Origin of the sequence: Microbacterium sp. 20-116 (genome assembly GCF_041079415.1) — a bacterium.
Taxonomy (GTDB): Bacteria; Actinomycetota; Actinomycetes; order Actinomycetales; family Microbacteriaceae; genus Microbacterium.
Genome location: NZ_JBFYGP010000012.1, coordinates 1 through 57671, shown reverse-complemented (window position 1 = coordinate 57671; position 57671 = coordinate 1). Strand labels below are relative to the sequence as shown.

41 protein-coding genes and 2 tRNA genes (1 of these 43 running past the window's edge) are annotated in these 57671 nt (G+C 69.3%); 12 read left to right on the top strand and 31 right to left on the bottom strand.

Annotation, left to right across the window (positions count from 1 at the left end; genetic code table 11):
- Both AB6V29_RS15990 and AB6V29_RS15985 read right to left on the bottom strand, forming a co-directional pair.
- Window positions 1–787, bottom strand: partial view of a carbohydrate ABC transporter permease gene (locus AB6V29_RS15990; RefSeq protein WP_103208646.1) — the 5' portion only. The gene continues 86 nt to the left of window position 1, outside the view; the window shows 787 of its 873 coding nt (coding positions 1–787); it begins with the start codon at window positions 785–787; its stop codon lies beyond the left edge, outside the window.
- Between the two features lie 98 nt (window positions 788–885).
- Entirely contained in the window at window positions 886–2238 is a 1353-nt protein-coding gene (locus AB6V29_RS15985) for an ABC transporter substrate-binding protein (protein WP_369359867.1), read from the bottom strand.
- A 179-nt stretch (window positions 2239–2417) separates the two neighbouring features.
- Here AB6V29_RS15985 and AB6V29_RS15980 point away from each other — a divergent pair, with 179 nt between their 5' ends.
- A complete protein-coding gene (locus AB6V29_RS15980; protein WP_369359865.1) occupies window positions 2418–3440 on the top strand; it encodes a LacI family DNA-binding transcriptional regulator in 1023 nt (340 codons plus the stop codon).
- 153 nt (window positions 3441–3593) lie between these two features.
- Here the strand turns inward: AB6V29_RS15980 and AB6V29_RS15975 are convergent, their stop codons facing one another.
- The 4 genes from AB6V29_RS15975 to AB6V29_RS15960 form a co-directional block, all read right to left on the bottom strand.
- Entirely contained in the window at window positions 3594–5276 is a 1683-nt protein-coding gene (locus AB6V29_RS15975; RefSeq protein ID WP_369359863.1) for an alpha-amylase family glycosyl hydrolase, read from the bottom strand.
- Between the two features lie 27 nt (window positions 5277–5303).
- Window positions 5304–6125, bottom strand: coding sequence for a carbohydrate ABC transporter permease (locus AB6V29_RS15970; protein WP_094736171.1), 822 nt, complete (start codon window positions 6123–6125; stop codon window positions 5304–5306).
- A 98-nt stretch (window positions 6126–6223) separates the two neighbouring features.
- On the bottom strand, window positions 6224–7138 hold the full coding sequence (locus AB6V29_RS15965; RefSeq protein ID WP_094736161.1) for a carbohydrate ABC transporter permease: 915 nt from the start codon (window positions 7136–7138) through the stop codon (window positions 6224–6226).
- Window positions 7135–8448 (bottom strand): ABC transporter substrate-binding protein, encoded by a 1314-nt coding sequence (locus AB6V29_RS15960; protein ID WP_170210726.1) that lies wholly within the window; start codon window positions 8446–8448, stop codon window positions 7135–7137. Before AB6V29_RS15960 ends, AB6V29_RS15965 begins: the two co-directional genes overlap by 4 nt.
- 137 nt (window positions 8449–8585) lie before the next feature.
- On the opposite strand from AB6V29_RS15960, the gene AB6V29_RS15955 reads away from it, so the two are divergent.
- Window positions 8586–9818, top strand: coding sequence for an ROK family protein (locus AB6V29_RS15955; protein ID WP_369359860.1), 1233 nt, complete (start codon window positions 8586–8588; stop codon window positions 9816–9818).
- A 98-nt stretch (window positions 9819–9916) separates the two neighbouring features.
- Window positions 9917–11200, top strand: a complete 1284-nt coding sequence (locus tag AB6V29_RS15950) for an alpha-amylase family glycosyl hydrolase (protein WP_267788230.1) — start codon at window positions 9917–9919, stop codon at window positions 11198–11200.
- A 215-nt stretch (window positions 11201–11415) separates the two neighbouring features.
- Here AB6V29_RS15950 and AB6V29_RS15945 read toward each other — a convergent pair whose 3' ends face one another.
- Entirely contained in the window at window positions 11416–12066 is a 651-nt protein-coding gene (locus AB6V29_RS15945) for a response regulator (RefSeq protein ID WP_103208498.1), read from the bottom strand.
- Window positions 12063–13676 (bottom strand): ATP-binding protein, encoded by a 1614-nt coding sequence (locus tag AB6V29_RS15940; protein ID WP_369359858.1) that lies wholly within the window; start codon window positions 13674–13676, stop codon window positions 12063–12065. The genes AB6V29_RS15945 and AB6V29_RS15940 overlap by 4 nt, the downstream gene beginning before the upstream one ends.
- Before the next feature lie 159 nt (window positions 13677–13835).
- On the opposite strand from AB6V29_RS15940, the gene AB6V29_RS15935 reads away from it, so the two are divergent.
- On the top strand, window positions 13836–15362 hold the full coding sequence (locus tag AB6V29_RS15935; protein ID WP_369359856.1) for a CitMHS family transporter: 1527 nt from the start codon (window positions 13836–13838) through the stop codon (window positions 15360–15362).
- A 54-nt stretch (window positions 15363–15416) separates the two neighbouring features.
- Here the strand turns inward: AB6V29_RS15935 and AB6V29_RS15930 are convergent, their stop codons facing one another.
- From AB6V29_RS15930 to AB6V29_RS15865, 14 genes are all read right to left on the bottom strand, one after another.
- Window positions 15417–17480, bottom strand: a complete 2064-nt coding sequence (locus tag AB6V29_RS15930; RefSeq protein ID WP_369359854.1) for a TIM-barrel domain-containing protein — start codon at window positions 17478–17480, stop codon at window positions 15417–15419.
- Window positions 17477–19225 carry an amylo-alpha-1,6-glucosidase gene (locus tag AB6V29_RS15925; RefSeq protein ID WP_369359852.1) on the bottom strand — a complete coding sequence of 583 codons (1749 nt, stop codon included), beginning with the start codon at window positions 19223–19225 and terminating at the stop codon, window positions 17477–17479. Before AB6V29_RS15925 ends, AB6V29_RS15930 begins: the two co-directional genes overlap by 4 nt.
- A gap of 17 nt (window positions 19226–19242) precedes the next feature.
- On the bottom strand, window positions 19243–20058 hold the full coding sequence (locus AB6V29_RS15920; RefSeq protein ID WP_210076926.1) for a carbohydrate ABC transporter permease: 816 nt from the start codon (window positions 20056–20058) through the stop codon (window positions 19243–19245).
- Complete coding sequence (locus tag AB6V29_RS15915; protein ID WP_369359849.1) at window positions 20058–21032, bottom strand: carbohydrate ABC transporter permease; 975 nt, start codon at window positions 21030–21032, stop codon at window positions 20058–20060. Before AB6V29_RS15915 ends, AB6V29_RS15920 begins: the two co-directional genes overlap by 1 nt.
- 28 nt (window positions 21033–21060) lie before the next feature.
- The gene (locus tag AB6V29_RS15910) at window positions 21061–22302 is read right to left on the bottom strand and encodes an extracellular solute-binding protein (RefSeq protein WP_267788242.1); all 1242 of its coding nucleotides are present in this window, start codon (window positions 22300–22302) and stop codon (window positions 21061–21063) included.
- A 100-nt stretch (window positions 22303–22402) separates the two neighbouring features.
- On the bottom strand, window positions 22403–23404 hold the full coding sequence (locus tag AB6V29_RS15905; RefSeq protein WP_369359847.1) for a LacI family DNA-binding transcriptional regulator: 1002 nt from the start codon (window positions 23402–23404) through the stop codon (window positions 22403–22405).
- 184 nt (window positions 23405–23588) lie between these two features.
- Window positions 23589–27746, bottom strand: a complete 4158-nt coding sequence (locus AB6V29_RS15900; protein ID WP_369359845.1) for a LamG-like jellyroll fold domain-containing protein — start codon at window positions 27744–27746, stop codon at window positions 23589–23591.
- 238 nt (window positions 27747–27984) lie between these two features.
- On the bottom strand, window positions 27985–32301 hold the full coding sequence (locus AB6V29_RS15895; RefSeq protein WP_369359843.1) for a family 43 glycosylhydrolase: 4317 nt from the start codon (window positions 32299–32301) through the stop codon (window positions 27985–27987).
- A gap of 216 nt (window positions 32302–32517) precedes the next feature.
- Window positions 32518–33555: a LacI family DNA-binding transcriptional regulator gene (locus AB6V29_RS15890; RefSeq protein WP_369359841.1), complete on the bottom strand. Its 1038-nt coding sequence runs from the start codon at window positions 33553–33555 to the stop codon at window positions 32518–32520.
- Window positions 33548–35083: a sugar ABC transporter ATP-binding protein gene (locus AB6V29_RS15885; protein WP_267788249.1), complete on the bottom strand. Its 1536-nt coding sequence runs from the start codon at window positions 35081–35083 to the stop codon at window positions 33548–33550. Before AB6V29_RS15885 ends, AB6V29_RS15890 begins: the two co-directional genes overlap by 8 nt.
- A 77-nt stretch (window positions 35084–35160) precedes the next feature.
- Window positions 35161–36180 carry a sugar ABC transporter permease YjfF gene (locus AB6V29_RS15880; RefSeq protein WP_210076919.1) on the bottom strand — a complete coding sequence of 340 codons (1020 nt, stop codon included), beginning with the start codon at window positions 36178–36180 and terminating at the stop codon, window positions 35161–35163.
- On the bottom strand, window positions 36180–37223 hold the full coding sequence (locus AB6V29_RS15875) for an ABC transporter permease (RefSeq protein WP_267788251.1): 1044 nt from the start codon (window positions 37221–37223) through the stop codon (window positions 36180–36182). The genes AB6V29_RS15880 and AB6V29_RS15875 overlap by 1 nt, the downstream gene beginning before the upstream one ends.
- Window positions 37220–38830 carry a sugar ABC transporter ATP-binding protein gene (locus tag AB6V29_RS15870; protein ID WP_307313361.1) on the bottom strand — a complete coding sequence of 537 codons (1611 nt, stop codon included), beginning with the start codon at window positions 38828–38830 and terminating at the stop codon, window positions 37220–37222. Before AB6V29_RS15870 ends, AB6V29_RS15875 begins: the two co-directional genes overlap by 4 nt.
- A gap of 123 nt (window positions 38831–38953) precedes the next feature.
- Window positions 38954–39937 carry an ABC transporter substrate-binding protein gene (locus AB6V29_RS15865; protein WP_307313363.1) on the bottom strand — a complete coding sequence of 328 codons (984 nt, stop codon included), beginning with the start codon at window positions 39935–39937 and terminating at the stop codon, window positions 38954–38956.
- A gap of 247 nt (window positions 39938–40184) precedes the next feature.
- Between AB6V29_RS15865 and AB6V29_RS15860 the strand changes: the two genes are divergently transcribed.
- A complete protein-coding gene (locus tag AB6V29_RS15860; protein ID WP_369359838.1) occupies window positions 40185–40745 on the top strand; it encodes a flavin reductase family protein in 561 nt (186 codons plus the stop codon).
- A gap of 174 nt (window positions 40746–40919) precedes the next feature.
- Here AB6V29_RS15860 and AB6V29_RS15855 read toward each other — a convergent pair whose 3' ends face one another.
- Window positions 40920–41807: a DUF808 domain-containing protein gene (locus AB6V29_RS15855; protein ID WP_369359836.1), complete on the bottom strand. Its 888-nt coding sequence runs from the start codon at window positions 41805–41807 to the stop codon at window positions 40920–40922.
- Window positions 41808–42047: 240 nt separating this feature from the next.
- On the opposite strand from AB6V29_RS15855, the gene AB6V29_RS15850 reads away from it, so the two are divergent.
- Both AB6V29_RS15850 and AB6V29_RS15845 read left to right on the top strand, forming a co-directional pair.
- Entirely contained in the window at window positions 42048–42638 is a 591-nt protein-coding gene (locus tag AB6V29_RS15850) for a molybdopterin-dependent oxidoreductase (protein WP_369359834.1), read from the top strand.
- Window positions 42635–43366, top strand: a complete 732-nt coding sequence (locus AB6V29_RS15845) for an FAD-binding oxidoreductase (protein WP_369359832.1) — start codon at window positions 42635–42637, stop codon at window positions 43364–43366. Before AB6V29_RS15850 ends, AB6V29_RS15845 begins: the two co-directional genes overlap by 4 nt.
- Window positions 43367–43625: 259 nt before the next feature.
- On the opposite strand, the gene AB6V29_RS15840 is transcribed toward AB6V29_RS15845, so the two are convergent.
- The 5 genes from AB6V29_RS15840 to AB6V29_RS15820 form a co-directional block, all read right to left on the bottom strand.
- A tRNA-Ser gene (locus tag AB6V29_RS15840) sits at window positions 43626–43714 on the bottom strand.
- A 95-nt stretch (window positions 43715–43809) separates the two neighbouring features.
- Window positions 43810–45099: an LCP family protein gene (locus AB6V29_RS15835; RefSeq protein WP_369359830.1), complete on the bottom strand. Its 1290-nt coding sequence runs from the start codon at window positions 45097–45099 to the stop codon at window positions 43810–43812.
- A 197-nt stretch (window positions 45100–45296) separates the two neighbouring features.
- Window positions 45297–45384, bottom strand: a tRNA-Ser gene (locus AB6V29_RS15830).
- A gap of 94 nt (window positions 45385–45478) precedes the next feature.
- Window positions 45479–47311 carry an amidase family protein gene (locus AB6V29_RS15825; protein WP_369359828.1) on the bottom strand — a complete coding sequence of 611 codons (1833 nt, stop codon included), beginning with the start codon at window positions 47309–47311 and terminating at the stop codon, window positions 45479–45481.
- Window positions 47312–47352: 41 nt separating this feature from the next.
- On the bottom strand, window positions 47353–48099 hold the full coding sequence (locus tag AB6V29_RS15820) for a cohesin domain-containing protein (RefSeq protein WP_369359826.1): 747 nt from the start codon (window positions 48097–48099) through the stop codon (window positions 47353–47355).
- Between the two features lie 229 nt (window positions 48100–48328).
- Here AB6V29_RS15820 and AB6V29_RS15815 point away from each other — a divergent pair, with 229 nt between their 5' ends.
- On the top strand, window positions 48329–49588 hold the full coding sequence (locus AB6V29_RS15815) for a DUF2254 domain-containing protein (RefSeq protein WP_369359824.1): 1260 nt from the start codon (window positions 48329–48331) through the stop codon (window positions 49586–49588).
- Window positions 49589–49717: 129 nt separating this feature from the next.
- Complete coding sequence (locus AB6V29_RS15810; protein WP_210076906.1) at window positions 49718–50008, top strand: PLDc N-terminal domain-containing protein; 291 nt, start codon at window positions 49718–49720, stop codon at window positions 50006–50008.
- A 42-nt stretch (window positions 50009–50050) separates the two neighbouring features.
- Here AB6V29_RS15810 and AB6V29_RS15805 read toward each other — a convergent pair whose 3' ends face one another.
- The gene (locus tag AB6V29_RS15805; RefSeq protein WP_307313379.1) at window positions 50051–50950 is read right to left on the bottom strand and encodes an HAD family hydrolase; all 900 of its coding nucleotides are present in this window, start codon (window positions 50948–50950) and stop codon (window positions 50051–50053) included.
- Window positions 50947–52212: a serine--tRNA ligase gene (gene serS / locus AB6V29_RS15800; protein WP_369359821.1), complete on the bottom strand. Its 1266-nt coding sequence runs from the start codon at window positions 52210–52212 to the stop codon at window positions 50947–50949. Before serS ends, AB6V29_RS15805 begins: the two co-directional genes overlap by 4 nt.
- A gap of 176 nt (window positions 52213–52388) precedes the next feature.
- Here serS and AB6V29_RS15795 point away from each other — a divergent pair, with 176 nt between their 5' ends.
- Entirely contained in the window at window positions 52389–53678 is a 1290-nt protein-coding gene (locus tag AB6V29_RS15795) for a diacylglycerol kinase family protein (RefSeq protein WP_369359819.1), read from the top strand.
- Window positions 53679–53891: 213 nt separating this feature from the next.
- Complete coding sequence (locus AB6V29_RS15790; RefSeq protein ID WP_369359817.1) at window positions 53892–55262, top strand: deoxyribodipyrimidine photo-lyase; 1371 nt, start codon at window positions 53892–53894, stop codon at window positions 55260–55262.
- Window positions 55263–55478: 216 nt separating this feature from the next.
- Here the strand turns inward: AB6V29_RS15790 and AB6V29_RS15785 are convergent, their stop codons facing one another.
- Window positions 55479–55904 carry an Asp23/Gls24 family envelope stress response protein gene (locus AB6V29_RS15785; RefSeq protein WP_307313387.1) on the bottom strand — a complete coding sequence of 142 codons (426 nt, stop codon included), beginning with the start codon at window positions 55902–55904 and terminating at the stop codon, window positions 55479–55481.
- Between the two features lie 203 nt (window positions 55905–56107).
- Here AB6V29_RS15785 and AB6V29_RS15780 point away from each other — a divergent pair, with 203 nt between their 5' ends.
- Window positions 56108–57157 carry an LLM class flavin-dependent oxidoreductase gene (locus AB6V29_RS15780; RefSeq protein WP_307313388.1) on the top strand — a complete coding sequence of 350 codons (1050 nt, stop codon included), beginning with the start codon at window positions 56108–56110 and terminating at the stop codon, window positions 57155–57157.
- Window positions 57158–57671: the final 514 nt, after the last annotated feature.

The following is a 57671-nucleotide window of genomic DNA, read 5'->3' as shown; positions in this document are numbered from 1 at the left end:
CCAGGCCCACGTCACTCTGTGTGAAACCGATGCGGAAGATCGACAGGCCGGGAACGAGGGTCGCCCGTCCCGGACCGCCCTGGGTCGAGGTGTAGATGATGTCGAAGCTCGACAGCGCGGCGATGACGGTGACGGTGACGAGCACCGCGATCTCTTGACGCAACCCGGGCAGGGTGATGGTGAAGAACTCGCGCCACCATCCGGCGCCGTCGAGACGGATCGCCTCGTACAGCGACACGTCGATCTTGCCGAGGCCGGTCAGCAGGAGCACGGTGCACAGGCCCGTCAGCACCCACGAACCGATGAGTCCCACCGCGGGGAGGGCGGTGCCGTAGTCGGCGAGCCACGGCCGCGTGATCCAGCCGAGGCCGACCCCTCCGAGGATCTGGTTGATCGCACCGGTCTGGGCGTACATCCACGACCAGGCGATACCCGCCGCGGCCAGCGGGATGATCTGCGGGAGGAAGAGGACGGTCTGCGCGGCCGCCGCGAATCCCTTGTATCGGATGCCGCGGATGAGCGTGGCCAGGACGAGTCCCAGGCTCACGGGAATCACGGTGAAGAACGCGATCAGGATGAAGGCGTTGCGGATGGCGCCGAGGAGGTCGGGGTCGGTGAAGACGGTGAGGTAGTTGCCGAAGCCCACCCATCGGGCGACGCCGATACCGTTCCAGTCGTAGAACGAGTACTGCACGCCTTGGAGGAGCGGCCAGACCACGAACGCGACGTAGAACCCCAGCGCCGGCACGAGCAGCAGCCATCCGGTGCGGGCCGCCCGTCGGGCCACCGCGCGTGCGGCAGCCCGACGAGGAGGTGCGGTCGTCGTCGCCGGAGGGGCGCCGTCGGGTCGAGGGGCCGCCGCGACGGCGACCGCACGATCGGTCATTACTTGCCGACCTCGCTCTCGTAGAACTTCTGCACGCGGTCGACGAAGTCCTGACCGGTAATCTGACTGGTCACCAGCAGCTGCGACTCGGGGATGATCGAGCCGGCGTAGATTCCCGCGGTGGTGTTGGCCATGAAGTCGACCTGCCCGTTCTCGGCGCCGATCTGCGCGGACATCTTCAGGGCGTTCTCGATCAGCGAGCCGGACTCCACCGTGGGCAGGTCCTGCGCCGGGTCGCCACCGGGCGACGCCCCCGTGACATCGACGATGATCTGTCGGGCCGTGGGGTCGGTGTGCACCCAGTTGAGGAAATAGACGATCTCGTTGATGTGCGGCGACTTCGCCGCGACCGAGAACGAGTTCGCCGCTCCCATCGCGACGTGGTCGCCTCCCGCCTCTGCGGGCGGCACCAAGAAGAACTCGACGTTCGAGCCGAGTGCCTTCTGATAGTTCGCGGCCTCCCAGTTGCCGTTGAAGGTGAAGAGGCCCTCTCCGCCGGAGAACCGGCTCGTGAAGGTGAAGTAGTCGATCGCGTTGATGTCGGAGGGGAAGTATCCGGCGTCCGCCCACTTGCGCACCAGCTCGGCACCCTCGACGTTTCCGGACTCGTCGTAGCGCGCTCCCGGTTCGTTGAACATCCACGACAGGAATTTGTCCTTGTCGACGTACTGGTTCATCGCGGCCTGCACGACGAAGTTGACGACGCCGTCCTTGTCGCCCGCCATGATCGGCAGGATGCCGGCGGCCTTCGCCTTCGCCATGTCGGCCTCGAGCTCGGCCAGTGTCTGCGGCGGAGAGTCGATGCCCACCTGCGCGGCCAAGGTGGTGTTCATGTAGATCCCGGTGATGCTGTAGCCGAGGCCGAGCTGGTACAGCGAGCCGGAACCGCGCACGCCGTCGTCGTTCATCCGGAGGGGAGCGAGCTGAGACGCGGGCCACGCGCTCCATCCGTACGCGTCGAAATAGGGGTCGAGGTTCGCGACCAGACCGTCGCGGACCGTGTCGCCGAGCGTGGGGAGGCGGATGAGGTCGGGCGGCGTCGCACTGGCGAGGAGCTTCGGGGCGTTCGCGGTGAGGTTCTGGAACGTGTCGCGGTTGATCGTGAAGGTCACGTTCGGGTGCTGCTTGGTGAACTCCTCGGTCAGCTTGTCGGTGACCGGGAAGCCCGTCTCATCGGCGATCGTGAGCTGGACGGGGTCGCTCGTCAGCTCGGTGCTCACCTGGACGTCGTTCTGCGCGGCGGGGGCGGCGCTTCCGGGAGCACAACCGGTGAGCGCGGCGCCGGTGAGGCCCGCGATGGTCAGCAGCGCCAGGGATACCCCTCGGCGACGGCGCGGGAAACGGGTGTTCATGTCGACTCCTTCGTCAATGCTGCGGTGCCGGCGCTCGGGCGGTTCCGGCGTCGGGACTTCTGGTGCGATACCCTTGCTGAAAGGATTTAGCAGGATTATTTATACAGACCTCCACGGCGCTGTCAAGATCGCTGCGAAGATCGTGACCGCGGCATCGAGGCCGCAGAACGGGGGCATCGATGGGCAAGAGGGTCACGCTGGCCGACGTCGCACGCCTGGCCGGTTTGTCTCCCGCGGCGGCGTCGATGATCCTGAACGGCCGACCCGACACCCGGTTGTCGCAGGACGCTCACGAACGCGTCCACGCCGCGGCGGCCGAGCTCGGCTACCGCCCGAACATGGCCGCTCGGGCACTGCGCACCGACACCTCGCACACGGTCGGATTCGTCTCCGACCTGGTCGCCACGACCCGATTCGCCAGTGGACTGATCAAGGGCGCCCTCGGTGCGGCCGAGGCAGCGGGGCAAGTGGTGCTCGTGGCCGAGACCGGCGGCGAGCCCGAGCGCGAGGCCGAGGCGGTGTCGGCACTGCTGGACCGCCAGGTCGACGGCATCATCTTCGCCTCGATGCGCGCACGCGAGACCTTCGTCCCGCCACTCCCCTCGAACCTGCGCGTCGTCATGCTGAACGCGACCAACGAGGTGCATCGCTGCAGCGTGCTCCCCGACGAGGAGACCGGCGGCCGGCGGGCGATCGAGCTTCTCGTCGACGCGGGAATCCGCGACGGCATCCTGCTGCTGGGATACGACGCCGAGGCCGAACGGGACCTCTTCCGCTCCGCCACCGTGGCCGCTCGCGTCCGCGGGATCTCGGCGGCGATGGCCGATGCCGGAGCGCGCTTCCTCCACGAGGAATCGATCTGGTTGTGGGAGCCCGCTCCCGGTTACGAGTTCACCGCGCGCCTGCTCGCGGGAGGTCTGCGGCCGCGCGCGATCGTCTGCCTCAACGACCGGCTCGCCTTCGGCGCCCTCCAGGCCCTCGGGGATGCCGGGCTCCGCGTCCCCGAGGACGTCTCGCTCGTCTCGTTCGACAACGACGAGCTCGCCGCGTATCTCCGCCCGGGGCTCACGACCATCGGCCTCCCGCACGAGGACATGGGGCGTCGCGCCGTCGAGCTGCTCCTGTCGCCCGGGGGCCCGCCCGCGGGGCACCACCTCGTCGACATGCCGGTCGTGGTCCGGGAGTCCATCCGGCGTTCCTGAGCGATCGGGCGATCTGCGGACGACGTCGCGTGTCCGACACATCCGGATCGTCCGAGGGCTCGTCCCGGATGTGTCGGACGCTCGACATCATCGAGGCAGTGCGTGAGCGCACGCACGCCCCGGCACTCGCGGTAGCGGGGCGTGCGTGAGGCGTCAGGCGCGGCGGAGCCAGACCGTCGTCTCACCGGGCAGCAGATCGCCCTCGAGCGCCGTGCTCGACAGCAGCACGTCACCCGCGGGGAGGGCGGCCGGCTCGCTGCCGAAGTTGGTCACGACCGTCCAGCCGTTCGGGCGCTCGAAGGCCACGACCTCGCCGGGAGTGCCGTCGATCCACCGCAGCTGCTCGTCGGTCTGCAGCTCGTGCCGCAGGTCGAGAGCGCGCCGGTACAGCGTCAGCGTCGAGTCGGCATCGCCGTCCTGCGCGTCGACCGCGTAGGAGCCGAACCACTCCGGCTGCGGCAGGTGCGCGCCGCCCGCTCCGAAGCCGAACGCGGGGCCGGTCGCGCTCCACGGCAGGGGCACGCGGCATCCGTCCCGACCCTGATCGATGCCGGGGCTGCGGAAGAACGTCGGATCCTGCCGCGCGGCGTCGGGGATCTCGGCCACCTCGTGCAGACCGAGCTCCTCACCCTGGTACAGGTACGCCGAACCGGGCAGGCCCAGGACGAACATCGCGGCGGCGCGGGCTCGGCGCTCTCCGCGCGCGGCATCGAGCGTCGGCGACTGTCCCCCGGACAGCAACCACTCGTTGCCGTGCTTGAGCGTCGGGCGTCCGTCGTCCCCGCGCTCGGCATCGGGCAGCCCGTAGCGCGTCGCGTGCCGGACGACGTCGTGGTTCGACAGCACCCACGTCGTCGACGATCCCGACTCCGCGGCGAGCGCGAGGTTGTCGGCGACGATGCGGCGGAACTGCGCGGGGTCGAAGTCGGCCTCGAGCAGGTCGAAGTTGAACGCCTGCCCGAGGCTGTCGGCACTCGCGTACAGCGGCACCCGCGAGGGGTGCACCCACGCCTCGGCGACCGCCGTCCGCGGCGGATCGTACGAGTTGAAGACCGCGCGCCACTCGGCGTAGACCTCGTGCACGTCGTCGCGATCGATCATCGGGTGGGAGCCGTCCTGCGGAAGCGCTTCGAGCTCGGCGCGGGAGGGCAGCGGCTCGCTGAGGTCTTTCGTGAGCATGTGCGCCACGTCGATGCGGAAGCCGTCGACTCCCCGGTCGCTCCAGAAACGCAGCGTCGTGACGAAGTCGGCGCGCACCGCGGGGTTCGACCAGTCGAGGTCGGGTTGCGACACGTCGAAGTTGTGCAGGTACCACTGCCCGTCCTCCACCCGCTCCCACGCCGAGCCGCCGAAGATCGACACCCAGTCGGTGGGCGGTTCCCCGCCGTCGGGCCCGGTGCCCTCACGGAAGATGTAACGCGCACGCGCCGCCGACCCGCGGCCCGCGGCCAGCGCCTCCTGGAACCAGGCGTGCCTGTCGGACGTGTGGTTGGGCACGATGTCGACGACGACCCGGATGCCATGGGCGTGCAGCTGCGCGATGAGCTCGTCCATGTCGGCCAGGGTCCCCAGCCGCGGGTCGACGTCGCGGTAGTCGGCGACGTCGTAGCCGCCGTCCGCGAGATCGGAGGGGTAGAAGGGGCTGAGCCAGACGGCATCCACCCCCAGCTCTGCCAGATACGGCACGCGCGAGGTGATTCCGCGGATGTCGCCCAGGCCGTCGCCGTCGGTGTCGGCGAAGCTGCGGGGATACACCTGGTACACCACGGCCTGGCGCCACCAGTCGGGGGCTGCGCTGAGTTCGCGGGTCTGCACGGAGGGTGCGGCGGTGGTCACGTTTTTCCTTTCGAGGGGGGTGGTCGGTCAGCCCTTGACGGCGCCCTGGGTCACGCCCGCCATCACCCAGCGCTGGGTGAAGAGGTAGGCAATGATGGCGGGGGCCATGGCCATGAGGTACGACGCGAAAGCGACGTTGTAGTTGTTGCTGAACTGCGTCTGGAAGAGGTTTTGCCGCACCGGCAGGGTCTGCAGCGCCGGGTCGCTGATGATGAGCGAGGGCATCATGAAGTCGTTCCACGCGTAGAGGAAGGCGAAGATGCCGACGGTGGCGCTCATAGGGGCCAGGAGCGGGAAGATGAGCCGCCAGAACGTCTGCCAGGTCGTCGCCCCGTCGATGCGTGCGCTCTCTTCGAGTTCGAGCGGGATCGACCGGAGGAAGGCCGTGAACAGCAGCACGCTGAAGCTCAGCTGGAACATCGTAGCGAGGATGATCACGCCGACGGGGTTGTCGAGCCCCACCCGACCGGTGAGCTGGATCTGCGGAAGCGCCACGACGGGGAACGGGATGAACATCGCCGCGAGCAGGTAGAAGAACGAGTACCGGAAGAGCTTCCGGTCCCAGTTGCGCGCGATCGCGTACGAGGCGAAGGCGGCGAGCACGATCGTCGCCACGACCGTGCCGGCGGTCACCAGCAGCGAGATCGCCAGACCCACGGGGAACTTCGTCAGCGTCCACGCCTGGACGAAGCCGTCGAAGCTGAGCGGCGAGGGGAACGAGAACGCGTTGCCGTCGACGACCTGCGTGCCGCTCTTCAGCGCCATCGAGACCGTGACGTACAACGGCAGCAGCACCGTAAGGGAACAGAGCACCAGGATCGTCGTCGTCGACCAGTTGATGCGCTCCATGCCGACGCGACGACGGCGGCGGGGAGCCTGGGGGCCCTGACGATCGGGGACGGCGAGCTCGGCCTGCTCGAAGGCGAGGGCCGGCTGGTTGAGAGCGGTCATGACAGGGTGTTCCTTCCCCGGGTCAGCGAGAGCTGCAGGAGCGAGATGACGATGGCCACGACGAAGAAGAGCGCTGCGTTCGCCATCTGATACGCGTAGTCGCCGCCGTTGAAGCCGAGGATGATCGACATCGCGACGCTGCGGGTCGCGGTACCGGGGCCTCCGCCGGTGAGCCCGACGATGATGTCGTAGGCGTTCAGGAAGCCCTTGAAGCCCAGGATGATGTTGATCACCACGTACCCCGCGACGAGCGGGAGCGTGATGCGCAGCAGTTGCTGGGTCTTGCTCGCCCCGTCGAGGCCCGCGGCCTCGTAGACGTCGCCGGGGACGGAGAGGAGCCCCGCGATGTAGATGAGCAGCGTGCCGGGCACGGCCTGCCAGGCGGTGACGATCACGATCGCCACCCACGCCAGGTCGGGGTTGGCGAGCAGGCTCGTCTCGAGCCACGGGATGCCGAGGGCAGCCCCGGCCTGGGGCACCGAGTTGCTGAAGAGGAAATTGAAGACGTAGGCGATGATGATGCCCGAGATCACCATCGGGATGACGAACACCGTCCGCAGGGCCTTCGTGAACCGGATCTGCGAGGTGAGCCCGACCGCGAGCAGGAACGCGGCCACGTTGACCACGATGACCGTGGCCACCGAGAAGCCGAAGGTGAACAGGTACGCCTGCAGGATCGCCGGGTCGCTGAAGATCGCGATGTAGTTGGTCAGGCCCGTGAAGCTCCACTCCCCCAGCCCGATGGAGTCCGTGAAGCTGAAGAAGATGCCGATGAGACCCGGAACCGTGATCGCGAGCGTGAACAGCACGAGGGTCGGCAGCAGGAACAGGTAGTAGATCGGCTCGATCCGGCGGGAGCTGCGACGCGCGGTCGCTTTGCCCCCGGTGACGATCGTGGTGGTGGTGGTCATCGCGCGGCCTCCTCGCCAGCGGCATCGTTCGTCGAGGCCGGGGGCTGGCGGAACGCGAGGCGCGACCAGTCCTCGTCCATGGTGCGCAGGGTGGTCTCGGGCGCTGCGCCGAAGATCATCGCCTGCGCGTAGTTGAAGGTGGGGATCGTCTTGGGCACGAGCACCGAGGCGCCCTGGTAGATGCGGCCTTCGTCGTAGTACGGCACCATGCCCGCCACGCGCGGGTCGCTCGGCGACGGGGCGTCCGCCGTGGGCGCGAAGCCGAGCTGTGACTCGTTGTAGGCCTCGATCACCTCGGGGCGGTAGAGGTACTCGAGGAAGTCGCGAGCGGCATCCTGGTGATGCGATGCCTCGGGGATGATGGCGGCGAGGTCCATGTTGACGCGCACCTTAAGGTCGTCGGGGTCGTCGGTCATCGGCAGGGGGAAGGTACCGACCGGCAGGTCCGGCGCGGTCTTGGCGATCTCGCCGAGCGCCCACGGCCCCTGCAGGTACATCGCCGCCTGCCCCTGTGCGAAGGCGAGGTTCCCATCGCCGTAGGCCCGGCTCTCGGCATCCGCATTCGTGTAGTTCGTCGCGAGCTCGAGCATGCGGTCCATGGGCTGGGTGAAGTCCTTCGCGAACGACACCGACGAGTCGGGGCCGACCTGATCGCCCTCGGCGGCCAGGGAGTCGAAGAAGTCGAGCACGTCCAGCGAGCCCCCGACGGAGTAGTCGTACCAGCCCTGGGCGACGGTCCAGTCGTCTTTGAAGGTGCCGTAGAACGGGGTGATGCCGTTGGCCTTCAGGGTCTCGGACACCTCGAGGAGCTCGCCCCACGTGGTGGGGACCGACAGGCCGAGCTGGTCGAAGATCTGCGTGTTGTAGATGACGGATGCCGCCATCACCGAGTACGGCAGGGCGCTGGTGCGACCCGCGCACGAGCCGTACTGGTCCATGAGCGGCTGCAGGTCTTCGCGCACGCTCGCCGCCGCCGCGGTGCCGCTGAGGTCGGAGAGGGCGCAGCGCTGCACGAACCGGGCGACCTCGTAGTTGTAGTTCGCCAGCATGATGTCGGGCGGGTTGCCGCGGACGAAGCTGGCCGAGACGACGTCGACGCCGGAGCTGTCCATCTCGACGCGCACCCTGTCTTGAGAGGCGTTGTACTGCGCGACGACGTCGTTCATGAACGAGAGCGCCTCGCGTTTGCTGAAGGTGAAGCGGATGGTCTCGCGCCCATCGGCCGAGCAGCCCGCGAGCAGGCTCGCCCCGAGCACCCCCACCGCGGCCGCCGCGACCCACCGCCGGGTCGCCCTGGTCTTCGTCGACACCTGGTTCCTCCTCCGCCGCACTGCGAATATGTTGTGTTGATGACTAAATCTAGTCGCCAAATCAATGTCGTGCAGGCAGTATTGCAGGGGGAACACACGGCGGTCAAGAGCGACCGCCCGACGCGAAGAGAGGGCGGATGCCGATGGATGCCGTGACCGCGACGCCCTCGCTGCGACGTCACAGCCTCGACGCCGTGCTGCGCCACGCCTGGCAGGTCGACGCCTTCACCGCCAGCGACGTGATCGCCGCGATCGGGGTGACCCGCTCCACCGCCATCGACGTGCTTGACGAGCTGACCGCGCGGCGCCTGCTCGCGGAGATGCCCAACGCGCGCGCCGTCGGCGAGTACTCCAAGGGGCGCCCCGCGCGCCGCTTCGCCTTCCGGCCCGAGGCGGGCGTCGTGGTGGGGGTCGACGCGGGACGCGGGCATCTGACGGCCACGGTGGCCGACCTGCGCGGCGAGACGCTCGCGACCTCGCGCCTGACGGTCGACCCCGAGCGCGATTCGCCCGAACGGCGCCGACGCGCGGCGGAGGCGACCGTGGAGGCGACCCTGAAACGCGCACGACGCGATCGCTCCGAGATCGTCGCGCTGTGCGCGGGGGTTCCCGCCCCGGTCGACCGCGATGGCCGCTCCCCCGTGCACCACGACCGCTTCTGGGAACGGATGAACCCCGGCTTCATCGACACCTTCCAGAGCTGGTCGCCCGTGGTGCGGGTCGAGAACGACGCGACCCTGGCCGCGGTGGCCGAGCACGCGCGCGGGGCGGCCGCCGATTGCGACGACTTCGTCGCCCTCTTGGCCGGTGAACGCTTCGGCGCCGGGATCTGCCTCGACGGGCACCTCCTGCGCGGAAAGCACGGCGGCGCGGGAGAGACCGTAGCCTTCGACCGCGTCGAGGGCGTCGGCAGCGCCGAGGGGCTCGCGCCCCGCTGCGTCGAGGCGGCGCGGGCGGCACTGCGCTCCGGCTCGCTGCCCGCGCAGAGCGCCCTGCACGACATCGACCCCGCGGCGATCGACGCCAAGAGCGTGCTCGACCTCGCGGCATCCGGAGATCCAGGAGCCCTCGCCGTCGCTCGCGAGGTGGGGGGCGCCCTGGCGGGCGTCGTGGGCATCTTCGGGAGCCTGTTCGACGTGGATCGAGTGATCGTCTCCGGCGCCATCGCCGCGGGCGCGGCCCCCATCATCACGGCCGCCATCGACGCCCTCCCGCGCGCGCTCGACCTCCCCGCCCCCGCGATCGTCGCCTCGACCCTCGGCGCCGACATCGTCTCGATCGGCGCGGTCGCCGCCGCCGTCGACGCCGCACGCGATCACGCCCTCGACCTGCCGGTCTTCTCCCTCCCGGACGACCGCGCGCGAGCGTGACCCCCGGCATCCGCCCCCACAACCCCCCGCGTCGCCGCGGCGACGGAGGGATAGCGTCGAACTGCGCCGGCGCCGACCCGCCGGGCCGAGGAGAATCCATGCCCGCGTGGCCCGAACACGTCATCTGGTGGCACGTCTACCCGCTGGGATTCGTCGGTGCGCCGATCCGTGACGGCGTGGATCCGGATGCCGACCCGGTGCACCGTCTCGACCGCCTCGACCCGTGGCTCGACCACGTCATCGAGCTGGGGCTCAACGGTCTGCTCCTGGGCCCGGTGTTCGCGTCGGAGACACACGGCTACGACACCGTCGACCACCTCCGCATCGACCCACGACTCGGCGACACCGCTGATCTCGACCGACTCGTCTCCGCGGCGCGTGGGCGTGGCATCCGGGTCCTTCTCGACGGCGTCTTCAACCACGTCGGGCGGGGGCACCCGGCGTTCCGCGACCTGCGGGAGGACGGGCCGAGCCTGTTCCGGGGGCGGTGGGTCGACGGGCGCTTCGAGCCCGAGGTCTTCGAGGGGCACGACGCCCTCGTCGCGCTGGATCACGCGTCTGCCGACGTCGTCGATCTCGTGGTGGAGGTCATGTGTCACTGGCTCGACCACGGGATCGACGGATGGAGACTGGATGCCGCGTACGCGGTGCCGTCGTCGTTCTGGGCCCAGGTGCTTCCGCGGGTGCGCGAGCGCTTCCCCGACGCATGGTTCCTGGGCGAGGTCATCCACGGCGACGGTCCGCAGATCGTGCGGGAATCGACTATCGACTCGCTGACGCAGTACGAGCTGTGGCAGGGGATCTGGCACGGCATCTCCGACGGCAACCTCTTCGAGCTCAGCCATGCCGTCGAGCGGCATGACGAGTTGCTGTCGACCTACGCCCCGCAGACCTTCGTCGGCAACCACGATGTCAGCCGTATCGCCTCGGCGGTGGGCGCGGATCTCGTGCCGCACGCCCTCGCGGTGCTGTTCACCGTCGCGGGAACGCCCTCGGTGTACGCCGGCGACGAGTTCGGGTGGACCGGGGTGAAAGAGGAGCGGCTCGGCGGCGACGATGCGGTGCGCCCGGAGTTCCCCGCGCGCCCCGACGAGGTCGACCCCGACGAGGGCATCCTGCGGGTGCACCGGGAACTGATCGCGCTGCGGCGCCGCAAACCATGGCTCTGGCGCGCGCACACCGACGTGATCGAGGTGACGAACACGGCGATCGCTCTGCGCACGGCCGTGGGAGACGACGCCGTGGTGGTGGCGCTGAACATCGGCGACGAGCCCGTATCGCTGCCGGTCGCCGACGGACGGCAGCTGGTCACGGGCGAGGGCGCGCCGGCGGACGGCCGGATCGAGCTGGGACCGCGAGGGTGGGCGGTACTGGAGGCCTGAGCGCGGCGCGCTGATCCTCGCGCCCGGGCCGCGGCGCGAGGTCCCTGGACCCGCGCACCGAGGTCCCTGAGCCCGCGCACCGACGCCCCTGAGCCCGCGCACCGAGGTCCCTGAGCCTGTCGAAGGGACCGGGCTCCGCAGCACGCCCGGTGACGTCGACACGCTCAGCCACCTCTACCCCGCGCTGTGTCGAAGAATCGTGCCGCCTGCGCGAGTCAGCCCCCGGCGCGGAAGCGGTGCTCGGGGCGACCGGTGGTGCCGTAGCGCAGACTCACCTGCACGAGGCCCCTCTCGGCGAGGGCGGTCAAGTGGCGTTGCGCCGTCGCGCGCGAGACGCCGATGCGCTCGGCCACCTCGGTCGCCGAGGCCTCGTCAGCGCCGAGGGCGGCGAGCACGGTCTGCTCGGTCGCGGATCGGGCGAGAGAGGCACCCTCGCGCTCCCCGCGCATGACCGAGGCTGCGCGGTCGATGTCGTCCTGCGACAGGGGCCGCGGGCTCGCGAGGAGGTTGCGGTACCGCGCGTACCGGTCGAGGCGTTCCGCCAGCACCCGCGTGTCGAAGGGCTTCACGAGGAAGGCGAGGGCCCCGGCGGTGAACGCCCGGCGCACGGTCGCGGCATCCGTCGCCGCCGACAGGACGAACGCGTCGACGCCGGCCGAGCGCACCAACTCGATGCCGTCGCCGTCGGGGAGGTAGACGTCGGCCAGCAGCAGGTCGGGAGCGTGCGCGGCGAGCGCGGCGCGGGCCTCGCCGACGGTGCGCGCGGGCTCGAGCGCGACGAACCCCGGGCGCGCGGTCACGGCGTCGCGGTGCAGTCCCGCGACCCGGAAGTCATCGTCGACGACGAGGACGCGGATGTCTGTCATTCGGTTTCTCCTCGGGTCACGCCGGGCAGTCTCGCGGCCACGACGGCGCCGTGACCGTCGCCTCCCGGGTCGACGACCCAGACGTCGCCGCCGCGCCGACGGGCGAACTCGCGCGACAGGGGGAGGCCGATGCCGAGTCCGTGCACCGCGGAAGGGTCGTCGCTCCGCTCTCGCGGGAGGAAGGCGGCCTCGGGGTCGGCGATACCCGCCCCCGTGTCGCCGACCGTGAGCACGACGGCATCCCCGTCGCCGAGCACCGCCACCTCGACCTCTCGGGGTGCCGGCGCCGCCGCTGCCGCCGTCACGGCGTTGTCGACGAGGTTGCCGAGGACGGCCACGACGTCCTCGACCTCGTCGATCGGAGTGCGCAGGAACGTCTCGTCGGCGACGCGCAGCACCACGCCGCGCTCGCGGGCCGAGAGGGCCTTCGCCCCCAGGAACGACTGCAGCATCGCATCGGCCACGAGGTCGATCCCCGGCACCGCCCAGTCGACCGAGCCCCGGTCGACGAGATCGGCGAGGAAGGAGCGCGCCTCGTGGGTGCGCCCCGCGTCGAGCAGGCCCACCGCCGCGTGCAGCCGGTTGGCGTTCTCGTGCCGTTGCACGCGCAGGGCATCGCTCATCGCGCGGACGCTGTCGAGCCGCCCCGACAGGGCCATGACGTCGGTGCGATCGCGCAGCGTCGCCACGCGGCCGAAGGAGCGGGCCCCGCGCCGCACCGGTCGCACGTCGATGAACACGACGCGGTCGCCCAGGGGGAGCCCGGTCGAGGCCCCGGTGCCCGACAGAGCCGCGGCGACCGCCGGGGGCAGTCCGAGATCGCGCACCGGCCGACCCACGGCATCCCTCACTCCGAGAAGCCGTTCGGCGGCGGCCGTGCACACGCGCACGACGCCGGCGTCATCGAGGGCGACGACCCCCTCATCGGCGCTTTCGAGAACGGCGGTCTGGGTCTGGACGAGCGAGACGAGTTCTTCGGGCTGCACGCCGAGAGTGAGCCGCTCGAGGCGGCGACGCATGAACAGGGCGACCACGGCGCCGATCGCCACGGCGAGCGCCACGGCGACGGCGATCCCGCCGATCAGGGCCGGGAGGTCGTCGAAGACGCTCGCCCGCTCGAAGCCCACGCTCACCTCCCCCACCGGGGATCCCCCGCCGGGCGCGTAGACCGGCACCTTCGCGCGGGCGGACTCGCCGAGCGTTCCCGTCTCCCACGTGACCACCTCTCGCCCCGCGAGCGCGTCCGCGAAGCTCGTGCTCACCACCTCGCCGAGGCGGTCGGGATCGGGGTGGGCGAGACGAATGCCGTGATCGTCGGTGATCACGACGAACAGGCCCTCCGTGCGGGTGGTGACGTCGGTGGCGTACCGCTGCAGCAGGCCGTCGCGCAAGCCCGCGGCATCCGGCGTCCCGGGATCGGCGGAGTAGGTCTCGACGAGGTCGCGCACCTCGGGGGCTTCGGCGACGGACCGCGCGATGTTCAGCGCCGAGGAATCGGCCTCGGCCTTCAGCTGCTGCACGCCGAGCCAGGCGAAGACGGCGGTGCACACGGCGACGACGGCCATCTGCGTGGCGACCTGCACGACCAGCATGCGCGTGGCGAACCGCATCCGCACCTCCCGCCTCGACTCTCGTGCGCGAAATGCGCAGAACACACGGTACGCGCATAACCGTCCGCAATGCGAGCAAGCACGCGCCGGGAGGCTCGTCGTGCGTAACCTCGCCGGATCGAGTGCGAGAGCCGCGCCCGTCACGACGAAGGAGTCGCGATGACCCCCCTGATCCTTGCGGCCGACGCCGCCGAGTACCCGGTGGCCTATACGCCCGCCGATGGGGTGCTCGTGGCCCTGGGCTTCCTCATGGTCCTGTCGTTCATGGCCCTGATCATGACCCGACGCCTGACCCCGATGGTCGCTCTCATCGTCGTCCCCACCGTCTTCGGTCTCATCGCCGGGGCGGGTCTCGGCCTCGGCGACATGGTGATCGACGCGATCAGCAAGATGGCGCCCACCGCGGCCCTGCTGATGTTCGCGATCATGTACTTCGGCATCATGATCGACGTCGGCCTGTTCGACCCGCTGATCCGCGTGATCACGCGCGTGCTGGGGAACGACCCGGCCAAGATCGTGCTGGGCACGGCCATCCTCGCCGGGGCGGTCTCGCTCGACGGCGACGGCTCGACGACCTTCATCATCACCACCTCGGCCATGCTGCCCCTGTACCTGCGTCTGGGTATGAGCCCCGTCGTGCTCACCTGCGTCGCGGGCCTGATGAACGGCACGATGAACATCGTCCCGTGGGGTGGGCCGACAGTCCGCGCCGCGACCGCCCTGGGCCTGCAGCCCACCGACGTCTTCGTGCCGATGATCCCCTCACTGCTGGCCGGCCTGGTCGTCTCGCTCGCTTTCGCCTGGTTCCTCGGGCTGTCCGAGCGCAAGCGTCTCGCCGGCACCGTCGACACCACCAGGATCGACGAGCCCGGCGGCTTCGGCCGACTCGGCGCCCCGAAGATCTTCCGCGGTGCCGAATCCAAGCCCGGCGCGGTCGCCTCTCTGCGCACCGGCAACATCGTCACTGTCCGCGGCGGTCGCGACGCCGTCGCCGCCGCGCAACTGGTCGACACCGCCGACGCCGCCATGGCCGACACCATGCTCGACCCGAACCGCGCGACGCTGCGCCCGAAGCTGATCTGGTTCAACCTGGCCCTGACGGCCGCGGTCATGGTGCTGCTGGTCATGGACCTTTTCCCGCTGGCCTTCGTCTTCATGGTCGGCGCCGCGATCGCCCTCATCGTCAACTTCCCCAAGCTCCGCTCGCAGGCCGACGAGATCGTCGCTCACGCACCCTCGATCGTCGGCGTCGTGTCGATGGTGCTGGCGGCCGGCGTCCTGGTCGGCGTCCTCAACGGCACCGGCATGGTCACGGCGATGGCGTCGTGGATCACCGAGGTGATCCCCTCGTCGATGGGCCCGTTCCTGGCCGTCATCACCGGGGTGCTGTCGATCCCGTTCACGTTCTTCATGTCGAACGATGCGTTCTACTTCGGCATCCTGCCCGTGCTCGCCGAGAGTGCGGCGAACTACGGCATCGCCCCGGTCGAGATGGCCCGCGCCTCGATCACCGGGCAGCCGGTGCACCTGCAGAGCCCGCTGGTGCCCGCGATCCTGCTGCTCGTCTCGCTCGCCGGCGTCAACCTCGGCGACCACCACAAGAAGGTGCTGTGGCGCGCCACGATCGTCTCACTGGTGATGCTCGCCGTGGGCGTTCTCGTGGGCGCGGTGCCGCTGCTGCGCTGACGCGACCTCGAAAGAACATGACCCCGGATGCCATGGCATCCGGGGTCTTGTCGTTCACCGTCCCGACGACGGAATCAGAGCGCGACGCACGGCCTCGAAGATCTCGGGGTGCGCTTCGTCGCGGACGAACAGCGGGACGCGGTCGGCAGGAGCTTCGACCTCGACCTCTCCCCCGCCGAGGTGCACGGCGCCGGTCCACAGGTCGGTCCAGCCTGCGCCCTCGGGCAGCAGGACGCGGCGGGTGCGCGCGCCGGCCTCGAGAACGGGGGCCACGAGCAGGTCGGAGCCGAGCAGGTACTGGTCCTTCACGGTCCACGAGCGCTCGTCGGCGGGGAACTCGTGGAACAGCCCGCGCAGCACGGGCTGCCCGTCCCGGTGCGCATCGCGCATCACCTCTCGCAGGTACGGTCGCAACGCCTCCCGCGCGAACAGGTACCGCTCCAGGATCGGCGTGACCTGGTCGCCGAAGCTCCAGACCTCGTTCGGTCCGCCGCTCGGGGACCGCCGCGAGCCGTCGGCGGCGTGCACCGGGGTCGTCGGCAGGCGGTCGCCGTGCAGGCGCATCACCGGGCTGAACGCGCCGAATTGGAACCAGCGCACCAAGAGCTCGCGGAACCCCTCGTCGTCGGGATCGCCGTGGTGGAAGCCGCCGATGTCGGTGGTGAACCACGGGATACCCGCCACCCCCATGTGGATCCCGGCGGTGATCTGCGCCCGCAACGCAGCGAAGGTCGAGGCGATGTCGCCCGACCAGACCAGGGCGCCGTAGCGCTGAGACCCCGCCCAGGCGGCGCGCAGGAGGTTCACGACCTCGGTCTCGCCGTCTGCCCACTGTCCCTCGGCGAAAGCGCGAGCGTAGTGCTGGGGGTAGAGGTTTCCCACCTGCGGCACCGGACCGGCGTGATACCGGTAGTTGTCGTAGTCGTAGAGACCGAACTCGGGCTCCGCTTCGTCGAGCCAGAAGGTGCGGATGCCGTGGCGCGCATAGTTGTCGCGGCATTTCTGCCACACGAAGTCGCGGGCGCGGGGGTTGGTGGCGTCGAGGAACGCGCTCGGCCCCTCGAACGACATCTGCACGTCGAGCCCGCGCTCGGCGCGCACGAGCAGGTTCTCTTTCTTCATGAGCGCGTAGTTCTCGCTCTCGAGCGACACCTGCGGCCACACCGAGACCATGAGTTCGACGCCGAGCTCGTCGAGCTCGCGCACCATCGCCGCCGGATCCGGCCAGAACTCCTGCTCGAAGCGGAAGTCCCCCATCCTCGGCCAGTGGAAGAAGTCCGCGACGATGACGTCGAGGGGAAGACCGCGGCGCGTGTGCTCGCGCGCCACCGACAGCAGCTCCTCCTGCGAGGAGTACCGGAGCTTGCACTGCCAGAACCCCAGCCCGCGCTCCGGCATCATCGGCGCGTGCCCCGTGGCATCCGCGTAGGCCCGGGCGATCTCGCGCGGAGTCTGGCCGGCGGTCACCCAGTAGTCGAGCTGCTCGGTCGACTCGGCCTCCCACCGGGTGCCGTTGGTCGCGAACGTCGCGCGCCCGATCGCGGGGTTGTGCCACAGGAAGCCGTAGCCACGACTCGACATGACGAACGGCACGCTCGACTGCGAGTTGCGGTGGGCGAGCTCGAGGGAGCTGCCCTTCAAATCCAGCACGTCCTGCTGGTACTGCCCCATGCCGTACAGGTGCTCGTCCGCGGCGGTGTCGAACGACGCCGTGAGCCTGACGTCGCCTCCCGCGATGGGGCGATGCTCGCGCGCGACGAGCGCCAACGAGCCTCCCGCATCCCTCTCGGCGAAGAGCAGGCGCCCCGAGGCGTCGAAGAAGGCGAGGTGGCAGAAGTTGCGGTGGTATCCGGTCTGCAGCTGGATGCCGCTGCGCGAGGTCGCGACCACGCGCAGCCGCCCGTTGCTCAGCGTCGCCCGTTCCCCCTCGATCTCGATCGTCGCGGATACGGGATCGGCGGCCAGGAGCGCCCAGTCGTTATCGAGCACGTCGTGCATGAGACGCGCGCGCACGCGCACGCTGTCTCGCCCCCACGGCTCGACCACCACGGTCTCGCCATCGCCCCGCCACACGAGGCGGTCGCCCTCGATGGAGAAGTGCTCGGTGACGGTGCTCACGCCCGCGCCTCGATACCCTCGGCCTCCTCGGCTCGGCGCCGCTCCACGTGATCGTGGGCGAAGACGAGGTACACGCTCGCGGTCCAGGTGTAGGCCCGATCGCGCAGCCCCTCACCGGTGAGGGCGTCGAAGTTCTCGGCGAACCCGGACCGCTCGCACAGGGCCCGGAACCTCTCGCTGATCGTGTCGGCGAGGCCGATCCGGCCCCCGCGGCGGAGCCCCTCCTCGATCAGCATCGTCGAGGGGGCCCAGATGGGGCCCCTCCAGTAGCCGTCGCTCTCGTACTCCGCGGTGTCGACGAGCTGGGTCGCCGGCCCCCATTCGGTGAGATGCGCCTCGATTCCGGCGGCCAGGGCGTCGACGACGTCGCCCGGAAGACGCGGGGAGGCCAGCACGGGCAGCAGGGTGAGCAGGCTGGTGCGCTTGCTGCGGGTTCGGCTCAGCGCGCCGACGGCGAAGAAGCCGTCCTCGTCGCGCAGCTCGGTCAGCAGCGCCCGCTCGACCCGGTCGCGCTCGTCGCGCCAGTGCGCGCCCTCGTCGAGCCCGAGCTCGTCGGCGAGATCTGCCACGACGTCGAGCTGGACTGCGAGAAAAGCGGCGAGGTCGGGCGCCTCGACGACACGGTCGTGGTCGAAGGCGGTGGAGTTGTCCCAGCCGCTGTCGTTGCCGTGCTGGTAATAGGGCAGCGAGCGACCCGGGGCCGTCCGGGAGTCCAGCCAGAACCGCGACCAGCGCGCGAGCCGCGCGTACACCGCTTCGAGCTCCGCCCGGTCGAGGGGACGGGGCAGCCGCTCACGGAGGCGCGTCAGCGCCCACCCGTGGATCGGGGGCTTGACGAAGTTGTAGAGCACCTCGGAGTGGGTGATCGAGTCGGGCAGGGCACCCGCGGCATCCTGGTGGTCGAACGGGGCGTGGAACTGGTCGAGGGCGAGCTCCGGCGCACCGGGCGCGAGGGCCAGGGCGTTGAAGGTGTGGTCCCAGCTCCAGACCTTGTCCATCCAGTGCTTCGACATGAGCACCGACTCGCGAGTGACGAAGCCGGCGGGGACGACGGTCGCCGACCACAGCACGTAGGCGGCGAGCGCCGCGGCGGGTGTGTCCTCGCTCCGCCAGCCCGCCACTGCCTCGAGATACTCCTCGAACTCCTCGACGACCCGCCGCTGCACCTCGGCGAAGGTCTCGAGAGAGGTGAACACCGGGGCCGCGCTCTCGATCTGCTCGATCGCGACCTCCCAACCGGCCACGCCGCCCACGGTGATCGAGCGGGCGTTCTGCCCGAGGGCTTCCTCCCCCTCTGCCGCCGCGGTCCCCGACAGCACGGTCACCCGGTAGCGCCTCCCCGTCTCGTACGAGGTGAAGACCCACGATCGGTCGCGGGGCTCTCGGAAGAAGTACGAGCCGCTGAAGGGGGTGAGCTCCTCTGCCGCGTCCGCCAGGACGAGGTCGACCCCCGTACCCGCCAGCCGCACCACGTCGTTCGACTCGAACACCGCCGAGGCCACGACCTCGCCCTCGACCAGCCACGACAGAGCCGAGGGGTCTGCCACGGTCTCGGCATCCACGAAGGAACCGTCCCGGCTCAGCGTCAGACGCAGCACCGCGTGCATGCCGGTGAGGTGGGAGACCAGATGGATGTCGCGCACGCGGCGGTGCAGCCCGATCACGGGAGACAGGTTCATCCACGAACCGCGACGGCTGAAGGGGATTTCGCGCACGTCGAACGACGGCAGAGAAGAGAGGGACACGAGAGGCCTTTCAGGGGTCAGTCTTTGACCGCGCCGGCGGTCACACCGGCCGCCACGTAGCGCTGGGCGAGGATCAGCAGGACGGCGGCGGGAATGGATGCCACGACGGCGGTCGCCATGATGGCGTTCCACTCCTGGTTGTTGTTGCCGATGTACCGGTAGATGCCGATCGTGATCGGCTGGAGCTTGCCGCCGCTGTTCAGCGTCGAGGCGAAGATGAAGTCGGACCACGACCACAGGAACGCGAACAGCGAGACCGTGACGATCGAGTTGCGGCTGACCGGGAGGACGATCGACCGGAACGTGCGCCAGGTGCCCGCCCCGTCGATGCGGGCGGCGGCGAGGAGCTCATCGGGGATACCCCGCATGAAGGCGGTGAAGATCAGCACCCCGAAGGGCACCGCCAGGGTGGAGTCGGCGAGGATCAGCCCGGGCACCGTGTTGAGGATCCCGGCATTGAGGTAGATGCCGTAGAACCCCATCGCCATGATGATCCCGGGGATCATCTGCGCGATGAGCAACGCGAAGCTGAGCACGTTGCCTCCCCGGGGACGGAGCTTGGCCAGGGCGTAGGCCGCCGGTGCCGACAGCACCAGCGTCAGCACCACGGTGCCGACACCGATCACGAAGCTGGTGCCGAGGTAGGGCAACTGGTCGGAGAGCACCCTCTGGTATCCCTCGAAGGTAGGGGCGAGGGGGAACAGATCCGGCGGCGACTTGCGCATATCGCCCTGGGGGGTGAGCGAGACGTTGATCATCCAGTAGATCGGGAACAGCATGATCCCGGTCAGGATCACACCCACGAGGGTGATCCACCACGGTCGACGCTTCATCAGACCTCCAGACGGCGCTGGGCGCGGATGTAGATCAGCCCGAAGACCAGGGCGATCACGATGAGAAGGTTGCCGACGGCCGCCGCGGGGCTGAGGTCGGGCAGGGCCGACCCGAAGCCGAGCCGGTACGACCAGATCGCGAAGGTGGTGGAGCTCGAGCCCGGGCCCCCTCGCGTCATGATCCAGATGATGTCGAACACCTTGAGCGTGTATACCAGCCCCAGCAGGATCGTGATCGCCGAGACGGGGCGCAGCAGCGGGAAGGTGATGCGCCAGAACTTCTGCCACGCGTTCGCCCCGTCGATGGATGCCGCTTCGTAGATGTCGGTCGAGATGTTCTGCAGGCCGCTGTAGAGGATGACGAGGTTGAACGGCACCCCGATCCAGATGTTCGCGATCAGCACGGACACCAGTGCCCACTGCGGGGAGGTGAGCCAGTTCACCGGATCGATGCCCACCGCGCCGAGCGCGGCATTGACCACTCCGGAGTCCGAGTTGAGCATCCACGACCACGCGGAGGCCGAGACCAGCAGCGGCAGCAGCCACGGCACGAGGAACAGCGCGCGCAGCGTGGCCGACAGCGGGAAACGTTGGAAGAAGAACACGGCCAGCGCCATGCCGATCGTGTACTGGAACGCGATGGAGACGAGCGTGAAGGTGGCCGTGTTCGCCAGCGCGGGCCAGAACGTGGCGTCTTGGAAGACGGCGACGTAGTTGGCGAACCAGACGAAGGGGGCGTTGCCGTCGATGAACGAGCGGACGGTGTAGTCGCGCAGGCTCAGGTCGAGGTTGCGATAGAGCGGATAGGCGTAGAAGACGACCAGATAGATGACGACGGGGGCGAGGAACGCCCACGCCGTCCACTGGCCCCGGCGCCGCGGGCGGCCGCCGGGGGCGGGGAGGACGGCGGACCGCGCCGCCGCCCTCCCGGCGTCGCCGGTGCCCGTCGAGGCAGTGATCTGCGTCGCGGTCATGTCGGCGTACCCCTTTCGATGGATGGGATTACTTGGACGAGGCGGCCTGCTGGGCGGCCTTCAGGGCGTCCTGCGGCGACTGCGCGCCGGTGAGGGAGTTCTGCACCGCGGTCCAGAGCTGCTCGGAGATGATCGGGTACTTCACACCGAGGTTGTCTCCGGTGCGGGCCTTGGCCGCGCCGACGGCTTCGACCCAGGGCTCGAGCGAGGGGTCCTTCGCCAGCTGCTCCTTCTGCGCCTCGGGCGTGGCCGCGATGTAGTTGAGCGTGTTGTCGGTGCCGACCACGTTCGCCGTGCTGGTGAGGCACTCGACGATCTTGGCCGAGGTGGCGTAACGAGCCGAGTCCTTCTGGACAGGCAGGGTGAGGAACTCACCGCCGGTGGGAGCGGGGGCTGCGCCGCCCTTGGCCGACGGGATCGGGATGACCTGGTAACCGGCCTTCGCCGCTCCCGCCTTCTGCCAGGTGCCGTTCTCGGCGAAGCCGAAGTCGCCGGTCTCGAATTCCTGCCAGCTGGTGGTCTGGGTGTTGTTGATGACCGAGTTCGGCGCCCAGCCCTTCTTGACCCAGTCGGTCCACAGCTGCACGGCGGAGACCGCTTGCGAGGAGTCGAGCTGCGTCAGGTCCGCACCCGCACCCCAGAACCACGGCAGGAACTGAAAACTGCCCTCTTCCGTGCCGATACCCGAGAAGGTGATGCCCTTCTTGCCGGATGCCACGACCTTCTCGATCGCGCTGTTGAGGCTCGACCAATCCTTGATGGAGGAGGGATCGACGCCGGCGGCGCTGAGGACGGTGGGGTTGTAGTACAGGGCGAGGGTGTTCGCCCCGATCGGGACGCCGTACGTCTTCCCGTCGATGGCCGACGCACCGAGGATGTTCTCGGCGACGTCGCCGACCTGCAGTCCGTTCTCGTCGGTTGCGGTGACGATGCCCGCCTCGACCAGCGTCGAGACCGCGGGGTTGTCGATGAGGAGGATGTCCGGAGAGTCGCCCTGCTGGCCGGCGAGAAGCGCCTTGCTGGTCAGATCGCTCGTGTCGAAGCCGGTGCGCTCGACGGTGACTCCGGCGTCGGCCGCGCACTTGTCGATGACCTTGGCCCAGTCCGAGGTGGCGTCGTACTGCGGGTACGGGTCCCAGAAGGTGTAGCTGCCGCCGGAGTCTCCGGATCCGCCGGAGCCTCCGCTGGAGCAACCGGCCAGGACACCGACGGCGACGGCGCCGATGGCGAGCGCTCCGAGAGCGCGGGTACGGGTGATTGTCGTGCTCACTTGCGATTTCCTCTCTGAAATGTGACTACGTTGTCGTTCAAGCGACGCGTTGAACCGGTTCGACGAGGGACCGACGGAACGGGGCGCGTCTTCCGCCCCGTCAGGCGGTGCTCCCCCGGTCGGTCAGCTCGGGCTCGATGAACCCGACGACGGGGGGCCCGTAGTCGGGGTCGGCGATGCGCCGGACCAGGTGCTGGACCGCCTTGCGTCCCAGACCGTCGGGGGAGGTCTCGACTGCCGTGTACGGCAGCAGGAAGGTGCGCCCGAAGTCTCTCGAGTAGAGGCTGACGACGGACAGGTCTCGGGGAACCACGGTGCCGCGCTCGCGCAGCACCCCGGGGAGCGCGGCGATCGAGGCATCGTTGTGCACGATGAGCGCCGTGGCGTCGGTTCGGGTGTCGAGGATCGCGTTGAGACTGCGCTCGATCGCGGGCTGCTGCGACTCGCCGTAGTGGGCATGGATACGGATCCCGTAGCGCGCGGCCCGCTCGAGGGCGGCATCGCGGAACCGCCATGCGTAGGCGCCACCGCGCTCGAAGACGTGCCGCGGGGGCGAGACGAGCACGATGTCGTGATGGCCGAGCCCGTAGAGGTGATCGACGGTGAGGCGCGCGGCCTCGCCGAAGTCGAGGTCGAAGACGTCGAGCCCCTCCGTGTCGCGCGGCAGACCGACGAGCGCGCCGGGCTGGCGCGCCTGGCGGAGCGCGTCGAGGCGAGGATCGTCGTGCGTGATGTCGAGGAGCACGACGCCGTCGACCATGTTCGACGACGTGATGCGACGGATCGCCCCCGGACCGTCGCCATCGGTGACCATGAGGATGTCGTATCCGAGCTCGCGCGCCGCATCGGACACCGCCAAGATGTACTGCAGCATGGCCGGCGGGAACTCGTCCTCGTGGAATTGCAGTAGCAGCCCGAGGACCATGGTCTGCGAGGTGGCGAGAGCTCGCGCCCCCGCGTTCACGGTGAAGCCGAGCTCGGAGATGGCGGCATCGATGCGCTCCCGCGTCTCGCGCGAGATGGGACGGTTGCCCGAGAGCGCGTACGAGACCGTGCTGCGTGAGACGCCCGCAGCTTTGGCCACGTCACCGATGGTGGTCATCTCTGCACCCCCTTCATCATCGAACCGGTTCGACTAGTGTAGCGCCGTAATCGGACCACAGCAAACAGTTTTGCAGTCGAACGCGGGGTATTTCACCCGCCTTCAGGTCACCGCCGCGGGTGCCCGCGCACGACGCGAGGACGCCCCGGGGCTCGGGTCCCCGGGGCGTCCTGCGATCGAGCCGTCAGCTGCTCGCACGTTCCCTTCGGCGGGCGATGAGCGCGGCACCCGCGGCGAGAGCCGCAGCCCCGACGAGCAGACCGCCGAAGCCGGCGAAGGTGGAGCCCGTCATGGCGAGCGATCCGGAGGCCGAGACGCCGGCGCCCGAGGGCGCCGCTCCCCCCGACGACGCCCCGCCACCGGTCCCACCGGAGCCGGTACCACCCGTTCCGCCCCCGCCCGAGCCGCCGGCGCTCGCGGCGGTCACCGCGAGAGACGTGGTCGCCGAGCGCTGCGAGATCGCCCCCGTCGCGATGAGCCGGTGGTCGCCGACGGGCGCCGATACGGGCACCGTCAAGGTCGCCGACACGGCACCCGCGGCATCCGCCGACGCCTCACCGAGCACGATCGGGTCGGAGTGCAGGACGAACTCGACCTTCTCTCCCGGGGTGAAGCCCGTGCCCGACGCGGTCACCGTCGCTCCCTGAGCGACCGAGGAGGCCCCCGCCGAGAGGGTCGGGGCCGAAGACGTATCGGGGTGGAGGGCCGTGAACGTCATCCGATCGAGGTTCGGCGCCCACTGGGAGCGCAGCCCCAGGGTCGGGTACCGCTCGGAGATGTAGGTGACGCCGTTGAAGTCCGGCTGCTCCTCCGATGCGAAGCGGATCGAGTTCTCCCCGGCCTGCAACTGCACCTCGACCGTCAGATCCCAGAACTGGTTGGCGTTGTAGCTCTGCGGGAACAGCACCTTCTGCACCGGGCCGCCGTTGACGGTGATGTCGGCGCGACGGGCCACGGGATCGGGGTTGTAGTGCGAGGACGGCGACTGCTCCTCGTTCGAGTAGCGCAGGGTCATCGCGTAGGTCCCCGCCTGGGCGCCCGTCACCTTCTGGGTGAGGCTGTTGCCGCTGCCGGGGGCGCCGCCGATGCCGACGACCGCCTTGCCGCCGTTTGCGAGCGAGAGGTCCTGAACCTTCGCCGAGCCCGCGAGGGTTCCGGCCTCCGCCTCGATGGTCTGCGAGGCCAGCTCGTTCTTCGAGGCCCGCACCGCCACGCGGTCCAGGGCGAGGGTCCCGGACGACCCGACGACCTCCACCTTGTTGATACCGCCGACGAGGAAGGCCGGGATCACCGCGGTGTCGGACACCGTACCGAGGTCCACACCGTTGACGCGCAGGGTCGCGGTGCCGCCTCCGAGGGTCTTCACCTCGAGGGACTTCTCGGAGTCGTCGGCGTTGTAGACCCAGAACGTGACCGATTCGCCGCTCGCGACGGGCACGTACCCCGATCCCGAGACGCCCGCCTTGTCGTACGCGGCCGCGGCGCCGTGCAGGACGGCGTTCTCGGCCTCGTAGATGGGCGTGTACCCGGGGTTGGGCTGGGTCAGGTCGATCTTGTCGATGATCGCCGTACCGACGGTCTGCTTGGTCCCGTCGAGACTCTTCGCCGCGATGGTGATGGTGTTCTTGCCTGCCTGCAGGTCGACCGTCGTGTCACTGTGATTCCAGACGACCCACTTGTATCCGAGCTCCGCGTAGATCTCCTGTTCGGCGCCGCCGTTCACGGTCACGAACATGTTCACCGGCCCCTGCGCGAGGTTGAGCTGGTCCTTGTTGTACGCGCTGGCGAGAACACTGAGGTCGTAGGAGCCGGCGGCGGGCACGTCGACGTCGAAGGAGATCTGCAGGTTCGATCCGCCGCGGATCCCCCCGACGTCCTTCGTCCCCGAGGTGTAGAAGCCGCCCACGTTGCTCGGCGTGCCTTCGGGACCGTTGATCTCGGGGGTTGCTCCGCTGAAGCGGGCGTCCTCCGCCTCGTAGACGCCGCGCCACGACACCGGCGACTGCGCCGGGCTCGAGGCGTTCTGGCCCGGGGTGACGATGATCTCGTACGCCGAGTCGGTGCCCAGCTGCGGAAGGCCGCCCTGACCGAATCCGAGGCCGAGCGAGCCGTTCGTCACGGGGGCGTCGAACTCGGCGACCGTCTGCGGCTCGCCCGAGTCGCCGATCTGACCGGTCCAGCGGATGTCGCGCACCTGGACGTGAGCGGTCCCCGACAGGTAGTCGGGCAGACGGTCGAAGTAGACGTTCTGATCGCCGGAGCTGCCGCCGAGGAGGGCATGCACCTTCTTGTCGGCGTCGTCCACGGTGGCCACCCCCTGCAGCGTGTAGCTCTCTCCGGGACGCGGCGGGTGCACGGTGACCGTGTCGCCGGTCATGTTGCCGTAGGCGTTGAGCAACCACCACTGGCCGTTGCCGCGGTTGGACTGGACGGCCGAGTCGCTGAGATTGCCGTCGATGTTCCAGTAGGCGATGTCCGCGTCGATCTTGGAGTCCTCGATCGCGGAGATCCACTGGATCATCTGCGCGGGAACCGACGTGTGGTAGTTGAACGCGTACTCGTTGACGTTGATCGGCAGGTGCTGACCGGCCCACTTCGTGCCGGCGAACAGCTCGTCTTCCCATCCGCGGTACTTCGCGACGGAGTCGCGGATCGTGGCGGGGTTGCTCAGCTCGTGCCAGGTGAACGCCTGCGGAACCGTGTCGTTGGCGATCGCGTGCTGCAGGAACCCGTAGTCCTGGTCGAACAGCACACTCGTGTTCGGCCCACCGATGCGCGCGTCGGGCATCTTGCTCTTGATGAGCCGATAGGCGCGATCCCACGCGCTGAAGAAGCGGTCGGGGTTGTCGAGCCAGCTCTGGCCCCAGAACGACTGAGCCCCGTTGCCGTACATATTGCCCTCGGGCTCGTTGAAGGGCACGAAGACGATGCGCTTGCGGTACTGCTCGGGCAGTTGCAGCACCTGGTCGACCTGCGCGCCGATCGAATCGAGGTACCAGGCCTCCTTCGCTGCGCCGTCGTCGCCGGGCACCTCGTACGGGAAGCCGCGGTTGATGTCGGTCATGTAGATGTAGACGTCACCGTTGGAGGAGTCGGCGAGCGGCTTGACCACCTCGAGCGCGTCGGCGCCGGGGTGCTGGGGGCCGTCCTGGGCCTTGGTGGAGACGGTGCGCAGCTGAATGCCGTCGATGAGGTTGTTCGAGGGCAGACCGGGACCGTACAGGCCGTAGAGCGTTCCCGACGCGCCGCCCATGAATGCGCCGGTGCGATCCCCGACGTCGATCGAGAACTCGTCGGGCGTCGTGACCCGGACGGTGGCCGTGACCGCGGTGTCGGTCCCGTCCACCGTACCGGTGACGACGAAGACGCCACGCTGAGCGTAGGAGGATGCCGGAACCTCGGGCCAGGTGACGGGAGCGAGCCGCTGCTGACCGTCGTCGAACTCGGCCTTCACCCCGGGGAGGTCGGGGGCCTTACCCACGTCGGTCTGCACGTCGACGCTCGTCTGCAGCACCTTGGTGGGCTTCGGTGCCGCGGTGCTGGCGAGCGCGCGCACCTGGGCCGCCGAGAGAGCGGTGTCGTAGACCTGGAAGTCGTCGATCGCCCCGGCGAAGAAGGGGTGGACCCCGGTCCAGAAGGGCTGACCGATGAAGCCCGAGTCGGGCGAAGACGCGCCGAAGAGAGCGGTCGACACATCGGCTCCGACCCGGGTGCGGCTGACCTCGAGGCCGTCGAGGTAGTACACCAGCGCCTCGGAGTCGATGGTCGTGGTCACCAGGTGCCACTCGCCGGACGGCAGGGCCGTCGATCCGGAAGCTCCCACCTCGCCCTGAGCAGTGGGTTTGATGCTCGAGCGCGCCTTGTCGTCGCCCTGGAAGCGAGGGGTGTAGAAGGCGGCGTTGTCCTTGTCTTTGCCGAGCGTGTACAGCCACTGGAAGGCGTCACCGCCATCCCACTTGACCCACGTCGAGATCGTGGTCGAGGTGAGCCCCTGGAACAGTCCCGAGGGCACCGTGATGAACGGCGCCGTGCTCGATCCGGCTGCGCCGCCGGAGAGATGCAGAGCCTTGCCTCCCGCCGGACCGTCGACCAGCTGCGCCGAGCCCGGGTTGGTCAGCACGCCGTCGCGTCCCTTGCCCGATTCGTCCTTCACGGTCGAGGAGACGGCGGTCTCTGCGTCGAAGTCGTAGTCGAGGATGACATGGCTGCCGGAATCGGCGGCGGGTGCCGCCTGAGCGACCTGGGGGTGGGCGGGGGAACCGATGGCAAGGGCGGCGACGGCCAGCCCTGCCGTGACGGTCGCGATGGGCGCGCGTACGGCACGCCGTCGAGTCGGCCTCATGGAAACTCTTCTCTCGTCGTCGAGGGGATCACCGTTTCATCTGTCGAACCGGTTCGACACAAACGGTAGATCGGTATCGCCACACGGTCAAGAGGGGATTCGCCGCTGTCGTAGCCGTCGCCCGCGACGGGTGCTCTCGGACCGCACTCCCGCACGCGCCGCCCGGCGTCAGCGAAACACGAGAAGGGGCCCGGATGCCGCGGCATCCGGACCCCTTCTCGTCGCCCCTCTCGGGTGCTTACGACACCGTGCGCCGCGGTCGACGCATTGCCCAGACCGACGCTCCCCCGACCAGGAGGAAGACCGCGAGCAGCGATGCGCCCAACGGACCCTGCGCGCCGGTCGCGGCGAGCTGACCCCGCGGGACGACCGTGATCGGCACTCGCTGGATCACCGAGCCGTCCGCCGCGAACACCACGATCGAGTGCGCGCCCGCCTCGAGGTCCGCGGGGATGCGAACGTCGAAGCTGACCCGGCCCGCCGCATCGGCGACGGGGATCCCGGCGATGCGGATCGGCGTGCTGCGCAGCTCGGCGGTGATCTGCTCGCCGGCTCCGAGGCCCGTGACCGTGACCCGTACCGTGCCACCGCGCTCGACCGTCGACGCCGATACCGAGACCGAGGGGGCCGCCGGAGCTGTCGTCGGTGAGGCGGTCGGCTGGGCCGTGGGCGTACCGGTCGGAGGCGGCGTGGGAGACGGGCTCGCCGTGGGCGGGCCGCTCGGCGACGGGCTCGGCTCGGGGTTCGACTCGGTGGGGACCTCGCGCGCAGCAACGCTGGTCAGCGTCGGCTTCACGGTCTGGAACAGCCCATCGGCACCGATCGGGACCCGGTCGATCGTCGTCTCGCGGTTGGTTCCGCCCCCTCCGGGGATCGCGAAGCGGTGGTACGCGATGTACCACTCGTCGGTTCCCGGCACGTTGATGATCGAGCTGTGCGCAGGTCCGAGGATCCCCTGCGAGGGGTCCTTCTGCAGCAGGATGCCGCGGTAGGTCCACGGTCCGTCGATGCTCGTCGACGTGGCGTAGCCGACGCGGTAGTCGGGCGACCCGGTGTCGTCGATCGAGTACGTCAGGTGGTACGTGCCGTCCCGGAAGTTCATGAAGAGCCCCTCGCGGAAGTCGGGCAGGCCGCTGATCGGCTTGATCGTTCCCGCCTTGATGCTCTTCATGTCGTCGGACAGCTCTCCGTAGACCGGCCGGCCGTTGCCCCAGAACAGGTAGAACTTGCCCGTCTGGGGGTCCTTGAACGCCGCGGGGTCGATCGCCTGACCGCTATTGACGCTCTCGGCGTTAGTGATCATCGGCCGCGACTCCGCGGTGAACGGCCCCTCGGGGCTGTCTGCCACGGCGACGCCGATCTCCTTGCGGTTGTCGGTGGGCTCGTGACCGCTGAAGTAGAAGTAGTACTTCCCGCCCTTCTCGATGATCGTCGGAGCCCACGCGTTGCCGGTGGCCCACGGGACGTTGCCCGCGGCGCCGTCGAGGGTCAGGAACGGCTTGTCCGAACGCGTCCAGTCCACGAGGTTCTTGGACTTCCAGACGTAGAAGGTGTTGCCGCCCCAGCCAGGGGTACCGTCGGTCGTCGCGTAGATGTAGTACGTGTCACCGAACACCGCGATGTTCGGATCGGCGTACAGCCCCGGCAGGACCGGGCTCTTCATCTCGACAGCCGTCAGCGTCCACGCCGTGTCGGCCTGGCCGGACGTCTTGAGCGTGACCGTCACCGGCGAGCTGAGGTTGCGCAGCGTCCCCGACGCCGGGGTCGCGGTCGTTCCCGTCGCGGTGGCGAAGGTCGGGCGCAGCGTGGTCAGGTCGGTGCCGGGCTTGACCGGGAACGTCACCGTCCGGGTGTCGGCGTCGACCATCGGCGCGACCTTCAGCACGCTGGAGTCTTGAAGGCTCACCGCCCCGAGGATCGATCCGTTGCCCGACTGCGCGACGATCTCGTCGGCCGACAGCGCGCGGTTGTAGAGCGCGAACTCGCGCACCTGGCCGCGGAGCAGGTTGTCGGCGTTGTAGACCGACTTCCCGATGTAGTTGGCGAGGGTACGACCGCCGCCGATATCGCCGGGGCGCACCGTGACGTTGGTGTTCTCGGCGACCTGCTGGCCGTCGAGGTAGAGACGTGCCGTCGAGCCGCTGAGAGTGTAGGTCACGTTCACCCACCGGTCGCGCGGCAGAGCCGACGCCGATTGCGCGTTCTGCTCCCGCGACCAGTTGCCCGTCGTGAGCGCTCCGCGGAGCTGGTTGTCGCCCGTCGCGAACAGATAACCGTTGCCGGTGCCGTCCTGAGCGGTGTTGCCGAACGCGTACAGGAAGTACGGGTTCTTCTGCGCCGCGTCGACGCGCATCTCCGCCTGGACCGTGATGTCGGTCGTCCCCGCCAGCACGTTGTCGGGGAGATCGACGTAGTCGTCTGTCCCGTCGAAGGTGAGGGCGGCGTCATCCCAGACGGCATTGCCCTTGATCTGCGCATCGCGCCCCGCACCGGAGCGGTCGTGCAGGGTCGAGCCGGAGCCGTCGGTGAAGTCGTAGCGCAGGAGCTCGCCCTTCTCGTTGGCCGCGAGCGGCTGCGGAAGGTTCGCACGGAGCGCCGTGAGCTCGGCCTGGGTGACGGGCATGACGGTGCCGTGCCGCGGGCTGCCGGGCAGACGGTACGACGCCGGGACCTGCCAGTCCGGGTTGGCGATGTCGGTGGTCGCGAGCGGGATGTAGCCGCGTCCGCCGTACTCGTCGACGAACAGGTAGTACTTGTCGCCGTTGACGTCGCCGGGGTTCGACTTGAAGATGCTCGGCCCCTCGACGGCGCCGGTACCCGCGTTCTTGCCGATGCACGAGGTGACGGGCTTCCACTGGTCGAGCGGTGCCGTCAGCACCGACGAGCTCTCCTGGATGATGTCGCTGCAGCCGGTGGTGCCCGCGCCCTCATCCTTCGTGAAGCGCTGGTAGACCCCGTCGGCCTTGATGACGGTGGAGTCGATCCGCGACATACCGCCCTGCCAGACCTTGGTGTCGCTGAAGGTGACGAAGTCGCGGGTGGTGGCGTACAGCATGCTGTTGGCGACGTTCGAGGTGTGGTTCGGGTCGCTCTCGGGGTAGAGCTTCGACGCCCAGAAGACGACGTACTCACCCAGCGATTCATCCCAGTACGCCTCGGGCGCCCACGTATTCCCCGCCGTGTCCGGCGAGACCTTGACGTGGCGCTGGGGGCTCCAGGTGATGAGGTCGTGCGACTCCCACACCTCGAGGTACTTCGACCCCGTGCGCTGCGCGCGATCCCAGTTTCCGTCGCGGCCGATCGAGAGGTCGGTGGCGATCAGGTAGAACGTGTCGCCCTCCGGAGAGCGGATGAGGAACGGATCGCGCAGGCCCTTCTCGCCGAACGTCGAGGTGAGCGTCGGCTGCCCGTTGTTGAGCTCGGTCCAGGACAGGGCGTTGTTTCCGTTGCTGGCGGCGAAGTAGATGTTCTCGCCCGCGACGGAGTTGCCCGTGAAGTACGCGAACGTGTACCCCTCGAACGGCCCGATCTGCGCCGCCTTACGGACGGTCGCGGAGAAGTCGCGCGTCTGGGTGACGGCGTTCTTCGTGACGGATGCCGTGAGCGTCACGGTCGTGTCGGCCGCGGGGCGCGTGACGACGCCGTCGGCGGTGACGATCTTCGCATCCGAGGTCGTCCAGGTGACCGGCAGCCCCTGCGACGACCCGGGGAGGGTGAGGTTGCCGCGGACGTCGTCGACGTTCGTCACCGTCAGTGCGCTGAGCGCAGACTGCACCGCCGTGCTGTCCTCGGGCGTCTTCACGAGGGCTTTGACCTCGGTGGCGGAGAGGGCGCGGTCGTAGATACGGAAGTCGCGGAGGCTTCCGGCCAGGCGCTTGTCGGGGGTGTAGGTGGAGCGACCGAGGTAGTTCGCGGTCGTGGCACCGCCGCCGATCATGCTCGGGAGCGTGGTGGTGTTGGTGTTCTCGGCGATCTGCACGCCGTCGATGTACATACGCGACGTCTTCGACCCCGCATCGAGCGTGTACGTCAGCGTCTTCCAGACGCCGCGCTCGAGGGCATCGGTACTCTCGGCCTTCTGCTCGGTCTCCCAGTTACCCAGGGCGATTCCCGTGCGCGCCGGGTTGCCCGTGGCGAAGAGGTAGCCGTTGCCGTACCACTCCTTGGTATTGCCGAGGCCCCAGATGAAGTAGTTGCCGCTCTGCTCGGGCCGCACGATGACGTCGGTGCTGACCGTGATCGAATCGAGCCCCTCGAGGATGCCATCGGGCAGCTTGATGTCATCGTCGTCGCCGTCGAGACGGACGCCGTCGGCGCCCGTGAGCGTCGGCCCGCCCTCGAAGGCGGCGTCGCGTCCGTTGCCGGATGCGTCGTGGGCGACGGTGCCGGTGGTCTCGTCGAGGGGGTATGCCACCACGAGGCTCTCGTCGGCGGCGACCGCGCCGGCCATGGCGGGGACGGTGAGGGGTGCCGCGACCAGGGCGGCGATGACCGGGACGGCGAGCGTCCAACGGGAACGGCGGCGCGGGGTCGCCAATCGATCGTGAGGGGTCACGGGGGGTCCTCTCGGGGTGCGTCATTGCAGGAACCGTCGTCTTCGACGGCCCTTCGCATGTTAGCGCTCACACCACGCGATGACCAGCATGGTTACGTCAACAGCCTCACCCGCCGGCCGTGGGAGCGATGTCACGGCCTCGCGTTTCGCGGCCGAGACCTCCCTCTCGCCCATCGATCTCTCGAGCATCCGCGCCCGCGGGACGCGTCGGCGCGATCAGCGCGAGCGACGCGAGCCGGCGGGACGCACGGTCGGCGCCGAGTCGCGCACGATGAGTCGCGTGGGAAGGGGGGTGCTCTCGCTCACGGTGTCGGGGTCTTCGACGGCCAGCAGCACCTTCTGCATGAGGATCTCTCCGAGGGCCGCGAAGTCCTGCCGCACCGTCGTCAGGGACGGGTAGAGGAACGCCGCCTCCGGGACATCGTCGATGCCGACGACACCGACGTCCTCCGGCACGCGCAGCCCACGCTCGCGCAGAGCCGAGAGCACGCCGATCGCCATGTGGTCGTTGGCGACGAAGATGCCCTCGCCCGGGGCGATGTCGGCCTCGCCGGCGATGCGGTAACCGCTCTCGGCCGACCAGTCCCCGTGCACGAGGTCCATCGACTCGCTGCGCGAGGACGCGAGCTCTTCGCGCCACCCGCGGATGCGCTCGACGGCGTCGGGGTTTCGAGCGGGGCCGGCGATGTGGCGGATCGGTCCGTAGCCCGCCTCGCGCAGGTGTCGTACCGCGCTCCGGGCCGCTCGGTACTGGTCGATGGCGACCAGGCGCGGGTGCGGCCGACTCGTCGTCGCCGACGCCACGACCGGGATGTCGAGGTCGAGGGCCTGCACGGATGCCAGCACCTCGGTGTCCACGACGATGAGCACGATGGCATCCACTCGCTGCTTCAAGAGCCCGTCGATGGCCGCTCTCACCGCCACGGCGTCGCCCTGCGGGGAGCTGATGGCGTCGACGTTGTACCGCGCGGCGCGGGCCGCGAAGTTGAAGTTCATCGCGATCGACGAGGGGCCGTAGTCGACGCTGCCCGGGGTGACGAGGCCGATGGTGCGGGTCCGGCGCGTGACGAGGGCCCGGGCGGCCGGCGACGGGCTGTACCGCAGCTGCGCGATGGCCTGCTCGACTCGCGCGCGCGTGGCCGGGCGCACGTTCGGCATGTTGTTCAGGACGCGCGAGACCGTCTGATGCGAGACGCCCGCCAGGCGGGCCACATCGAAGATGTTCGCCGTACGCGCCGCTTTGTCGTCAGCCATGGACCGCCTCACCGGGACTCTCGTGCCCCGCCACGAGAGCCAGGAGGGCATCGGGGGTGAGATCGACGGCGGGGACGATCTGCGCGAGGACTCCGTCTCGCATGACCGCCACCAAGTGCGCCACGCGCAGCACCTCGTCGAGCTCGGCCGAGATGTAGATGATCGAGAGCCCGTTGTCGGACAGCTCACCGACGAGCCGCTGGATCTCCGCCTTGGCGCCCACGTCGATGCCCCGCGTGGGCTCGTCCAGGACGATCACGCGGGGTGAGAGAGCGAGCAGGCGCGCGAGAAGCACTTTCTGCTGGTTGCCGCCCGACAGCGTCGAGACCGGGCGATCGATGTCGGCGGGGCGGATGTGCAGAGCCTCGACCCAGCTGGTGGCCAGTTCGCGACGCCGCGCCGTGCTCATTCTCCGCAGCACTCCGCGCTGAGCCTGCAGCGCGAGGCTGATGTTGTCGAGGACGCTCAGGTCGCCGATGACGCCCTCGGTGCGACGGTTCTCGGACGAATAGGCGATCCGGCGACTCATGGCCTCACGCGGCGAACGGAATCGCGCCGACACACCATCGACGAGCACCTCGCCCGATCCCGGCTGGTCCACGCCGGTCAGCGCCCGGGCCAGCTCGCTTCGGCCGGAACCGAGAAGACCCGCGACCCCGATCACCTCCCCCTCGGCGAGATCGAGATCGGCCTCGCGCAGTCGGGAGCCGGCACTCAGGCCGCGCGCGCTGACGACAGCGGGACCCTCGCTGTCATCGACGGTGCGCTGGCCGAGGGGCGCGAGAACGTCCGCGGCGGCACCGAGCATCTTCTCCACGAGATCGATGCGCAACAGCTCCCTCGTGGCGTACTCACCGACGAGGTGGCCCCCACGCAGGACCGTGACGCGGTCGCAGATCTCGTATACCTGGTCGAGGAAGTGCGAGACGAACACGACCGCGATGCCGGTGTCCTTCAGCTCGCGGATGACCCGGAAGAGCTCGGCGACCTCGTCGGCGTCGAGGCTCGAGGTCGGCTCGTCGAGGACGAGCACCTTGACGTCGACCGAGACCGCGCGAGCGATGGCGACGAGTTGCTGGATCGCCAGCGGATGCGAAGACAGGATCGAGGCCGGATCCACCTCGACACCCAGAGACGCCAGGGCGGATGTGGCCCGACGACGCATCGCGGCGTGGTCGATCATGCCCCACTTGCGGGGCTCGCGGCCGAGGGAGATGTTCTCGGCCACCGTGAGATTGGGGAGGAGATCGATCTCCTGGTAGACCGTCGAGATGCCGGCCGCCTGCGCCTCGGCGGGGGACGACAGTCGCACGGGCGCGCCCTCGATGAGGATCTGGCCGCTGTCGAGGCGGAGGGCTCCGGTGATCGCCTTGATCAGCGTCGACTTGCCGGCACCGTTCTCGCCCATGAGCGAGTGGACCTCGCCGGCCTGCAGCCGGAAGTCGACGCCCGAGAGCGCCGACTCGACGCCGAAACGCACCGACGCCCCGCGCACCTCGAGAAGGGGCGGGGCGACGGCGGCGGGCATGGGGTCAATCATGCCCGCGTCGGGGCGAGAGCGCTAACACCGAGGCGGAGCGTGTTCCGCGCCGCCCCGGCCGGAAGTCAACGACTCAGGGCGGAGCGCGACACGATCACGCGCTGCACGACCACGAACAGCAGCAGCAGGGCGCCCACGGTGATGCGCGTCCAGGACTGTTCTGCTCCCGAGAAAGAGATGATCGTGCGGATCAGCCCGTAGACGAAGACGCCGATCATCGAGCCGAGGACGAACCCGCTGCCTCCGGTCAGCAGCGTGCCGCCGATGACCACCGCGGCGATGGTGTCCAGCTCGGTGCCCACGCCGTTCAGGGGGTAGCCGGCGCCCGAGTACGCGGTCAGGACGATACCGGCCAGGCCCGCGCACACACCGCTGATGACGTAGACCGACAGCTTGGCACGGACGACGGGAAGGCCCATCAGGCGAGCCGACTGCTCGTTGCCGCCCACCGCGTAGACCGTGCGTCCGAAACGCGTGTAGCGCAGGACGAACGCGGCGAGCGCGACGGTCAGCAGCGCGATGATGCCGGTCGGGGTGATGTACCAGCCCGCGAACGAGAAGCGCGTCGACTGCAGCCACAGCAGCCCTTCGTTGTCGACCTTGATCGATTCGAGGCTGACGACGAAGGCCAGGCCGCGAGCGAGGAACATCCCGATCAGCGACGCGATGAAGGGCTGCACGTCGAAGAACTGCACCAGCACGCCGATCAGCAGGCCGATCGCCGCGCCGATGAGCACCATCGCGGGGATGGCGACCGCGACCGGGACGCCGTCGCCGAGCATCTTCGCGCACAGGATGCCGGTGAACGCCATCACGGCTCCCACCGACAGATCGATGCCGCCGGTGAGGATGACGAACGTCATGCCCACCGCGAGCACGAGCAGGTAGGCGTTGTCGAGCAGGATCGACGACATGATGCGGTTCAGCTGGAAGTTCGGGAAGTACCACATGGCCCCGGCGATCATCACGACGAGGATGACTACCGCGGCGAAGACGGGCACCCACGAGATGTGACGGCTGAGGAAGCGACGGTACGAGACCGCGGGCGACGACGTCGAGCGTCGTTCTTCGGTGAGAGTGGCCATCAGGACAGCACCTTTGCGTCAGGACGTCGGGTGATCGGACGGAGCGCGCTGCGCCCGGCCGTGTGGAAGTAGGCACGGAAGCGCTTCGACTGCAGCAGCACCACGATGAGTACCGCCGCGGCCATGAACACGGGGCTGACCGCGGGCGGAACACCGAGGAAGGTGATGGTGCTCTTCAGCGTCTGGATGGTGAAGACGCCCACGACGGTGCCGGCGAGGCTGAACTTTCCCCCGGCGAGCGAGGTACCGCCCAGAACGACCGCGAGGATGGCATCCAGTTCGATGTAGAGACCGGCGGCGTTGGCGTCGGCGGCCATGATGTTCGAGCTGTAGAGGATGCCCGCGATGCCCGCGAGGGCGCCGCTGGCGATGTAGGCCCCCCAGATGATGCCGCGCGAGCGGACACCCGCCAGGCGGCTGGCCTCGGGGTTGATGCCGACCGCCTCGGTCAGCATGCCGAGGGCCGTTCGCCGTTCGAGGATGCCGACGACGATCACCGCGAAGATCGCGACGAAGAACGCGAAGGGGAGGCCGAAAACGTACCCGCCGGCGATGAACTTGTAGGGATCGCTGTTGATCGTGGTGATGAAGCCGCCCGTGATGAGCAGGGCGACCCCGCGTCCGGCGAGCATGAGCACCAGCGTCGCGATGATCGGCTGGATGCCGAGCACCGAGACGAGGAAGCCGTTCCAGACACCGAGGATCAGGGCGACGCCGACCGCCGCGGCGATCGCGGTGAAGACCACCCCGAGGTTGCCGGGGTCGGGCGAGGCCTCGATGACGGTGAGCGCGACGGCCCCCGAGACGGCCATGATCGCGCCGACCGAGAGGTCGATGCCGCGAGTGGCGATGACCAGGGTCATCCCGAGGGCGACGAGCATGAGGGGCGCGCTGTTGCGCAGGATGTCGATCAGCGACCCGTAGAACTGACCGTTCTGCACCGTGATGCTCAGGAAGGACGGCCGCGAGATCGTGTTGATGGCGATGAGCGCGAGCAGAGCCGCGATCGGCCACACGAGGCGGTGGGTGAGGAATTTCTTCATGCGATCTTCTCCCGATCGGACGACGGTGTCTCGGGTGCGGCGTGCGGCGTTTCGGCGGTCGCCGACTCGGATTGCCCCTCGGCGATGTAGGCCACGAGGGCGTCGAGGTCGACGTCGCGGGTGGCCAGTTCGCCGATCTTACGACGGTCGCGCAACACGGCCACGCGCTGCGCGAGGCGCAGGACCTCTTCGAGTTCGGACGAGATGAAGATGACCGCGAGGCCCTTCTCGGCGAGCTCGGCGACCTTGCGTTGGATATCGGCCTTCGCACCGACGTCGATGCCGCGGGTGGGTTCGTCGAGGATGAGCAATTCGGGGGCGGTGGCGAGCCATCGTGCCAGCAGCACCTTCTGCTGGTTGCCGCCCGAGAGGTTTCGGATGAGGGCGTTGGGATCGGCCGGGCGCACGCCGAGGGCGGTGATGTACTCCTCGACGACCGCCTGCTTCTCGGCCGCGCTGATCTTGCGCAACGCTCCCCGGCGGGCCTGGATGCCGAGCACGATGTTCTCGGCGACGGTCAGGTCGCCGACGATGCCCTCGGCACGGCGGTCCTCGGACGAGAACGCGATGCCGCGGTCGAGAGCGTGACGGGGCGACCCGGTGCGCGCGCCCGAGCCGGACACCTGCACGGTGCCGTCGTCGGGCCGATCGGCGCCGGCGATCAGGCGGGCGAGTTCGGTGCGGCCGGAGCCCAGGAGCCCGGCCAGCCCCACGACCTCGCCCGGGTAGACGTCGAGGTCGACCGGCTCGAGGGCGTTCTTGCGCCCGAGCGACAGAGTGCGCAGCACCGGGGTTCCGGTGCGGTCGATCGGTCTCTCGGCACTGGCGGAGATCGCATCGAGCTCACCGAGCTCGCGGCCGATCATCTTCGCGACGAGCTGCTCGCGGCCGAGTTCGGCGACGGGGTACTCCCCCACCAGGGTGCCGTTGCGCAGCACCGTGAGACGGTCGGAGATCTCGTAGATCTGGTCGAGGAAGTGCGAGACGAAGAGGATGGCCACGCCGCGGTCGCGCAGATCCCGGATGACGCCGAACAGCTGCTCGACCTCACCGCGGTCGAGGCTCGAGGTGGGCTCGTCGAGTACGAGGACCTTGGTGTCGACGACCATGGCGCGGCTGATCGCGACAAGCTGCTGCACGGCGATCGAGTGGCTGGCCAGGATCGATCGGGTATCGATGTGCACGCCCAGCTCGGCGAGGTAGGTGGCGGCCGCGGCGTGCGTGGCCTTCCAGTCGACCATGCCGGCGCGACGGATCTCGTTGCCGAGCATGACGTTCTCACCGACGGTGAGGTTCTGGCAGAGGTTGACCTCTTGATAGACGGTGGCGATGCCCGCGGCCTGGGCGTCGGCGGTGGCGCGGAACTGACGCTCGGTCCCGCCGACGCGGATGACGCCTTCGTCGATCCCGTACACGCCGGTCAGGGCCTTGATGAGGGTGGACTTTCCGGCGCCGTTCTCTCCCATGAGGGAGTGCACTTCGCCGGCGTAGAGGGTGAAGTCCACGCCGTCGAGCGCCTTCACCCCGGGGAACTGGATGCTGATGCCGCGCATCGCGACCACGGCTGCCCGTTCGGCTGTCTGCACGGCGACCCGTTCGATTGTCATTGTCGATCGCTTTCTCGGATCGGGAGCGTGCGGGGCCGGTGGATACCGACCCCGCACGCCGGGGAGGATGTTCCGTCGATGCCGGGGTGTCGTCGAGGGGAGTCGACGACGGATCCCTGCGGATCAGTAGGGGCGGCTGTCCAGGACCTTCTTGGCCTGCTCCTGGTCGAACGCCTGGTCCTCGACGATGTAGCTCTTGTCGACGGACTCGCCGGCCACGACCTTCTTCACGACCTCGGCGGTCTTCTCGCCGAGGAGCGGGTTGCACTCGACGATGTAGTTGAACTCTCCGTTGGAGAGGGCGGTCATGCCGTCCTTCACCGCGTCGATGGTGACGATCTTGATGTCGGTGCCGGGCTTGAGACCGGCCGCCTTGATCGCCTCGAGGGCGCCGAGGCCCATGTCGTCGTTGTGGGCGAAGAGCAGGTTGATCTGCGAGCCGTACTTCTGCAGGAAGCCCTCCATGACGGTCTTGCCGTCGGCGCGGGTGAAGTTACCGGTCTGCGAGTCGAGGACCTTGATGTCGGTGCCCTTGATCGCGTCGTTGAAGCCGGTGGCGCGGTCGGTCGCGGCGGACGAACCCGTGGTGCCCTCGAGAACGACGAGGTTGGTGGGCGTCTTGCCGAAGTTGTCGGCGACCCACTTGCCCGCGGTCTCGCCCTCCTGCTTGAAGTCGAGGCCGATCCAGCTCGCGTAGAGGTCGTCGGATGCCGAGACCGTACGGTCTTCGAGGATGACGGGGATGTTGGCATCCTTCGCCTCTTTGAGGACGTCGTCCCAGCCGTCGCTCACGATGGGGGCGAGCACGATGGCGTCGACACCCTGGTTGATGAAGCTGCGGACGGCGGCGATCTGCGCCTCGGGCTTGTTGTCGGCGGCGTTGAAGACGAGGTTGAAGCCGTTGGCCTCGCTGAACGCCTCCTTCATCGACTCGGTGTTGGCGCTGCGCCATCCGCTCTCGGAACCGGTCTGGGCGAAGCCGACCGTGATCTTGTCGCCGCTTCCGCCGCCGGCGTTTCCGCCTCCGCCCGCACCGGCGCAGCCGGTGGCCGTGAACGCGATCGCGCCGACGAGCGCGATGCCCGCGATGATCTTGTTCGCCTTCATGATGAAACCTCCTCGTTTCGCCGGCTCCGATGCCGGTCATGTGATGCAGCCCCTCGGGTGGGCCGTGTGTGAATGTTAGCGCTCACAGAACGAGATGTGTCAAGCAATTACCTCGCACCGAAGGTCACGGATTGATAAATGTGAAGCCTCACACCGCGACGTGATCCCTCCGCGTGATCGCTGAGAGCGTTTCGCCGTGTTGCGTCCGAGGGACCGGTCCCCGGCAGAAGCGCTTACCGTCGTAGACATGACTTCGCTTCCGCACGGCGCCCCCGAGGGCACCCCCGCCATCGGCACCTCGGTCTCGGCGGACGACTTCAAGAGGGCCTTCCGCGGTCACCCCGGCGGCATCGCCGTCATCACCGCCTACGGCGAGAACGGCCCCGTCGCCCTCACCGCCTCGTCGGTGTCGTCGGTGAGCGCTGACCCGCCCCTGCTGATCTTCTCGGTGTCGGCCCTGTCGTCGGCAACGCCGACGATCATCGCCGCGGACACCATCGTCGTGCACTTGCTCGACGCCGAGGACATCTCGCTCGCCCGCGCCGGAGCCACCAGCGGCCTCGACCGCTTCGCCGACACCTCCACCTGGTCGCGCCTGGCCACCGGCGAACCCGTGTACCACGGAGTGCGCGCCTGGCTGCGATGCAAGATCGTCAGCCGGATGGATGCCGGCGGCTCCACGGTCATCGCCGCTCAAGCCCTGCAGGTCGACGTCGAGCGCGACCTCGAGCCGGGCGAGCCGGGGGCGGCGCTGGTCTACCACAACCGCGCGTGGCACCGCCTCGGCGAGCACTCGCGACTCGACTGACGCGGTCGTCCGCCGCGGCGAGACCGCGAGTCGACCACGAACGCGTGACATGACCCGCGCTCTCGAGTCGCGTCGCGAGGAGCCGGTGATCTCGACGCGGGAGCGACCCGTCGTGAGCTCGTATTTCGTCGGCTACCGCCGCGCCGGGTCGACGACGCGTCCGCCGTCGCGTCGTCAGTGCGCGGCGGCCCCGCGTCGCGTCAGTCGCGAGATGACGGTCACCACGCCGACGATCACGAGGCCGAGGATGAGGCCGAAGACGGCCGACATCGCGGTCTCGACGATCCATACGATCACGGGCCCGGCGGCCTCGATCGCGTGCGTGATGAGATGGACCACGTCGTAGGGCCCCGACCACAGCGTCTCGGCGAGGTTCTGCAGCACGAGGTGCCCACCGACCCACAGCATCGCGACGGTGCCGATCACGCTGATCACGCGGAAGACCGCGGGCATGGATGCCACGACCCGGGCGCCGAAGCGACGGACCCCGCGTGACGGGCTCTTCATGAAGCGCAGACCGATGTCGTCGATCTTGACCAGCAGCGCGACCGCCCCGTAGACGACCACCGTCATGGCCAGGCCGATGACGAGCAGGGCCCCCAGCGTCATCCAGATGCCGAAGTCGGGATCGAGGCTCGACAGGGCGATGAGCATGATCTCGGTGCTGAGGATGAGGTCGGTGCGGACGGCGCCGAGGACGAGCTTCTTCTCGTCGCGCGGTTCGTCGGCGCCGTGCTCGCCGTGGCTCACGCCGAACCACTCGAGCACCTTCTCGGCACCCTCGAAGCAGAGGAACCCACCGCCGATGATGAGCAGATACGGCAGCACCCACGGCGCGAACGCGGTGAGCAGCAGCGCGATCGGGATGATGATCACGTACTTGTTGATGATGCTGCCGAGCGCGATCTTCCAGACCACGGGCAGCTCACGCGCGGGGGTGAGCCCCTGCACGTACTGCGGGGTCACGGCGGCGTCGTCGATCACGACGCCGGCCGTCTTCGCGCTCGCGCGCATGGCGGCGCTGAGGATGTCATCCACAACGGCGAGCAGACCGACCGACATGCGCTTCTCCCGGGGGTGCGAGGGCTACGGCGCACGCGCACCGCAGGCACGACCCTATCGGGCGGGGGCGCCGCCTCGACGGGGGTGGCGCGCGGGGTCGCTTCGCGCGGGGGGATCGTGCGAGCGGAGGACATTCCGCGGCGTCAGGTCCCCCGCTCGCCGATTCTCCTCCTGTCCAGGCGCTGTGTTCCGCTCACGCCCGTGGTTAGGGTGAGGCCAACACGAGCAGCAGGGGGTCGTATGTCGTTCATCACGCGAGGGTTCTCGGGCCGGCGACGGGAGCGCGATCCGCGGCTTCCGCCCGGGCAGACGCTCGTCGGCGACTGGCCCGTGCTCTCGGCCGGCCCGACCCCCGTCGTCGCCGACGAGACGTGGGAGTTCGCGATCGGTACAGAGAACGGTGTGCACCGCTGGACCCGCGCCGAGCTCGAGGCGCTCGGGATGGAGGACATCACCGTCGACGTCCACTGCGTCACGCACTGGACCAAGCTCGACATGCCCTGGCGGGGCGTCTCCCTCGACCGCCTCTTCGCCGAGGTCGAGACCTCGCACCGCTACGCGATGGTGCACTCCTTCGGCGGCTACACGACGAACATCGCGCTCGACGACCTGCTGGGCGGCAAAAGCTGGATCGCCTTCGAAGCCGACGGGGCACCGCTCACCCCCGAGCACGGGGGGCCTGCACGGTTGCTCGTGCCCCACCTGTACTTCTGGAAGAGCGCGAAGTGGGTGCAGGGGCTCATCACGATGCCCGCCGACAAGCCCGGGTTCTGGGAGCAGAACGGCTATCACCTGCACGGCGACCCGTGGCGGGAAGAGCGGTACGGGTGACCCGCCGCTCCCCCGCCTGGCACGTCGCGACCGTCGTCAACTCGCGCCCCGAGACGCCGACGGCGCGCCGCATCGAGCTCGACGTGCCCACCTGGCCCGGTAACGACGCGGGCGCTCACATCAACGTCCGCCTCACCGCCCCCGACGGCTACCAGGCGTCGCGGTCGTACTCGCTCGCCTCGTCGGGTGCGGGCACGCGGCTCCTCCTTGCCGTTGACGAGGTACCCGACGGCGAGGTCTCGCCGTTCCTCGTCCACGATCTGCGCCCCGGAGACCAGATCGAGGTGCACGGTCCGCTGGGGGCGTTCTTCGTGTGGACACCGTCGGACGACCCCGCGCCCGTGCAACTGATCGCGGGCGGCTCGGGGGTCGTCCCCCTTTTCGCGATGGCTTCTTCGCACGCGATGAGCAACGACCCCGCACCGTTCCGCCTGCTGTACTCGGTGCGTTCTCCCGGAGACGTGTTCTTCGCGGACGAGCTGACCGCCCTCGCCGACGAGCGCTTCCGTCGGGACATGGTCCACACCCGTCGCGCGCCGACCGGGTCGTCGGTACCGCCCGGCCGAGTGACACCCGAAAGCCTGCGCAGCGCCGCGTTTTCCCCACACGAGCGGCCGCGCATCTACGTCTGCGGCCCGACCCCCTTCGTCGAGGCCGTCGCGAGGTGGCTCATCGACGCCGGACATGATCCCGCCCACGTGCGAACGGAGAGGTTCGGAGGCGCCTGAACGGCTCCGCTCGACGGTGATGCCCCGGGGCGGTCTGACCGTCAGGCTTCTCGAGGTGGGATGCCACGGCATCCGTCGTCCGCCGAGCCCATTGCGGAAAGCGGGGAGAGGTGGCCTCGGCCGTCGTGCACGCGAGCGCGATGGAACTCGTCGCCGCTGCCCCGGCTGAGCCCGTACCTGCATTCGACCGACGCGCCCTTTGGCAGACAGGGCGGACGACAGGAACGAGAAAAGCCCCGGCGCGCCGGGGCTTTTTCTGCGGAGACGGAGGGATTTGAACCCTCGGTCCCCTTACGGGGACTCCACCTTAGCAGGGTGGTGCACTAGGCCTGACTATGCGACGTCTCCAGGTGATCGACGCCTGACGGCGCGAGCACACCGGTCCATACTAACCGGATGCCGCCCGGCATTCGAACCACGTTCGAGATGCCGGGCGGCGAGACTCAGCCGCGGACGTTTCCGTTCGAGCAGGTGGACTGCGCGGCGGTCTGTCCAGCGATGCCGCTCGGCAGCTGGATCGCGTCCGACGTGGGCGCGGGCGAGGCCTGAGAGGTCGCGGTCGGCGACGGGCTGGCGGTCTCGACCGGGGTGGGCGTCTGGGTGGGAGCCGGCGTCGCATTCTTGTCCACGACCACGCCGTTGCCGTCGCTGAGATTGCCCGACAGCTCGAGGGGCTGATTCGCCGAGAGAGCCGCCCACAGCGTGTCGGCGTCGGTGCGGTCGGGCACGACGCGGTTGGGGTTGGAGGGGTCGGTGTACGTCGGGTACTGGATGAACACGATCTCGTTGAACGGCACGTCCTTGACCGCGGAGGCGATCTGCACGAGCGTCAGCGGGTTCGTCAGCGAGGTCGAGGGGTCGACGTTGCGCAGCGCGGTCGAGGCGAGCTTGTAGAGCGTCGCGGGGTTCGACAGCACGTCCTGGCTCTTGAGCTTGTTCGCCAGACGCGACATGTACTGCTGCTGGTTCGAGATGCGGCCCAGGTCGCCACCGTCGCCGACACCGTGCCGGGTACGGAGGAACTGCAGAGCGTCGAGGCCTTGTACCGTGCGCATGCCGGCGGGCCAGTCGATGCCGGTGTAGCGATCCTTGATGCCGTTGGCGATACAGACGTCGACGCCGCCGATCGCGTCGGTGATGTTGATGACGCCGCCGAAGCTCACCTTCGCGGCGAAGGGGATCTCGAGGCCGCTCAGCTCAGAGACGGTCTGCACGACGCACGAGAGTCCGCCGTACGAGAACGCGGAGTTGATCTGCTGCTTGCTCATCGCGGAGGTCTCGTTGCCGTCCTTGTCGGTGCACGAGGGGATCGGCACCATGAGGTCGCGCGGGAACGAGATGACCGTGACGCGGCGAGGCGCGTCAGAGATGTGCACGAGCATGTTGACGTCATTGAGGCTGCCCTCGGAGTCGGCGCCGGTGCAACGGTCGCCGAAGAGCTGGGCGAAGCTCGGCTCGCACTCGTCGGTGCCGACGAGGAGCATGTTCACGCCGCCCTTGAGCTCACCGAGGTCGGGCGGGACGGCCGGCTGGCCCTTCAGCTCGACCGCGTCGGCGGTGAAGCTCTGGGTGAGGTCGACCGCGGCGTAAGCGAGGACGGCGCCGCCCGAGACCAAGAGGACGGCGAGGGCGATCGCCACACCGCGGAACAGCTGAGACAGAGGGCCCGGCGACGTGAGTCGCCCGTGACGCGCGACGGTTCGCTGACCGCGCGGGGTGGAGGTCTTGCTCACTCGTGTCCTTTCGAGACGGATGCCACCGGCCCGGCAGCACGTCGACCTCGACGAATCGGCGAGAGGTCGGGGTAATACTAGGGACCGCGATCTGTGAATGCCGTGAGGATCGGGCGTTTCATGCGCGTTCGTAACAGGCAGGTATCGCGGCGGGCGAAGACGACGAAGGCGGGCCCGATTGGGGCCCGCCTTCGTCGTGGCGGAGGGTGTGGGATTCGAACCCACGGGACATTGCTGCCCACTGGTTTTCAAGACCAGGTCCATCGGCCGCTCGGACAACCCTCCTGAACGCACCGAGTCTACCGAGCCGCGAACGCGGCGTCACACAGCGACGAGCGGTGGCCCCGGACGACTTCGCGCCCGGGGCCACCGCCGCAGCTCAGCCGAGCGGGCCGTACAGAGCCGGCGTCGTCCGGGCGTGGGTCGCCTGCTCGAAGCCGTAGGCGAAGCCGAGCAGCGGTCCCTCGGAGAAGTCGCGACCGAGGAACTCCAGGTTCACTCCACCGGCCGTTCCGCCACTTGTCAGGGCCTGTCCCATCGGCACCGTCACCGCCGGCAAGCCCGTATTGGGGCTGAAGCGCATGTTGGCGGTCGAGACGACGGTGTAGGCGTTCGCGCTGGGATAGATGATGGCATCCAGCTTCTGCTCGTTCATGAAATCGGTCATGATCTGCTTGCCCTTGGCGAGCTGCAGGGTGTGCGACCCCTGCGGACCAGCCCAGGCCTGGTAGGTCGACTCCGTCACGGCTGCGCGTTGACCGTAGGGATTGCTCGCGCGAGTCGGAACGATGTTCGGCGACTGCGAGATCGCGAGCAGGCTCCGCGCGCTCACCGCGGGGTTGAGGTACGCGTTGATGTAGTTCTGCAGGTCGTGGTTGAACTCCGGAACACTGCCGCTGCCCTCGCCCACGATGGCGTCAAACCCGGTGGGTGGGGTCAGCTCGACGACCGTCGCCCCCTTCGCTTCCAGCGCGTCTACCGCCTTCTCGAACGCCGCAACGGTCGATGTGTTCGTGCCCACCAGTCGGGGGAAGTACCCGAACTTCTTGTCCTTCAGCGACCCGCTGTCGAGGTACGACGTGTAGGTCTCGGGGACCTTGCCGGCCTGACGCGCGGTGACGGGGTCACCCGCGTCTTCGCCGACGACCGCGTCGAGGGCGATCGCGGCATCCTGGACCGAACGGGCGATCGGACCGCCGGTGTCCTGCGAGAGCGCGAGGGGCACGATGCCGTCGCGGCTCGCGAGGCCCACCGTCGGACGGACGCCCACGAGCTGGTTGTACGTCGAGGGGATGCGGATCGACCCACCCGTGTCGGTGCCGAAGCCGATGCCGGCGAGGTTGGCCGCGATGGCCGCTCCCGTTCCTCCGCTCGAGCCGCCCGAGGTCTGCGTGGTGTCGTAGGGGCTCGAGACGGTCAGCGCCGTTCCGTTGGGCTGGAAGGCCGACCACTGCGACGACAGGTTGATGGCGAACTCGTCCATCGAGGCCTTGGCGACGATGACCGCTCCGTCGGCGCGCAGACCCTTCACCATCGTGGCGTCGGTCGAGGTCTGGTTGCCGTTCCAGCAGCCGCAGCCGGCGGTGGTGGGCATGTCGACGGTGTTGTAGTTGTCCTTCAGGGCGACGGGGATGCCGAGGAGCATTCCGGTCATGCCCTTCTCGGCCCGGATCGCGTCGGCGGCCGCGGCAGCCTTCAGCGCGACCTCGCTCGTCGTGATGATCGAGTTGAGCGGGCGCACACCGGCGGGACGAACGACCTTGTCGTACGCCGCGATGCGGTCGAGGTACTGCTGGGTGAGCGACACCGACGTGATGACACCGGCGTTCATCGCCGCCTGCATCGCCACCGCGTCGGCCTCGACGATCTCGAACGGGCCGTCGTCGTAGATGATGCGCTCCGAGAGAAGAGCGAGGTCGGATGCCGTCACGGCACCGTCGTCGTCGAGGTCGAAGCGCGCGGCATCCGTCCATCCGGCACCGCCCGAGGTCGCCCCCAGGTGCGGGGCGAGGGCCTCGAGGTCGGCCGTGGTCACCTGCTCATCGCCGGTGACGTCGAGCTCGGTGTAATACGGCGCCTGGAAGGGAGCCTCGACGGGAGCGGGAGCGGGAGCGGGAGCGGCGAGGGCAGCGGCCGGAGCGACGACGGCCCCGGCGACGACGACGCCGAGCGAGACGGACACGGCCAGAACACGGCGGGCCAGGGGGGTCATGACGGATCCTTCACGAGAGGGGACGGACGAGCGGGACGCGGTCATTCGCGCACCGCCTGACGACGGCGGAGCACGATCAGCGCGCCCCCGGCGACGAGGGCGACACCGAGGGCGCCGGAGATCAACCACGGGGTCGCATCAATTCCCGTCGTCGCGAGGTCACCCGAGCCCTGGGCCGCGGGCGCCGGGGTGGCCGTGGCCGATGCGGAGGCCGAGGGAGACGACGGCTGCGACACCGAGGGCTGCGGCACGGGAGCGGGCACTGCCGCGATGACGACGGTTCCGGATGCCACGGCGGTCGCCGTCACCACCGCTCCGGTCGACGACACCAGACGCACCGACGACAGCTGGACGAGGGCGGACCCCGCCGCGAGAGAACGGAGAGGGACGGATGCCAGGACCACATCGCTCGCCCCCGAGAGTCCCGGAGACGACCCGAGGCGCGTGTGCGAGACGGTGAGCGTGCCGGGCCCGGTGACGCTCGAGGTGAATCCGCCGGCGGGACCGGTGGGCGCGTCGGCGCCGGGCTCGACGAACGCGGGGTCGTAGGTGAGCTCCAGGTCGTACGAGTACAGGTCGCTCACCGCCGCCCCCGTGATGGTGGCAACGAACGACTCGCCCGCGGTGACGCTCGTCGGGCTCAGCGCGAGCGAGAGCGTCGCGGCGGGAGGCGCGGCGTGAGCCGCGGGCGCGGCAGCCAGAGGCCCGAAGAGGGCCAGGGCCGCCACGAGGACGACGCCGAGACGGCGTGACGCTCTCGGGCGTGGGACGGGGCTGTGTGAAGACATGGGGGGCAGGCTCCTCGGGTGATGGAACGAGCACGATCGCGGGCCGCGCGGGCCTCTCGGCATCCGGAGATCGTGAGGGGTGCCCCGACTCTGGCAGGGCGGCATGTCGGACAAGTTGCCGCACATTTCCATCGCATATCCATAGGCGCATCAAACGGCGTTCTCAGGTGCGTGACGGGTCTCGTCCAGCCCCCGCGTTCGGGAGGACGCGCCGGATAGCGTCGTCGTCATGGCGATGACGACCCGCGGCCCGCTGGCATCCTTCTTCCTCCGACTCGGAAGGCAGGTGTGGGTGCGCGCGGCGCTCTTCACGGTCATCGGCGTCGTCGTGGCCCTGGCCGCGGGTCTTCTCGGACCGCTCCTGCCGTTCCAGTTCGGTCTGGAGCTGGGCCAGGATGCCGTGGGCTCGCTGCTGCAGATCATCGCCACGGCGATGCTCACGGTGAGCACCTTCTCGGTGACGGCGATGGTCACGGCGTTCTCTTCGGCGACGACGACGGCGACCCCCCGCTCGACGCCCCTGCTGATCGCCGACACGACGTCGCAGAACGCCGTGTCGACCTTCGTCGGCGCCTTCACCTTCTCGCTCGTCGGGATCGTCGCCCTGTCGACGGGCTACTACCACCCGCAAGGGCGGGCGATCCTCTTCGTCAGCACACTGGTCGTCATCGGGATCGTCGTCTTCACCCTGCTGAGATGGATCTCGCACCTGTCGACCTTCGGGCGGATGGCCGACGTCATCGATCGCGTGGAGAAAGCCGCCACGGCCTCCCTCGAGTGGCACGCGGAACGGCCGACGCTGGGGGCTCGCACCTCGATCGCGCCGCCCTCGGGAGCCGTCGCCGTGCATGCCACTGAGGTGGGCTACGTCACTCATGTCGACGTCGCAGGACTCGACCGCGTCGCCCGCCAGCACGATCTCGAGGTGCACGTGCACGCCACACCCGGACGCATCGCCGACGCCCGCGTGCCCGTCGCCCTCGTCGCCGGCCGAGTCGACGACGCCGTCGAGGCGGCGGTGCGCCGGGCGTTCCGCATCGAGCACCACCGGACGTACGAACAGGACCCGCGGTTCGGGGTCATCGCCCTCACCGAGATCGGCAGCCGCGCGCTTTCGGCCGCGACCAATGATCCCGGAACGGCGATCGAGGTGATCGCCGCCCTGCAGCGAGTGTTCTCCCGAGCGTTCGCCGTCGAGATCGATCCGTCCGTCGCGTTCGAGCGGGTGTTCGTCCCCGCGCCGCACCTCACGGACCTGGTCGACGACGCCTTCCGCCCTCTGGCGCGCGATGGAGCGGCCGACGTCGAGGTACAGGTGCGCCTGCAGAAGTGCCTCGCCTCGCTCGCGGCATCCGCTCCGGACCGGGCCGAGGTCTTCCGGGATGCCGCCCGCGCGGCCTTCGCTCGCAGTCGGAGGGCGTTGGACCGCTCCGACGCGCGCACCCTCCGTGCCGCCGCGCGAGAGGCGTGGGGCTCGCGCGGCGCCTGAGTGTCGCTTACGCCGCAGTTATGGACTTGCTGCGCACGCGCGCGCAGAGATTGAACCCTCCCTACGACCGGCGTAGACCGGGAACATCACCCCACGACCCGCCGGGCCGTTCGAGTTGAGGAGGTCATCATGGTCGTCACCACACTGTCCGCGCAGATCGTTCTCGCCGTCTTCGCGCTGGTCTACGCGGCATCCATCCTTGCCGCGATCGTCGTCATCCGTGACCCGCAGGCGTCCGTCGGCCTCAGAGCCGCCTGGGCGACCGCGCTGCTGCTGCTGCCCCCGATCGGTCTTGTCGCGTGGGAGGCGGCTCGCGTCGTCGACCACCGGGCGGCGAGCCGCCCCGCGACCGTCGTGGACCGCACCGCGTACCTCGCCGACCGCGCCGCGCACGTCGCGAGCGGCTCCGCGCGGGTCTGACCCCGCGGGGGGCCGGTCGGCGCACCGCCGGGCGCTGCCCGATCAGAGAGCGCGCAGGATCGCGGCGACGCCGCCCTCGGTGACCGAGAGGCCCACCTCGCCGGCTGCGGCGTGCACCTCGGGCGGACCCTGGTGCATCGCGACCGCGCGGCCGCCGTTGCGGATCGCCCACTGCATCATCTCGATGTCGTTGCGGCCGTCGCCCATCACCAGCACGCTTTCGGGTGCGATGCCGAGCCAGCCGCGCACGAGTTCGAGGGCGGTCGACTTGTCCACGCCCTGCGGGGCGATGTCGAGCCATGCGGTCCACCCGATCGCGTACGACACCTGGCTGAGGCCGATGCGCTCGACGAGCTCGAGAAAATCCTGGTCGGTCTGCTCGGGCGCCACCACGACCACCCGGCAGACCGGCTGCAGCGAGAGCTCGGCGAACGACACCTTGTTCGCGCCCTGCAGGTTCCAGTCGTCGAGGTAGTCGGTGAACAGTCGCGAGCCGTCGGGCAGCTCGACGAGGAAGTGCGCATCGGGCAGGTGCTCGCCGAGAAGTGTCAGCACCTCTGTGGGGTCGAACGTCTCGACGTGAGCACGCTCGTACACGGCGGCGTCGGCGTCTCCGACCCGGCGCATCACGATCGCACCGTTCGAGCAGACCGCATACTCGGGACGGATGCCGAGGCGGTCCATGATGGGGCGGGTGCTGTCCCAGCTGCGACCGGTGGCGAGCATGACCTCGTGGCCGGCAGCCTGAGCTCCGGCCGCCGCCTCGACGACCCCGGGGCTCAGGGTGTCGTCTTCGAGCAGGACCGTGCCGTCGATGTCGAGGGCGATCAGCATGCGCCCCGCGGGCGCCTCGTCGGCCAGATCGGCGACCAGGTCGGCCGCCTCCTGCTTCGGCGCGCTCTCGACGACACCGGTATCGGGCAGGGCGGCCTCGTCGGTCACGCGATCGGCTCCATGACCTCGAGACCGCCGAGGTACGGTCGCAGCACCTCGGGCACCGTCACCGACCCGTCGGCGCGCTGATGCGTCTCGAGCAGGGCCACGATCCAGCGGGTCGTGGCCAGGGTGCCGTTCAGGGTGGCGACCGGCTGCGTCTTGCCGCCGTCCGGGCGGAAACGCGTGTCGAGGCGACGGGCCTGATAAGTCGTGCAGTTCGAGGTGCTGGTGAGCTCGCGGTAGGCGCCCTGCGTGGGCACCCACGCCTCGATGTCGAACTTGCGCGCGGCGCTCGAGCCGAGGTCGCCGGCGGCGACGTCGATCAGCCGGTAGGCGAGACCGAGGTCCTGCAGCATCGCCTCTTGCAGGGCGACGAGGCGCTCGTGCTCGGCCTCGGCGTCGGCCGGGTCGGTGTAGACGAACATCTCGAGCTTGTTGAACTGATGCACGCGGATGATGCCGCGGGTGTCCTTGCCGTACGAGCCCGCCTCGCTGCGGTAGCAGGTGGACCACCCGGCGTAGCGTTTGGCGCCGCGCTCCAGATCGAGGATCTCGTCCATGTGGTACCCGGCGAGGGGAACCTCGCTCGTTCCCACGAGGTAGAGGTCCTCTTTGTCGAGGTGGTAGACCTCGTCGGCGTGCTGGCCGAGGAACCCGGTGCCGCGCATGACCTCGGGACGCACGAGCGTCGGAGGGATCATCGGGGTGAAACCGGCCTGCAACGCCCGGTCGAGAGCGAGGGTCATGAGCGCGAGCTCGAGACGCGCGCCGATCCCCGTGAGGAAGTAGAAGCGGCTGCCCGAGACCTTCGTGCCGCGCTCCATGTCGATCGCGCCGAGCTTCTCGCCGAGGGCGAGGTGGTCGAGCGGCTCGAAGTCGAAGGCGGGGATCTCGCCGTGGGTGCGGAGTGTGACGAAGTTCTCTTCGCCTCCGGAGGGCACTCCCTCGAGAACGATGTTCTCGATCTTGCCGAGGGCGTCGTCGGCGGCGGCCTCGGCCTCGGCGACGGCGTGCTGAGCGGTCTTGACGCGCTCGCTGAGCTCTTTCGCCTCTGCCACGAGCGCGGCCTTCTCGTCTTTCGGTGCCTGCGCGACGCGCTTGCCGTGCGCGTTCTGCGCCGCACGCAGCTCTTCGAAGGCGGTGATGGCGGCGCGGCGGTCGCGGTCGGCGGCGAGGGCCTCGTCCACCGAATCCGGCGACTCCCCGCGGGCGATCTGGGAGCGCTTCACGAGCTCGGGATCTTCACGCAGCAGAGTCAGGTCGATCACGCGTCCATCCTATGGTCGCCGCCGGGGCGGATCCTGCGTCGTCCCGACCACGCGCTGCGGGTGCTGCAGCGCGTGACGACAGGCTCATCTCCGCGGCACATGGGTCTTCGGCATCCCTCCGTCAAGCCCGCCCGGCCAGGGGTGGCGGGACCGAGCACGCACCTATGGTGGATGCCATGGCCGCCCCTGACGAGCCGCGTGACGACGCGGACGCTCCCGAAACAGTCTCCGCCGATGCCCCCGCCGAGGTAAAGGCGGATGCCGCCGCGGCCGAGGGCTCCGACGATCACTTCCACGCCGCGCGCCTGGGCGACGACGTCGGCGACCGTCCACGCAAAGACGGCCCCCACCCGAAGGACGCGGCCGAGCCGGACGACGTCATCCGCCAGCCCGAGGACGTCGCCCCCGACACCTCGGAAGAGACGCCGGGCAAGACCCAGCGCGTCGACGCCGAGGGCGACGAGGCACCCATGGATGCCGAGCCGACCCAGAAGAAGCGCGCCGCCCTCGTCTACAACCCCACCAAGGTCGAGCCCGAGACGCTGCGCGCGCGCGTCGCCGAGCTCGCGGTCGCCGCCGACTGGGCCGAACCCCTGTTCTACGAGACGACGGTCGACGACCTCGGCGACGACGCGACCCGTGCTGCTCTCGACGAGAAGGTGGACGCCGTGCTCGTGGCCGGCGGCGACGGCACGGTGCGCGCGGTGGCCGAGGCTCTGACCTCGACGGGCGTCCCGCTCACGATCATCCCGAGCGGCACGGGAAACCTGCTCGCCCGTAATCTCAACCTCCCGCTGACCGACACCGACGCGATGATCCGCGCGACGTTCGAGGGCGACATCCTCTCCATCGACACCGGCATCGCCCGCATCCGACGCGTCGACGGCGAGGTCGAAGAGCATGGCTTCTCGGTCATGGCCGGAATCGGCCTGGACGCCGCGATGATCCAGAACACGCGTGACGATCTGAAGAAGCAGGTCGGCTGGGTCGCCTATGTCGACGGAGCGGCGCGCTCGCTCGTCTCGGCGAAGCCCTTCCGCGTCATGTACCAGCTGGACGGACACCGCTTGCACTCGGCGAAAGTGCAGAGCGTGCTCTTCGCGAACTGCGGGGCCCTGCAGGGCGGCGTGGCGCTCATCCCCGATGCCTCCGTCGCAGACGGCCGACTCGACGTGGCCGTCCTCCAGCCGAGCGGTGTGCTGGGCTGGCTGGGCGTGTGGCGCAGCATCGTGTGGGACAACTCGGTGCTGCGCAAATTCCGCGCCGGCCGCCGCGTGCTCGAGCGTCGCAAGGACACCTCGGTGCGCTACCTCCGTGGCACCGGCATCGAGCTGGCCACGAGTCCCGCGCAACCCATCGAGCTGGACGGCGACGAGTTCGGTGAGGCGACGCGCATCTACACCCGCATCATCGCGGGCGGGCTCGTGGTCGCGCTGCCGAAGGGCCACGACACCTCGACGCTCTGACGGGGCGGGGTTCGCGCCAGATCACGTGATCTGGCCGAGCGCACGTGCCACGGCGCGTGGCGTCGGCGACGTCGCGTGATCTCGCCGGTTCAGCCGCGCGTCGGGGCGCGAGGTCACGTGATCTCGTTGGTCCAGCCGCGCGTCGGGGCGGCGCGACCGCACGGCGGGTGTCAAGCCCGAAGAGCCGGATGCCGTGATCGATAGCGTCGGGGAATGGCCTCACCATCGATCGTCTGGTTCCGTGACGACCTGCGCCTGACCGACAATCCGGCACTACGAGCCGCCCTCGATCGCGACGAACCGATCATCGCGCTCTACGTGCTGGACGAGGAGTCCGATGGCGTTCGCGCGATCGGCGGGGCGGCGCGATGGTGGTTGCACGGGTCGCTGACGTCGCTCGGCGAGCGCCTCGCGGAACGCGGGAGCACCCTCGTGCTTCGCCGGGGCAAGGCATCCGAGGTCCTCCCGGCCGTGGTCGAAGAGGTCGGAGCCGGCGCGGTGTTCTGGAACCGGCGCTATGGCGGGGTCGAGCGCGAGATCGACGCGGGCCTCAAGGAGAAGCTCCGCGACGGCGGGGTCACCGTCGCCTCGTTCGCCGCCAACCTGCTGTACGAACCGTGGACGGTGCGTACGCAGTCGGACAAGCCCTACGGCGTCTACAGCCCGTTCGCCCGGGCGGTACAGAAGCTCGCGGCCCCGCGTCCGCCGATGCCCGAGGCACGCAAGGTGCCCGGGGTGTCGGCATCCGTCGACTCCGACGAGCTGTCGTCATGGGGCCTGCTGCCGTCGAAGCCCGACTGGGCCGGAGGTCTGCGCGAGACCTGGGAGCCCGGGGAACCGGCGGCGAAGGCGCGTCTCAAGGAGTTCCTCGACGACGACCTCGGCGACTACTCGAAGTATCGCGACGAGTTCGCGGGCGGCGCCACCTCGAACCTGTCCCCGCGCCTGCGCTGGGGCGAGCTCAGCCCGTACCAGGTGTGGCACGAGACCCTCGAACACAAGGGATCGGGTGAGCATGCGAAAAGCGCGGGCGGCTTCCTGTCCGAGCTGGTCTGGCGAGAGTTCGCCTGGCACGTCACGTTCCACTCGCCCGACATCGCGACGGTGAACTGGCGTCGCAACTTCGACGCCTTCCCCTGGCCGAAGCTGAACCGCTCCCACCTCGAGACCTGGCAGCAGGGCAAGACGGGGGTGGCCGTGGTCGATGCCGGGATGCGCCAGCTCTGGCACACCGGCGTCATGCACAATCGCGTGCGCATGGTCACGGCATCCTTCCTCATCAAGAACCTGCTGATCGACTGGCGACACGGCGAGCAGTGGTTCTGGGACTGCCTGGTCGATGCGGATGCCGCGAGCAACCCCTTCAACTGGCAGTGGGTCGCGGGAAGCGGAGCGGATGCCGCCCCGTACTTCCGCGTGTTCAACCCCGAGACGCAGCGCAAGAAGTTCGACGCGCACGATCAGTACGTGCGCGAGTGGGCACCCGAATACCTGGACGAGAACCCGCCGGAGCCGATGGTCGACCTCGGCGAAACGCGCAAACGCGCGCTCGACGCGTACGCCCAGGTGCGGCACGGGAGCTGACACCCGGGGTCTCGTCCGGCCGGGCGCCGTTCCGCGCGGCTCGCCACCGATGAGTGCCCGTGCGCCGTCCGAGGTCGAATCGATCCGTGCCAGGTGAACCCCCGCTCACCTAGCCGAGGCAGAGGCGGAAGCAGTTTTCATGGAGTGCCGGGGAACCGGCATCCGGGTACGCGAGAGGGGCGCCGCCTCTCGGCGACGCCCCTCTCGGAACGACTGTCAGTTGACGCGCTGCTCGTCGGCCTGGTCTTCGTCGTCGTCGCCCGGGATGAAGACGTCGACCACGGTCACGTTGATCTCGGCGACCTTCATACCCACGAGCTCGGTGATGGCCTGGTGGACGGCCGCGCGCACGTCCGATGCCACACGCTGCAGCTGCTCGGGGTAGTCGACCTGGATCGAGATGTCGGCGGCGACCTCGGTCTCGCCGACCTCGACGCTCACGCCCTGGGCGTGGTCTTTGGCGCCGACCGCCTGGCGGATGTTGCCGATGACGCGAGCGGCACCGCCGCCGAGGGCGTGGACGCCGGGAACCTGGGCCGCGGCGATGCCGGCGACCTTGGCGACGACGGCGTCGACGATGACGGTCGAGCCGCCGTCCTTGTGGGCGGGGGTGGTCGTGGCGGTGGTGGTGTTCTCGGCCATGTTCGCTTCCTTCCGTCGTTCCGGGACCGTGTGTCCCGCGATGTCATAGATGAGACGCGGCGGGCCGCGCATTCGTCACGCCTTTTTTCTGAGAGAAGGCTGAGGATGGATGCCGTTCCCCCGGCCTTCACGACATGGCGCCTCTGCGGGGCTCCGCACTGGCACGGAGGAATATCGGATGCCGTCGCCGCGTTGCCGTGAAGGTGAACGACGCGATCCCCTCCCTCTCCGTTCTCGACCTCGTACCCGTGCGGCACGGGCAGACCAGTGCCCAAGCGGTGAGTGCGGCGCTCGACCTCGTCGAACGCGCCGACCGTCTCGGCTATCGCCGCTACTGGTTCGCCGAGCACCACAACATGCCCTCCGTGGCATCCACCACTCCCCCGGTGCTGATCGCCGCGGCAGCCGCGCGCACCTCGCGCATCCGCGTCGGCTCGGGCGGCGTGATGCTGCCCAACCACTCGCCCCTCATCGTCGCGGAGCAGTTCGCCGCCCTCGAGGCCCTGGCCCCGGGCCGCATCGATCTCGGCATCGGCCGCGCCCCCGGCAGCGACCCCGTCATCACTCAGCTGCTGAACCGCTCGGGTACCACGAGCGACGTCTCGCGCTTCCCCGACCACGTCACCGACATCATGGCGCTCACCTCCCCCGAGGGCGCCACCGTTCGTTTCACCTCGGGCACCGAGTATCAGGTGAAGGCCACGCCCGCGGCATCCGGAATGCCCCAGGTCTGGCTGCTCGGATCGAGCGACTACTCCGCGCAGCTCGCGGCGAGCTTCGGTCTGCCGTACGTCTTCGCCAACCACTTCGCGGGCGAGGGCCTCGAACACGCTCTGCGGCTCTACCGCGACCAGTTCGTGCCGAACGAGTCGGGTGAGGGCCCCCGCACCTTCGTCACCGCGAACGTCGTCGCCGCTCCCACCTCGGAGGAGGCCGAGGAGCGCGCGATCCCGCAGCTGCGCATGATGGCACGCCTGCGCACCAACCGCCCCCTCACGCCGCTCGAGACAATCGAGGCCGCCAAGGCCGACCCGTTCGACGCGATGACCGAGTCGATCATGGCCTCTACCCGGCAGAAGTGGTTCGTCGGCACGGGCGACGACGTGCGCTCGCAGCTCAGCGCCTTCGCCGCACAGCACGGGGTCGACGAGATCATGGTGTCGCCCGTGGCGGGCGCGTACGAGGGCGAGACGTCCGAGGGCCGCGCGCAGACGCTCGAGCTGATCGCGGCTCCCGCGACCGTCGCGGCCTGACCCGCGGCGGGACGGGCCGTCCGGCGGAGGTCGTCGGCGACACGTCGAATCACGGCGTCTGGAAACGGCATGTCGAGCGGGAGATCCGCACGGCGGCCCGGGGCGGCGGCCCGAAGGCGGCGGCCCGGCGGCGGCTGTAGAACCGGCGCGGGCGTCGGCGGGACGGGCCGTCCGGCGGAGGCCGCCGAAGACACCCCGAGTCACGGCATCCGAAAACGGCATGTCGAACATCAAGTCCGCACGACGGCCCGGGGGCGGCGTCCCGGCGGCAGCTGCAGAACCGGCGCGGGCCGCGGCGGAACGGGCCGTCCGGCGGAGGTCGTCGACGACACGCCGAGTCACGGCATCCGGAAACGGCGTGTCGAGAACGACGTCCGCACGACGGCCCGGGGCGGCGGCCCGGCGGCAGCTGCAGAACCGGCGCGGGCCGCGGCGGGACGGGCCGTCCGGCGGAGGTCGTCGACGACACGCCGAGTCACGGCATCCGGGAACGGCGTGTCGAGAACGACGTCCG

What these genes read in the sequence shown, in the direction of transcription:
- AB6V29_RS15985 (WP_369359867.1), bottom strand. Translation starts at nt 2,238, where the DNA reads ATGAACACCCGTTTCCCGCGCCGTCGCCGAGGGGTATCCCTGGCGCTG.
- AB6V29_RS15980 (WP_369359865.1), top strand. Translation starts at nt 2,418, where the DNA reads ATGGGCAAGAGGGTCACGCTGGCCGACGTCGCACGCCTGGCCGGTTTG.
- AB6V29_RS15970 (WP_094736171.1), bottom strand. Translation starts at nt 6,125, where the DNA reads ATGGAGCGCATCAACTGGTCGACGACGACGATCCTGGTGCTCTGTTCC.
- AB6V29_RS15965 (WP_094736161.1), bottom strand. Translation starts at nt 7,138, where the DNA reads ATGACCACCACCACCACGATCGTCACCGGGGGCAAAGCGACCGCGCGT.
- AB6V29_RS15955 (WP_369359860.1), top strand. Translation starts at nt 8,586, where the DNA reads ATGCCGATGGATGCCGTGACCGCGACGCCCTCGCTGCGACGTCACAGC.
- AB6V29_RS15950 (WP_267788230.1), top strand. Translation starts at nt 9,917, where the DNA reads ATGCCCGCGTGGCCCGAACACGTCATCTGGTGGCACGTCTACCCGCTG.
- AB6V29_RS15945 (WP_103208498.1), bottom strand. Translation starts at nt 12,066, where the DNA reads ATGACAGACATCCGCGTCCTCGTCGTCGACGATGACTTCCGGGTCGCG.
- AB6V29_RS15940 (WP_369359858.1), bottom strand. Translation starts at nt 13,676, where the DNA reads ATGCGGTTCGCCACGCGCATGCTGGTCGTGCAGGTCGCCACGCAGATG.
- AB6V29_RS15935 (WP_369359856.1), top strand. Translation starts at nt 13,836, where the DNA reads ATGACCCCCCTGATCCTTGCGGCCGACGCCGCCGAGTACCCGGTGGCC.
- AB6V29_RS15920 (WP_210076926.1), bottom strand. Translation starts at nt 20,058, where the DNA reads ATGAAGCGTCGACCGTGGTGGATCACCCTCGTGGGTGTGATCCTGACC.
- AB6V29_RS15915 (WP_369359849.1), bottom strand. Translation starts at nt 21,032, where the DNA reads ATGACCGCGACGCAGATCACTGCCTCGACGGGCACCGGCGACGCCGGG.
- AB6V29_RS15905 (WP_369359847.1), bottom strand. Translation starts at nt 23,404, where the DNA reads ATGACCACCATCGGTGACGTGGCCAAAGCTGCGGGCGTCTCACGCAGC.
- AB6V29_RS15900 (WP_369359845.1), bottom strand. Translation starts at nt 27,746, where the DNA reads ATGAGGCCGACTCGACGGCGTGCCGTACGCGCGCCCATCGCGACCGTC.
- AB6V29_RS15890 (WP_369359841.1), bottom strand. Translation starts at nt 33,555, where the DNA reads ATGGCTGACGACAAAGCGGCGCGTACGGCGAACATCTTCGATGTGGCC.
- AB6V29_RS15885 (WP_267788249.1), bottom strand. Translation starts at nt 35,083, where the DNA reads ATGCCCGCCGCCGTCGCCCCGCCCCTTCTCGAGGTGCGCGGGGCGTCG.
- AB6V29_RS15880 (WP_210076919.1), bottom strand. Translation starts at nt 36,180, where the DNA reads ATGGCCACTCTCACCGAAGAACGACGCTCGACGTCGTCGCCCGCGGTC.
- AB6V29_RS15875 (WP_267788251.1), bottom strand. Translation starts at nt 37,223, where the DNA reads ATGAAGAAATTCCTCACCCACCGCCTCGTGTGGCCGATCGCGGCTCTG.
- AB6V29_RS15870 (WP_307313361.1), bottom strand. Translation starts at nt 38,830, where the DNA reads ATGACAATCGAACGGGTCGCCGTGCAGACAGCCGAACGGGCAGCCGTG.
- AB6V29_RS15865 (WP_307313363.1), bottom strand. Translation starts at nt 39,937, where the DNA reads ATGAAGGCGAACAAGATCATCGCGGGCATCGCGCTCGTCGGCGCGATC.
- AB6V29_RS15860 (WP_369359838.1), top strand. Translation starts at nt 40,185, where the DNA reads ATGACTTCGCTTCCGCACGGCGCCCCCGAGGGCACCCCCGCCATCGGC.
- AB6V29_RS15855 (WP_369359836.1), bottom strand. Translation starts at nt 41,807, where the DNA reads ATGTCGGTCGGTCTGCTCGCCGTTGTGGATGACATCCTCAGCGCCGCC.
- AB6V29_RS15850 (WP_369359834.1), top strand. Translation starts at nt 42,048, where the DNA reads ATGTCGTTCATCACGCGAGGGTTCTCGGGCCGGCGACGGGAGCGCGAT.
- AB6V29_RS15825 (WP_369359828.1), bottom strand. Translation starts at nt 47,311, where the DNA reads ATGACCCCCCTGGCCCGCCGTGTTCTGGCCGTGTCCGTCTCGCTCGGC.
- AB6V29_RS15820 (WP_369359826.1), bottom strand. Translation starts at nt 48,099, where the DNA reads ATGTCTTCACACAGCCCCGTCCCACGCCCGAGAGCGTCACGCCGTCTC.
- AB6V29_RS15815 (WP_369359824.1), top strand. Translation starts at nt 48,329, where the DNA reads ATGGCGATGACGACCCGCGGCCCGCTGGCATCCTTCTTCCTCCGACTC.
- AB6V29_RS15810 (WP_210076906.1), top strand. Translation starts at nt 49,718, where the DNA reads ATGGTCGTCACCACACTGTCCGCGCAGATCGTTCTCGCCGTCTTCGCG.
- AB6V29_RS15795 (WP_369359819.1), top strand. Translation starts at nt 52,389, where the DNA reads ATGGCCGCCCCTGACGAGCCGCGTGACGACGCGGACGCTCCCGAAACA.
- AB6V29_RS15790 (WP_369359817.1), top strand. Translation starts at nt 53,892, where the DNA reads ATGGCCTCACCATCGATCGTCTGGTTCCGTGACGACCTGCGCCTGACC.
- AB6V29_RS15785 (WP_307313387.1), bottom strand. Translation starts at nt 55,904, where the DNA reads ATGGCCGAGAACACCACCACCGCCACGACCACCCCCGCCCACAAGGAC.